The sequence below is a fragment of the Pseudoalteromonas luteoviolacea genome (assembly GCF_001696455.1).
Classification (GTDB): domain Bacteria; phylum Pseudomonadota; class Gammaproteobacteria; order Enterobacterales; family Alteromonadaceae; genus Pseudoalteromonas; species Pseudoalteromonas luteoviolacea_C.
Map to the genome: position 1 here is coordinate 187,748 of NZ_MAUJ01000003.1, position 57,671 is coordinate 245,418.

Genomic DNA, 57,671 nt, shown 5'->3' on the forward strand with positions numbered 1-57,671 from the left:
AAACGATATAACTTATAAATAGTTAGGTCGTCCGAGACTATAAGCGCGGACACTTTTTTATATTTAAACCTCTAAAAGACAGAGTGATAGAAGGAACAGAATTTGGCCGACCCTATAGAAATGATTCTGACTATGATAATTGTTGGCCAAGTTTGTATTAGTGTGCCTATTCTTTTATTACGAGTAACAAAGCACGCTATGAATTTACCGTTGGCACTATTTTTATTCGCCAGTGGTATTTTGGCCTTAAATTCTACCATTTCTTCTGTGTTATCTGATTACTACCCTTTGTACACAGCCTTTGCGTTTCCAGCCCTCTTTTTACTTTGCCCGTCATTGTGGTTTTATGTAGAAGGACTTACAGCAGACAGGCCTTGGCAGTTACAAAAAAAGCAGCTGAGCCATTACGGCTTAGTAGCACCAGCCATACTGATTTCTATGATGATGTTGTTTCTACCTGAGCACATTCATGCAGCTATCTTCATCCATGATGAGGATGTCGAAGCTCCTTTTGTTAGCATATTACTGGCCTGTATTTTAATTATGATGCTGCTCTGGTTAACACAATGTGCGTATACCTTGCTAAAGATTTTACGTAGGTTGAATCAATACCGAAAAAGATTAAAAGACATTTTTTCGAATCACGAAAATAAAGAGCTTAACTGGCTGAATTGGCTACTTTTTATTGCTATTGGAGTATGGCTTTGTTCTGTTGTGACAATATTTACCTCTAATTTGTTTGATCACGCCATGTTTAATAGCAATACAGAGTTGCTGCTGTCTCTACTTTTAATCTGGTGCATTACCCACTTTGGCCTACAACAAAAACCCGTATTAGTTATGCAAGCCGGCTGTGTCATTAAAGAAATGACCACAGAACACGGCAATACGCCCCCTAAAAAGGACCCCACCACTCATAAATATCAACGCTCAGCCCTTGATGAAGCACAGTCAGCGCGGATTGCAATAAAGGTCAACTCAGCGATGGAGCAAGATAAACTCTATTTAGACCCAAATCTGTCATTACAAAAACTATCAAAGCACCTTAATATTTCGCCAAACTATATTTCACAAACGCTGAATGAAACATTGGCTATCAGCTTTTTTGACTTTGTTAATCAATGGCGTATTGAAGCTGCAAAGCCGAAAATTTTAGCCAATAGCAGCACTGTACTCGATATTGCACTGGAAGTAGGATTTAATGCCCGCTCATCCTTTTACAAAGCATTTAAACAAACCACAGGTAAAACCCCCAGTGAATTTAGAAAGGCGCATGTGAATAGCTAAAAAGCTGACTTACAGTGGGTCTATATAAGTAAGATGGGTTCAAATTTAAATGTGTATAGTCGCAGCTTATTTGCAACATAGATAGCTGTTAACACTGATAGATATCATGACTATACATGACTTATATGGACACTCCATGTATGTCACTGCATTCACTACTTTTATAAAATGTGCCCGAAGCGCTGGCTGAGGTGAATAGTCTATATTCTAAATTAAAGTGCACCACCTATAGTTTATTTTAACAATGATAGAGGTGCACGATGGGTCAAAAATACTCGCTTTTGAGTTACACAGAACGAAATCTGATTTTTAACTGGTTTCACTATCAAAATAAAACTATCCGTGAAATTGCGAGGCTACTCTTCAGTTCTTTCAACGGAATACGAATGAATTATTACTTCGCCAATCTCTTCTCCAATTACTAAAATTGGCAATGAAGTATTTTCTAAAAAACTTTTCTCCATTCCGCCAATCCAGCGAGCACTAACCGAACCTTCGCACTGCTCTCCAATGTTAAGTTTTGCTTTTTCCATGTCATAGAGGTTTGCAATAACTTTGCCTTCATCTGTGTCTATATCAAATCTGGTATTTTCTCCTAATAAGATTTCAGGAAATTCAGAGTGCCTTTTTCTATATTTAACTGTTACTTTGGCAAGAAATGTATCTACTATCATCTATCCTACCCCTATGCCCCGTCATCGGGCGTCATATCACCATTGATTCTATCTAAAACCCCGTCAAATAAAATACTGTCCTACATTTACTTTGAAACTGCCCAGTAAAACACCCCAAAATTTATGGTGGCTGTCTATTTAAATTATTCCTTTGAGCCTTTGATAAATTGATTAACTTGATAACTTTGTCGGGATTTCAGACATGACTAACCACGTAACTTTTAAAAGTCACGTTAAAGTTGGCGTGTTACGGTATATTAAAGACTAAGCGAGTAATTCACTACACTGAGTGAGATTGCCTCGTCGTTTTAACTTTAAGTGCTCACAATACTTTTGCTTAGCATCAGGCCTACCCACGGAGCCTTTGAACACTTTAGTAAACTGAGTGGTAAGCTTTAACCAATTCTCTGGTTGGATATTGAGCCTTGCTAAAATGGGCTGAGCGTCTGTGATACATCCGCGTTTGCCCGTTCAACAACCCTCTAATTCGATCAGGAACACTATTTTGATCAGGAACACTATTTTGATCTACGAACTTCTTACTAAAAAGGCCATTGAGCTGAACTTGATTCGTGACAACACTTCTAGCAAAACTCTGTTTCTGAACTTCATTTGCTTTTCAGAATTACCTCTTCTCGTTCATTTTCTTTTTGACCATCCTACACCACCAAAAAGCTTAGCTGAGCTCAAAAGACAGATACTCGAAGTCCTCTAGCGAATATAATGACAATTACTATGGGCATTGTTAAACAGAAGAACTAGTCACATCAATACAGTAGAAGAGATTAAAATAACCAGTGCCACCAGTTAGTGGCGCTGGCACAAGTTGCGATAGTTGCTGGATAAGCGTAATCAATTCTACTGCTAAAATGCGCCCGAAGCGCTGGCTAACATGAATAGTAAAATACCAGAAGACTTAAAATAATTGTCCAGTTAAATTTTTATTATTCATGAATGGAACTAATAGCTAGAATACATAGTCAGTTTTCAGTGTATGTAACACTACCAGTTGAGCAATCCCAGCCATAGTTAAAAAACTTAATATCCAATCCTAAACTAGAGAGCTCTGCTATACAGCTATTATCAAACAGAGCCCTGTACTTCAAAATCAGTTCTTTGGTAGCAGCTTCGTTAAACTTTGGGTCAGTATCATAACTATCTTTAATTTCGTCAAAGTGCGAAAAAAAAGGAGTCACTTGTAAAATTACCTGCACGCCGACTTCTTCTTGCAGATCACTTTGATCGCATAGATATATATAAATCAAAGAAGTTTCAAAATGAAAGCTAATATTTAAGATCAAGTGATTTGGGATTGGCATTTTCGATTGAAATACATCTTTCACCATCCCAATTATATCTTGCAGTCCAGTCAAGCTTTCTATTTTCTTAAAGTATTTTTCGCAATACGAATCTTTTTGCACTTCAGTCCATACCTGTCCCATTTCATCTCCTATTTATGTTTACCTAATTGACGAGAACTTGAACTTAATATTTGCCTAGCTCTATCAGCATAGCCTTGCACTCTTTGAGCTGCATCTCTAGGTGTCATCATAGGGTTAGCTCTTAAATCTTTGTCCATCAAGTTTCTTATAATCCTATTGTACTGTCTATGTCGTGTTGACCAGCTATGATTTCTCATTATCATCGCATTATTAGAGCCATTAATATTAAACCCTCCTTTCGCGGCAAGCCTCACCATTTTATGCTGTCTAAGCTGCCACGGGATCAGGTGGTGAACTTGTCCACTTTCATTCTGCCCACCAACTGAGTTTCTTAAATTTTGTCTCGCTTTATAATCCGTAACTCTTAATTGGTCTGAAAAGTCTTCATCGTCCGGAGGTGGCGGTGATGCAACCCCCCCTGCTAATTCCTTGAGAGCTTTAGTGAGTGCAATAGCCATTTGCTCATTTCTCTCTTTTTGCCCTGTTACGTCAGCCATACCAGCAATAGGAGGAAGAGGTATTACTCCACATACGGCTGCTGCAGCAGCAAATATACCACCACAACCTCCCCCGCCACTGCCTGAAATATTGCTACTATTCTCGGTTGGAGTATTTGCTATGTTGTTTTGTGACATCAAATCTGGTAAAGCAGCTTTAAACGCACCAGCGATTTGAGAAACTCCCTTGCCCATTGCTGCTCGCACTTCAGCACCATTAGCGAAGTTTACATTTTGTACAACTGTTGACGCTTTTACAGTTCCACCATTAGATGTTTTAATCTCAACATCGACCTTCAGGTCACCACACCTTTTAATCCTGGTGCCAGTTGCAGCTGAGCAATACCCAGTCGGATCCGTCCCCGCGAGTGGGTTGTTCATAATATACGAATAAGGGTTAATGCTTTGAGAGTTCTTTGGACTCTGAATCACCGGATCAACCGACATAAACCGCCCAAGGTTATAATCGTACACCCGACCGTTCATATGGATTAATTCGAGTTCATCTAAGTGTTCGTGGTCGGTAAAGCCTCGGTTTGTTCGGGCTTTGCCTTTGTCATCCAACCTCGCGCTGAACTTTAAACCACCACTTGCCGAACGTGGTTTACCAAACGGATCAAAGTTACGCTCTACAATCACATTGCCATATCGGTTTGTCATTACCCTGGCGCTACCTAGGCGGTCTTTGTGCATATAGCGGATTTGGGCTTGGTAGTCTTCTGTTTTACTCACCAGCGCCACACCTTCTATAAATGCACGCTGTGTTACCTCACCGTTTTCTATCTCTAGTTCATAATGCTTGCCCGCATAGTAAGTCGTCGTGTCGCCAGTGACTTGCATAAAGCGCATATGATCAGGACCATATACAAACTCAGATGTCATACCATTTTTGGTGATAGCCGTCGGCTTATCTAGGGCGTTGTATTGGGCTGAGACAAGGCCATCCCCTTTGGTCATATTACCGCGTGCATCATAACTAAACCCGACCCATTGACCCTGTTTAAATACTCGCTTAACGGCATTGGGGCCACCTCCTGTATGACCACTCATACTTGTGTCATAGTCATACTCGCTTGCATAGTCAGACTTTTTGAGTAAGTTACCCATCGCATCATAGTCATAACTTATCGTTGTAATGCCCGCGATTGCATTAGACTTGAGGCGGTGTAAATCATCATAATGATAGGTTTCTTGATAGCTATGTTGCAGTCCCACGTTACCAGAAATCACCTCCATGGACTTCAAATTACCAAACCCATCGTAACCGTTATACTCAATACCCAGTAAATTATGGCCATACCTTTGCGTGTAATGTCCGGTCATTTGACCTGTCACTGAGCTGTAGTAGGTTTTGTCTACTACGCCATTACCCAGTGTTTGTTGTTCAATGTTGTTCAGCACATCGCGTTTAGTAACGGTCTGATATACATAACCCGTATGCAAGTTGGAGATAGACTTACGGTTTCCATATTCATTGTATTTGTACTCCAACGTTAAGCCATTTGGATAGCGCATACCGCTTACACGGCCATAGTTTTCATCGTAAAAGGTATAGGTGATAAAGCGCTGCCCATCCCCAGTAACATCATGGATGGTAGGTCGCCCTAAATTATCGTAATAATATTTGTGCGTGACCCCATTTGCCGATGCTTCTCCTAACTGCCCATAACCTTGTGTATCAAATACAAATGTTTGCGTGCCTTCACCGGTGGCTTTTCGTGAAATAACTCGGCCTAAGCTGTCATAATAAAAATTAACCGTTTTATTATTGCTACGCTCCTCTTTTGCTACCTCTCCAAAACCATTGTAGGTAAAAGTAGTCTGCCCTTGGTTCGGGTCATTCACTTGAACTTTACGACCCATGCCATCGTATTTGGCTATAATGCTATTACCATTGGCGTCACGTACAACAATGGGTAACCCCATGCTGTTATAGGCATAACGGGTGTAACCGCCTAGGGCATCTTGGGTTTCAATCAATTGCTTATCTATGCTATAGCTTCTCGACATGGTGCCCAGTGCAAGTCCATAGCATGTTTCGCTCACGCTTATTTCTGTTGTTAAACCAATATACTCATAATGCGCGGTCATCTCGCCATGGCTGTTGGGACCACAATATTGCGGCGTGACTTTAGATTTAGGCCTACCCAATGCATCAAAGTTTTTATATTCAATGTCATAACGCGGATTTGAATATAGATATGGCCTAGACTCACGCGTTTTATTACCCTGTTTATCATAGCCTGTGTCTACATAAACCCACTGCCCAGCATCGTTTTGGGTCGCGATTCGCAGTACACGGTTAAACTTATCTAAATAGGTTTTGGTCGTAGGCTTCCCTGCAGATTGCGTTGTAACTTGCATTGCTGAATAGCTAGGTGCATTGCTATCTGGCTTACTTGTCACTTGATAAACAGCAGGCAGACCTGAGGTCTTTTCTGTATATGGTCTTGTGTAGTTATCGTAGCTATATGTTGTTGTCACATAATCATACTTTTTAACTTGGGTTTTTACCGACTTTGGTGACCCAGTTGCGGCATCAGTGACCGTTGTTATTGTATGGCCTTTCGCGTTGCTAACCGTCTCAACAAAATACCCATCATCCGAATAACTTAGGACCTCAGTTCTACTACTATCGTGCCAAGTATCACTTGAGGAGAGTATCTTAGCGGTCGTTGTTACCTTAGTTGGTAAACCATAATTATTTAAAGCAGTAGAAATTGTTTTGCCTTTCCCTGATGTGGCACTTTCAACTATCTTTTTAGGTTTGCGGCTCGTGTGAAAGTCGCTCATAACACGCAGGATATGAGTTTCGATGTCTAAGTCTTTTATATTGCCCTGATAGAGTGTGAGCGCATCGTTATTATGACGGTTCGTTGCCGCATACTTCGTGGTTTCTGTTTGAGTCAATTTATTTAACCACCAGTTTGTGCTGTCATTGTCATAAACGTTAACAATTTGGCTTGAGCGTGTATTCCAGCTATCCGATATACTCGAAAAAATTTCAGTGGGGTTACCATACTGGTCTATTTTGCGTGTTTCTTGGCTTTGCGTACCAATAATCGTATTTAAATCATTAATATCGCGCGTAACCTGAATACGCTTACTTAAATAGTCATGATATACCTTGCCCGATGCAACACTATGTGATGGATTGTCTACCCATTTAAATTCACTGTGGCTAATCGCCTTTGTCTCATTTTTGGCATCTCCTAACAGCGGTGCTGTATAGTCAAAGTCACCGGCTTTAAACGTTGCTTTTGTTTTTAGTTTGCCATGACGTGGAAAATCCTGCGAAAAGTCTGACTGCGTAATTAAGCTTTTATCTACGTTCTTTTCAATGATGCTTCTAAAACCCAAAAAGCCTCTGCCATCGGCACTGAATACCGCCCCTTTATAGGCATACTCTATTGCTGACATACCACCGACACCGTTACTTTGTTCAAAGCGCGATACCGTATACATGCTGGAGCTAAAATGGAATGCGTTATCTAGAGCGCCAATATAGCTATGATCTGTTTCATAGTGTGGCGTTGTACCAACACCACCTTGTGAGCTCGACAGAGGCAGTAACTTCCAACGGGCTTTACGGCCTAACCCATCCTGTATGGACTCAACAATTGCGTTGGGCTGGTAGGTGCTCAGGCTACTTGCACTCGATACCGAGCCGCTGTTGCGGTTGTAGTATGCGTGGTTGATATCCTTACCTACCATTTTTGAACCTGAAACCGGGTCTTTGTAATAACATTTAGCTGGGCCGTACACACAATCATTATCCTTGTATAAGAACACTAGATCAGTCAGTCCTTTACCAAAGCCATCTGCGGCAAAGGTTAGCCCAGCCCTGCCAACAATATCGGTGTTTTTCACTTCAATTGCGTATTCCCCTGTCAATTTGTTATAGGCAAAGTGATAGGCATCATATTTGTATATGCTTGAATCAATCCCCGGTTGAAGGTTGACTCGATTGTTCGTGCCACTGTTATAGTATCCATACAAGCCTTCGCCACACTTTTTAACGTAAACACTCGGACTAGATCGGACGTTGACACAATATTCTGTATCTATCTTTCCTGGCATAATTAATTCGGCTTTACCGTCACCATCCACATCAAACGGAACTAAACCATTGAGGAATTTTGGTATGTGGTATTGCCCCCACTCAGTTTCTCCACTCCCATTAGTAGACTTTTGGTAATGCATGGGTCGAGTTACAATGCTTTTCCCCAAGGAATAAGGCGCTCCAAAGGTTCTGTCTCCCATATTCATCGCGACATGAAGATTACCATCAGAGCCACTGGCATTACGCCAGCCTAACCAGTCCATTAACCCGTCGCCATTCACATCAAATAACATGCTAAAAGCGCTTTCATCGCCACTGGCACCACTATACTTAATGTCTACTTCACTTGTGCTTAAGTCACTTGCTGACCAGTTTAAAAAGAGTGCTTTCGTCAATTCATGTGTAAATATTTGCCCACCTGAAAAAGAGACTTCAACTGGCTCTGAAATAGCAATATCAGGAATGCCATCCTTATCTAAGTCACCTGGAAATGTCACCACATTTTTATGGTCATGAGAGCGATCAACATACCAGCTGTGTATCACATGCTTATTTGACTCCTCAAATGTTGTACTCCCTAAAACTTCTGAGTTTATATACAACTGAAGCTCAGCCGTTCCTCCTTTAAAGTCCGTTCCTCTGTAAATAACAATGTCAGCATAACCATCTCTATTAAAGTCAGAGATATTCGTAATCGTATCGTATTTACCCAAAGAGATATCTGTTTCAAACCATTCGGGAGTTGTATCGAAGCGAGCAAAACCAAGTTGTAATTTATCACTTTCGTTTTTGACCCATAAGTCTGTCAAACCATCTCGGTTAAAATCACCAGATGTACATTCCGCCTTCATCATGCCAGGTCTTACTACACAGGTTGGCATACTCAAGCTGTGTTCTTTGCTATTACCCTCAGGGTCTACAAAATGCTTCGGCCAATCCCTTATGCCATCGCCATTGCGATCGCCATCTGGCAACCATGCTGCGGGGTAATTAGATGAAAGCGATTTTGTGAGAGTATTCCCCTTGCGATCCGCAACTTTTCTAACATCATAATGTATTGGCTTATTGTGCCAATTGATTTTAGTGGCCGGTAAACAGTAAGAATTAGTTGCAAAACATTGGGTCACACTCGACAACAGTTCGGTGCTATTTGCCTCGTTATTTTCATACTCTAAGTCGTAGCTATTAACTTGAGTGTTTGACACTTTCGTTGTGATCATTGCCAATCGTTTGGTGGACTCAAGTCGACCACCAGCCACATAACGCAACGAACTTTGACGCTTATCTTGGTAGGTAAATTCAATGGTATTTCGACCTTTGCTGCCAACCGCATCACCCGTATAGGAAATAGTACTAATAAGTTGTTCACCTGCTCCCGCGGTAACATAATCATAGTGAATAAAGTTCTTACCACTGGCATCAAACTCGTACTCAATCATCCAGCTGTAAGCCGCGACTTTATCACCATGAACAACTTTACTATGATCTTCAGAGCCAAAATAAGCTGTTCGACCATTTTTATAACGTAAAATGAAATGAGTAGTAGACTCATTAATATCATTCACTTGTTTAACCGACACAAAACTATCAATCTCAGTTCGATAAACCGCACCATTTTTCCCATACGTGCCACTTACAGCAATCAGACGTTGACCATTCAAGCAAAGCTTATCACTTGCGCTGTACGACGGAGTTGCGCTGTAACCGTCTTGCGCTACGGTTGCATCACATCGGCTAATCGATTGAAGACCCGACAATGACCAGCCTCTTCCAGCAATACCAACGCCCGACGAAGAAGAATAATTTAATGCTATATTGGGTTGCATTTCCGCTCTACCCGGCGGCAGTTTTACGGGGATATGATAAGTTGCAGCTCCGCCATTCACCCCTGCTTTAGCAGCAATCGCGCCTACGTTTTCGACACTCGGTAACTGTGGTTCAATAAGCGGTTGAGAGTCCGGCACTGTGAAATATGGAGTTGGCTTCACAGCCTTTGAAGTGCTTAAATCATTGCCACAACCATGATAATCACAGACACGTACTCTCAGCTTTTGAAACTTGCGCATTGCGTCGTCAATTTCAACACCATATTGTGATACTGTTTTTATCGTGACCCATTCGCCAGCCTCTGTCAGGCCTTGAATTTCAAATTCAGTGGCATCTATGTTTGTACTCCAAAGTAACAACTGATTACTATAAGTTATGGCGTCTACAAATTGTTCACGAATCAAAAAGTCATTATTGCTAGAAGCGTCAATGCTTCTAGGCATCATGAAAAAAGTACCATTAAAGATTACTGGTAAAAGTTTAGGCTCAATGATTTGTGGGATAGTGAAAAACTGTCCAGTTTGTGCACTAATGTAGATCTCATTTGATGTGCCCAACTGATTACAACCGAAGTAGTTACAAACCCCTATCCTGATTTTTGGAAAGCTCAATATTTCATTATCAACTTTAATGCCATATTGATTTACTTTGCGAATGCCAACCCATTTACCGTCTTCTAAAAGCCCTTGTACTTCAAATTTAGCTGCAGCAATATCTCTGTTCCAGAGTATATATTTATCACCATTATTATCTGTATTAAACGTAAACTCCCAACCTGTTTGATTAGTTACTTCTGGTAGCTCTTCATTAGGAATGAGCAAAGTTGGCTTCATACCAACTGGCACAAATATGGGTAGTTCAGTTTTTGGAATATCAATGACACCATTATTGCTGTTTGCTGCGGTCGCCAAGCTAAAAAGCGAAGTGACAAAAAATAAAAACAAAGCATAAATAAAGTAAATGGAACTTTTCAATTACTCTTTCCTTACTGAGTACTGGGTGCGATAGGAAAGCAGAATAGTACAGTAAAGGCACGCCAAAAAAAACAATTTGATTACAACACAAACAAAATGTAAATCAGCCCAGTTAAGTATGATTATTTTCATATTTAACCAGAAACAATTACCAACTTTAAACTAGGCTATTAACAACTATTGCCGCTTAAATTAAGCCAAGGACTATTAGCAAATAATATTAAAAAATTCACATGATAAACGCGCCTTTAAATAGGAATAGGCACAGATACAGTTATTGATAGCTTATTAACAAACCAGCAGCGGTTTATAATTTAGTTACCCTTCAAGCTCGGCATCCGTTCTTTTTTCAATTTTGTGTTGCTCTTCAGTGCAGCCATATTTCCAGTAGCTACTGATATACATATCTTGCTTTTCGAAGTGCCGTTCTCTTTTTAAGTAGCGGCGAATGATACGCATTGTTTCAAATTCACACGCACACCATACAAAAGGCTTTTCAGACAACCCATTACTATTTTTTATTGCCTCGAGCAGCTGACTATTTTTACCCGGCGTCGGATTTACCACCCAAGTTACATCAATATTATCGGGCTTTTTTAGGGCGTGAATATCAGCTTCACTGCACACCTCAATAATGACATTCCCCCTCGCGGTTGTGGGTAAATATTCTAAATTGCAGCTGATTGCTGGCAGTGCAGTCATATCACCGACAAACAAGTATGCTGCGGCATCAGGGTCTGCTAGCTTGGTAGCCCCAGGACCACCAACAATGATTTCATCTCCTACACTTGCTGATTTTGCCCAATCCGACGCGGGAGCCACGCCTTTTTCTGCGCTATGTAATGCAAAGTCAATCGTCAGAGCTGCCTTTACTTTATCAAACGCCCTCACCGTATAGGTGCGCATCATGATGTTCTTTTTAGTGAGCTGCTCGAATGCCTCATCTTCTCGCAAGGCTCTACCCTGTTTGGTAAAAAGCAGCTTCACATACCCACTCTCATAACCACAAGGAAAGTTACTAAGGTCAGGTCCTGTTAGGACCACCCTTTTCAAGTTTGGCGTTAAAAATTCACTTGTGAGCACAGTTGCTTTGCGATAATTACCTACAGCCATTTATTTAAACCTATTAAAGACTTTGATATATGTAATACGTTCCTCACCGTGAAATATTTAATTCATTACATTAACTTTGGTCAGATTTTGCACTTTCCATTAAAAGCTTCATTAATTTTTGAACCATTTCTTTTCTGTGAGATTCGCGTAAGGTGTGCATATATTCCGACTCTTTGGGCACCCTAATATCAGGCAAGACGGTTTTTACTATGTCGATGCCCGTGTTATCTCTAGCTGTATGTTTGGGAAAACTCAGTCTGAATTTGATGAATTTATCCTCAGCAATGAAAACATAGGCCTCTGAGTGATAGGGTGCGCCGTTTTGCAGTTGCATAATAAACTGCGCTTGTTTCCCCAAGAATTTTTTGCCTTTGGCTTCAAACTGCACCATTTGCATGGTTATAGATTGCACCGCTTGATATTTACCAAGCTTTTTAGCGGCTTCTATCTCTTCCATCACATGTTGCAACTCTTCTGTTACCACTTCTTCTGTGTCATCCCAACTCGTTTTGGCGATCGGGTAAATGTAAACAGTGATAAAATCCGCCGGAAAGCTCTCATCTACATATTTTAATGACGCCCCATATTCGGGTTGCTCAAACACTTTTTTATCAACAAGTATCAGCTCCCCTGCAATTTTTGGCGCACTTAAATCTTGATCGTAGTCACTGGCATTGGTCGGACGGCTAACTTGTTGCGTAGTTTGACATGCCGCCATCAGTAAAGTTAAAGCCCCGATTAAAACGTGTTTTTTTATCATTTGTTCCCTTGTACAGCGATTATGTTATTTCAGAAAAATAGTTTAATGAGTTAGTGTCTAACAATGTGAATATATAGCAAAACGTGCTAGGTCAAAAATTGGGGTGAATAGATGTGAAATTTTTTTGAACGCCAAGCTAAAGTGACTTGGCGCATAGTTGAACTAAATTAGAAACAAATAATAGGCGACGTTGTTGGACATGCGCATCCCGTTAAATCAGGGCTACGACTTGGGCATGTACCTTCATTATAAGTGTTTGGCGCACAATCTCCCATTGTTGCTGTATCTGCGCCACCCGCGATATTGGGGGTTTGCTGCGTTAACAATGCATTTTCGTGAGTTAGTTTTTTTAAGTGCTTTTTATTTAACTTCATTGTAATTTTCCTTATTTAGTGTAAATGCACGAATAAATTAGAATAAAACCAGACTTAAAACAATGCTTTTTAATTAGTTAATATACTAAAATTAATGCAAAACGTGTAAAAGTTATCCGTCATCACTTACAAAGCTTGTTGACAACATCGTATTTCCCTCTAGAATAACCTCATTCGAATGATGTTCGAATAGAATTCAAGAGACGTAAAATACGGAATAAAATATGGCACCAGCACCCAAATATGATCAACAAACTCAACAGCAAATGATCCTTCAAGCTGCTGAACATTGCATCAATGAGTCTTCAGTAACAGACTTTACCATGGCTAAAATAGCGCGAGTCGCGGGTCTTTCGATGGGCTCTGTGTATAAATTTGTGCAGAGCAAAGAAGACATCGTACTTGCACTTGCATACCAATCTTTTGTACATGTCTCTCAAGTTTTTGATCAAGTGCTAGCCTTACCAATAAGTACACCTGAAAAAATACTCGCTATCAGCCTTATTTCACCGCAAAAACTGCAGTGTTTTGAATTTGATTATGAGCTGCAAACGTATGCTACAAATGAAGCGGTTATCCGCAAAGGTTCCGCCTATTGGACAAGTAAAATCATTGAAGCCAGCAGCCGCTGCGAAAGCTCCTTTAAACTCGCACTCACCGACGGTATTAACTCGGGTGAACTCAAGGACGTGCCTAACCTTGCACAAGTAATTGAGGAAATCATCATTAGTGGGTGGGCAATGACCGTCGGTTATGAGCAAGTTCAGCGTGTTCAGCAGACGAAACAAATTGTCGAAGGGACAGACTCCCTGCAACAACCCCTTGAACTCGACCACCCAATTATTCGAAGTTCGGTGCGCCTTTTGAACAGCTACCCTTGGCAAAAGCCACTAACCAATGACTCGCTCATGCAAATTGAGCAACAACTTATCGCGCTCAACCTGCGCTAACCAAATTAGGAGGCCTTATGAACATTAAAGGATGGCTGAGTGCCATATTTATCGTCCTAACAGTAATAGCTGGTCTAGGATTTATTAAGTTCCAACAGGTGCAGGCGGCAATTGCATTTGGCGAATCATTCCCTGAACCTTCCGCGACGGTAAAAAGTACCTATGTGCAAGCAGTACAACATACCCAGTATGTAAAAGTTATCGGCCAACTCCAAGCCAGACAAACCATTACTGTGAGTAACGAGTATGCTGGCCTGATTACCTATGTTGGCTTTAAACCCGGTGATATTGTAGAAGCAGAGCAAGTCTTACTTAAACTTGACACCAGTATCGATGAAGCAAACCTACGCGCAGCCAAAGCACGCGTAAAACTTGCTAAGTCAACTTATCAACGTGTTGTAAAGCTACTCGAACAGAAGCGCATTAGTCCTGATGAAGTTGACAAAGCAGAGGCTGATGTTGCTGTAGGAGAAGCAGACGTACAAAACTTGCAGGCATTAATCGCTAAAAAAACAGTCCGTGCTCCCTTTGCCGGGCGTACCGGATTAGACCAGTATCAAACGGGTCAATTTGTTGATGTGAACACAGCCATTACTTCACTGGTTGGTTTAGATGATGCAATTTGGGTTGACTTTCAAGTACCACAAACGCTTACTCAGCCTAGCATCGGCAGTAAAGTCCATGTCTCATTTATAGGGGCAGCAAAAAGTACACTGCACTTTGCAACGGTGATTGCCAAAACCCCGAGCTTAGATGCTCAATCTAGACAGCAAAGCTATCGTGCGCTCTTAGCGAATCCAAACAATAAATATGGCCACAACCAAATGGCAACCGTTGAGGTACCGACTGCGCAAATTAACGCCGTGAGTGTGCCTACGAATGCCATTACTCGCAGCCACTTTGGTGAGTTTGTTTATGTTTTAGAAAAAGATGACAAACAAAACTGGCGAGCTAAACCCGTAAAGGTGACTTTGGGCGACAAAGTAAAAGACAATCAAATTGTATTGTCTGGTCTGAGTGGCGGTGAATTTATCGCCAGCGAAGGCGCATTTAAGCTGAAAGAAAACCTCTTGGTATATATAGATCAAATAGCATCAAGTGAAGATCAAAGCGGAGCGCAGTAATGAGTGCTTTACATGAAAACAAACCCTCTGTAATGGACATATTTGTCAACCGGCCGTACTTGCCATCGTACTGTCATTACTCATCATTTTGGCAGGCCTCAACGCTGCAAAACAGATTTCGGTTCAGCAGTATCCAAAAATTGAAAGCGCCTCTTTGGTGATCAATACCGTTTATACGGGTGCAGCTGCGGACGTAGTTAAAGGTTATGTGACGGAACCTATCGAGCGTGTCGCATCAACCGTACCGGGTGTTGACTATGTGGATTCAGTCACTACATCAGGGCTTAGCAAAGTCACTGCGTGGTTAGACCTTAACCACAATACAACCGACGCATTGGCTGAATTGACAACCCGGTTAAATCAAATCAAGTTTGAACTGCCAACAGGTGCAGAAGATCCAGCGATCGAAATTGTGCGAGCAGATAGTCCATACGCTGTATTTTACCTTGATGTCGAGTCCAAAGGACTCCCTCGTAATGAAGTAAGTGATTACTTAACTCGCAATATCGTTCCTTCCATGTCTGACATACCCGGCGTACAAAAGGTAACCCTTGAAGGGGGAAGAAACCCAGCAATGAGAGTTTGGCTCGACAGCGACAAGCTCGCTGTTTACGATTTAAGCGCCACTGACGTATTTAATGCGCTACAGTCGAACAACACCATTGCGACAATTGGTTACAGCGAAAATAATCGCCAGCGCATCGATTTAATGGCAAATACTAGCCTCAAAAGCGTTGCTGACTTTGAAAACTTAGTGGTAAAAGAGGTTGATGGCACCCAGCTTAAACTTGGTGCGATTGCCAATATCGAAATAGGCGAGGCCGAAGGCTTAGTCACTGCTCGACTTGATTATCATGACACCGTGTTTTTGGCTGTGTGGGCCTTACCTGGAGCAAACGAAATTAACATCGGTGATGCGCTATACACAAAACTGGATGAAATTAACCAGATCTTACCGAATGGCATGAAGATCTCCATCGGCTACGATGGCACTTTGTATATGCGCGATTCCATCAAAGAAATCTTTACCACTCTCGGTGAAACAGTACTGCTTGTTGGTATTGTGGTTGTAGCGATGATGGGCTCTTTTAGAACCGCGATGGTGCCACTTATTACCATTCCAATTTCTATTCTTGGTGCGATTGCCGTCATTTATGCGATGGGCTTTTCTTTAAATCTATTAACTATTCTAGCGATTGTACTGTCGGTTGGTCTGGTGGTGGATGATGCCATTGTTGTGGTTGAGAATGTGGCGCGACATATGCGAGAAGGTAAACCAAGACTTCAAGCAGCGCTCATTAGCTCTCGCCAGCTATTGGTACCAGTGATAGCCATGACGCTGACACTTGCAGCAGTCTATGCACCGATTGGCTTTTTAACCGGACTGACTGGATTTTTGTTCCGTGAGTTCGCATTTACACTCGCAATTGCGGTGTTAATTTCAGGTCTTGTGGCAATCACGCTTTCTCCTATTATGAGTGCGTATGTCAATCCGGAAGGCGGTAAAGAGGGTAAGCTAACTCAAAAAGTAAATAGCTACTTTGACAAATTACAGGCATTTTACTTTAAGACTCTGGACGCGCTTTTTAAGTTGCGCCCACAAATTTTCTTCGTGGCAATTACCTTTTCTTTGCTGTCAGTCCCCTTTTATTTGCTGTCGCAAAAAGAACTTGCTCCCATTGAAGATCAAAGTAGTATTCAAGTCGTTATTGAGGCCCCACCTGAGTCTTCTCAGGCTTACACTTCTGAAAAAATGAACGACACTGCACGGGTCATGAATGCCACAGAGGGCGGTCAGTTTACATGGCAAATCGTCACTGCTGCTGCTGGTTTTGGTGGCGTGGAGTTAGCACCATTTGAAGAGCGTGAAAACTCTGTGCATGACTTACTATTTGATTTGTATGCAAGGCTAGGCAGTGTCACTGGCCTGAGCTTGTTTCCTATCTTACCGGCATCGTTACCAACAGCAGGCCAGTTTGATGTGGAAGTTGTCCTACGCTCCAGTGATGACCCAAAAACCATGAAATTATACGCCGACCAGATCATGGCAAAAGCAAACCAAAGCGGTAACTTCTTATTCGTAAACACAGACTTAAAAATCGATTTGCCACAAGCTGAATTGAAAATTGACCGTGAATTAATAGCCGATCTTGGCTTAAACCTTTCGCAAGTTAATGAACAGCTCAGTGTGTTGATGTCTAACAACTTTGTGAATTACTTCAACAAAGACGGAAAAGCATATCGTGTTATTCCAATTGTCGGGGATGAAGAACGTTACAACCCTGAAGGTATTTTAGATATGCAGATCAGGACCGATGCAGGTACGCTTGTGCCTATTTCTGCATTTGCGACCCTAGAAACGTTCACCAGCCCACGCGTGCTTGGCTCATTCAATCAGCAAAACTCATTTAGAATTCTTGCAGGGGTATTGCCGCATATCACCAAAGAGCAAGGGCTGGGTAGTATAGAGCAAATTGCAGCAGAAATATTGCCAGCACATTACTCGATTGATTATGCAGGTGAGTCAAGACAACTGCGTAAAGAGGGCAACACGATGGTCGGGGTTTTGTTAGTTGCCATGATTGTCGTTTATTTCTTGCTGGCAATTCAGTTTAATAGTTTTAGAGATCCACTCGTTGTGCTTCTCGGCTGTGCGCCGCTCGCTTTAGCTGGGGCATTAATGCTGCCATTTTTGTCGCTGACAACCGTGAATATTTACAGTCAAATCGGCCTCATTACGTTGATTGGATTAATAGCTAAAAATGGGATCTTGATTGTAGAGTTTGCCAATCACCTTCAGCTAGAAGGTAAAAACAAATTCGATGCAGTAAAAGGAGCGGCAGCCACGCGTTTGCGTCCAATTCTAATGACAACAGGCGCTACAGTGTTAGGGCACTTCCCACTCGTGCTGGTGACGGGTGCTGGTGCCGAAGCTAGAAATAGTATCGGTATTATTTTAGTTGCGGGGATGTTGATTGGTACATTTTTTACTTTAATCGTACTGCCATTACTTTATGAAAAACTCGCGAAAGATCACCGCGGCGAAATGGAATCGGAACAAGCCCTGACTGAAACTCAGTTTGCCAATCAAATATAACCTCTGGCGCGTTGTCGAATATACTGATTATTCGACACGCTATAACCCTCTTAAATTCTACTCTGTCTTCCCGTATATATTAAAAAAACCTGCCGAGTAACATTAAATAACATTTATTTAATTGTACCCCAAGCCACAAAGATTAGAATAAGCCTAACGTGAAAGTGCAAAAGGAAGTCACAAGGTGAAACGTAAAATACTTTGTATATTAACACTCATAACCACATTAATTGCCTGTGGTTCCGACTCGTATAACCCCGATTTACCGGTACCAAACACAGATAAAACCATAGTTGTAAATGGATTTGATGTTCAAGTATATCAACGGCAAGAAAATACAAGCTCTGTTGGAGATAGCATTATTCGTGGCACTGTGTATTCTAGCAATGATACTGTGGCCTTTAATGATGCCATTATCGGCATTGATACACAGACTGAATATGTACAAAACTCTGCTAAAATAATGCGGTTTAAGCCCTTTTCATTAATGAATAAAGCATACGCGCTCTCTCCTGTACCACCTCAAGTAGCACAAAAAATTAGCGCTATTACGGTTACATCGGCCTATGACTTTAGTGATGAGTATCCATCAGGCAGCAACTTAAATGATTTATTTCTGGTAACAGAAGCCAGTGTTGGTAATCAATTTTACACGTTCGAAGAGGACAAGCGCGCTTATTTTACAGTCACAGAATATATTGAAAATAATATCCATAATGAGCATGCCCACGCTGGGTTTATTCTAAATTTAATGCTTAATACTGCTCCTGAGTTAGATAGCAGCATCACTTTTTACATCGAGATTGAATTGGACAATGGCAAAGTCTTTTCTCTAGAAACCACTGAGATCACCTACCAGATGCCTCAATAGACTGGCATGTAAAATCAGGCAGTGACAAAATGCCACTGCCTGAATATGACTGATATACGCTATCTGTTATGGCTCAAAACCACAACGGAAAACGCGTGTCACTCGCTGTTCAGTACGACAGTTCGTTTCAACTGTGCGTGTACGCTGTTCTGTATAGGTCTGCTCTGAGTTTCTGAATAAGTGACCTGAGTATGTTGCCCAGTCAGTCCTTGAGAAGCCATTGCTATCCTTGTACCAGTAAATTTCAGATTCAGATGTATAGATTGACGTCGGACATGATGTTACACCACGTCTAGAGTCAGACTTATATTTCACCTGAGGAAGTGGAAAGTCAGGTTGATTCCAAAGGAACCCGAGAGACAAGTGACCTGAATAATTACAGTTTTTCAAAGTAACTGTATAATTTTCAGTGCGTGTATCACATACACGTACATTTCTCACAATTTCATCCCAATACCCTTGGCCACCTGGACAATCTCGTCTTGCCTCAGCCGAAACACTGGTTAAAGTAGTAACAGCAACAGCTGTTAACGCTAATAACGTTTTCATGATTTTCCTTATTATTTATCGTTTATTATGTTTATACTCTCAGAGCATAAGGCTCTGGAGTTGCTCTTCAGTTAACACAGATTTTATTGCTTCAAGCTTTTCTGAGTTAATTGAAATACTGCCAACGCCATAAGGACTTCCCATTGAACCAATGTTAATATTATCAGTATGATACAGTTGATTCGCCAGCCTAGAGATCTCTTGTTGCTGATACTCATCTAGGTTTACCTTGGTCAAAGAGTCCTGAAGGTGCATTAATTTTTGTTGCGCTAAAACTTCCGCCTGTTGGCGCTCCGTTCGTACGTATGTTGCAAGCTGTTCATCCGTGAGAATTTCTCTAACCGATTGCGCATAGTTGTGACTGTTTTCGTTAAACAGCTCCGTTAATCTTTGCGTATCAACCGGTTGCTGTGATGCGTCGGGCTGATTATTTAGCCAAACCTGATAGTCACGCTGGGCTTTTTCCAAGAGGAGTGTTTGAAGTTTACTTGCCGTATTTTCATCTAAGTTAAGCTGTGACTCTAATCGTTTAGCAACGGGTAGTACTTGATACATTTCGATTGCTTTAACTGTCTGTGCATAAGTCACAGGGGCCGGTGACTGAGACACCTCATATACTGGTTCCAAAGTTTCTATCTCTGGTAATTCTTTTGTGTCTTGGCGTGCTATCTGTGCAGCGTTTGAACGAGTCTGCGCGATTTTTTGTGTGGCGTTATCTAACTGGGCTTGTAGATTTTCATTGTCCTGTTCAAGCTGCTCAAGTTGTGCAGCTAACTGCCCCATTGCCGGTATATTATTCAGCTTAGGTTGAGGCCCATCGGTAGTCATTACTGTAATTATATATCCTGACAAGCCCCCTAAAAGAAAAGCCATTACTGTATTCTTCATAACTTACCCCAATAAAACACAACGAGTAACATGTTGCTTCTCATACCTTTATCTACGCAATAAATCTTTTAAGTTAATATTGCTTATTTTCGTATGTTTTTTGAACTGTCAAATCTACCAGTGACAAAAGTGCTCAGGGAAGTTACTGGATGCGATACGGGGGATATATTTGAACAAGTCGTCCAAATATTAAAAAGGGGCTTGCGCCCCCGAGAGAAGTAAAACTAGAAATAACCTCTAAAACCAAGCGCAAAACTTCTGCCTGGCATGGGCGCTTTGTCTTTTAAGAATGAAGTATGTACACGGGCCTCAGTATCTGTAAGATTATGTCCCTTTAAATACAAGACCCAATCTTGGCCAAACGCCGAGAAGTCGTAGTTTAGACTCGCATCAACCAACGTATAACCTGATGTCGCAGTTTCATGTTCCGCGATGTGTGTTTGCTTTTGATAACGAACTACATCTAGGTTGACAGTAAACATGTCAAGGTTATAGCTCAATTTGGTACCAAATCTGACTGGTGAAACCATGGGCAGGTTTGCGCCGCTATTTAATCTCGCGCGAACCAAGTCTGCAAAGAGCGTTGCATTAAGCGCATCTGTTGCCTGCCATGCCAATTCAGCTTCAAATCCGTGCGTTGTTACATCATCAGTTTTAAAAACATACACAGGCAAACCGTGCGCTTCATGTTCCGTTTCATTGTGCTCATCATCGTGGTCATGGTCATGGTCATGGTCATGGTCATGGCCATCGTCTGCCATCAAGCCTGTATTTGTCTGGTAATAGTAGTTATCGATTTTGTTATAAAACGCATTTAATACAAATCCGAAATCTCCCTCCAGCTTACGCCAAGTAATATCAAGATTATGAGAGCGTTCTAAATCAATATCTTGCGGGTTCAACTCAAAAGCTAAGCTATCTTGTTTTTGTCTAAATAGCGCTCCGACTTCATAAGTGCCAGTACCAATATGTGGCCCAAATGAGAAGAGCTCTGACGCCGCAGGTGCGCGCTCCGCACGTGATACAGACACACCAATGTTATAACCGGGCTGGTAATCCCATACTGCACCTGCTGATATGCTTACTGGCGTAAACTCATGATCTACATCGAACTTTCGATCTACAACACGCTGGCTATGGTCGTGGTCGTGGTCGTGGTCATGGTCGTGGTCGTGGTCGTGGTCATGGTCGTCGCCATCGTGCTCATCTGCTTGCAAGTCACTACCAGATAAAAACACATTTGGCGCATCCAGCGTCACACGCTCTACCCGTGCACCTAACTGAACTAACACATCACCAAAGTGACGCTCTTCCATCAATGCAAGTGCAAACGTCGTACTCACAGAGGGAGGGGTGAATGCCTCGGCACCCTGTGCCGAAAAGTCGCTACGCTTGTAATGTACGCTCAGCCCCCCGCGCCAATCCGCAATTGGTTGATGCATTATATCGAGGCGAGCCTCTTGGCTTTCGTTGGCAAAAATAGTCCCGACTTCACCATGCTCTATCTCACTGTGTTCATAATCAGTGTAAGCCGCACGGAAGTTTGCTTCACTTAAAAAGGTATTATCAAAGCTATATTTACCGATTAATTGCCAACGGTCTTGGTCTAAGTCGGCATATACATCAGGGGCTTCGTCACCATGACTGTGGCCCGGAATACCATACTCTCTCGCCATTTTGCCATAAGAGACACCGATATAGCCTTGCTCAAATAAATACGAAGTACCGATAGTTGCCCCGTGGGAGTCTTCCGCGCTATTTTCAACCGTATAGTCCCCAGTCTTACTCGGCTCTTTACCTAACTCTGCCGGTACTGGTATCTCATAGTCGTTGGACTCTCTAACAAAGCCATCCAAATGCAGTGCAAGATTTCCAGTACCCGTATTAAGGCTAATCGCAGCCAGCTTCTGGTCGTCCCCTGTCGCACGCTCAACTAAAAACTCGCCGTGAGTATCACTGCTGGTTGGCACACGCTCATCGACCACATTAACCACACCGCCAATAGCCCCACTGCCGTAAAACAAAGTTGCCGGACCTCGCAAAACTTCAACTTGCGTTGCTGTAATAGATTCAGACGCGACGGAATGATCAGGTCCTACACGCGAAGCGTCACTGACGTCTAGACTATTTTGCGTAATCAGTACTCGCGGTCCGCTAAGGCCTCGTATAACTGGTGTACTCGCAACCTTTGCATGAAAGCTCGTATGCACACCCACTTGCTTAGAAAGTGTATCGCCCAAGGTTGCGGCTTGTTGCTCTCTCAGGGCGTCGCCAGAGAGCACACTCACCGGCATTGAGGACTCCATAGAGGAGGCATGGAAAGGAGAAGCTTTAACATCAATCACTTCCATTACCGATGCATTTAAGTTCACGGTGATGGTAGAGGCACCATTAGATTGTGCTTTAACCAATTGATTTTTATGCGCAAAGCCTGAAGCGGTGATGTGTAATTCAACGTCACCACTTTTATTAGTTTGCAATGTAAACTTACCAAATTGGTCCGATTTAACTGCTTGTTGGCTGCCCATGACCGAAATAGTTGCATTGGCAATGGCTGCACCATTTTGATCTTGAATTTGTCCACTGATATTTTGAGCAAAAGCTTGTACTGAAAGCGGGGCTATCAAGCCAAGCATCAATGGCGAAAGTTTAAACATAATAATCCCATACATTATTTTTGTTATAATATAACATATCAATATATTTATGTTTGCAAGTTTTTTGTCGCGTTTTTTGCACCACGCAACGAATTAACTTTTACCAAAAATCATAAATCAAGAGAGATACAATTCCAATAAGCCAGAATGCTTGAATTTTTAATTCATTCCAAATCATGCACTTAATAAAATGTTTCGAATTTTGGTAGAATTTGGATTGCATTTATTTTGTTACAATATAACATCTCAAAAGTCACAACTAACCGCTTTCTCTTTAAATTAAACAAGTTCGTGCAAGATCTAGGTCCTCCCAACCGATTACATGCATAACAATTAATGACCTAAAAAGCAGGTTGTTGGTGCGCTTTAAACCCAGCACTACAGAATCTCGGAAATTAAATATGATTAAAACAACAATTGCACTGGCTGTTAGTTCAGTCCTTTTATTGGCTGGCTGTAACAGTCAACACGCCGCGCCACAAAATAGTCAGGATAGACAACAAATCGCTGCGTCAAATACCCTTGATAATCCCTTGCTACGAAAAAGCTCACTGCAATATCAGGCACCGGAATTTAACCTTATCCACGACGGCGATATTAAGCCTGCTTTTAAACAAGGCATAACTGAAAACCTAGCTGAAATCGAACAGATTATTGCGCAAAAAGACGTAACTTTTGCCAACACCATCGTTGCACTAGAGAAAAGCGGCGAGACTTTATCTCGTGTGAGCAGCTATTTCTGGAATATTAGCCTCACAGATTCAAACCCTGAACGCAGAGCGCTTCAACAAGAACTTGCACCGCTATCCACCCAACATAACGACAATATTTATTTGAACAAAGCGCTGTTTAAACGCGTTGAGCAAATACACAACAACCGCGACAACCTAAACTTAGATGCGGGGTCCAAAAGACTCGTAGAGGTTTATTACAAACGCTTCATTCGTGCAGGTGCAAAGCTCACAGCGGCGCAGCAAACTAAAATCCGCGCATTAAATAAAGAGCATTCGCAATTAACAACTCAGTTTGGCCAAAACTTGCTACAAGAAACCAGCAATATCGCAGTCACTGTAGACAACAAACGTGAGTTGAAAGGGTTAACAGACACGCAAATAGACTCGATGGCTGCTGCTGCAAAGCAAGCAGGAAAAAACGGCAAATATTTAATTAGTATTACCAATACAACACGTCAGCCAATTCTTGCCCATATCGAGAATAGAAGCCTGAGAGAACGCATCTGGCGTGCTTCTGCTGAGCGAGCACAGTCTGGCGAAACAAACAATATGCCCATTATTAAGCGCCTTGCAGAAATCCGTGCACAGCGTGCAAACTTGCTAGGTTTCGACAGCTGGGCAGCATACGGACTGTCTGCACAAATGGCACAGACACCTGAGACCGTGTTCTCCATGTTTTCAGGCATGACTGATGCTCTAATGACAAACGTAGAACTTGAAACTCAGGCAATTAAAGCAAAAATGGCTGAAAAGGGCGACGAGTTTGAATTACAGCCTTGGGACTGGGCTTTTTACGCTGAGCTTGTACGCCAAGATAAATACGCATTAGATGAAAACACGGTTAAGTCATATTTCGAATTCAACCGCGTATTAGAAGACGGCTTATTCTTTACAATGAAAGAATTGTACGGTGTTGAATTTAAGCATCGCCCTGATTTACCAGTGTATCACCCAGATGTAAAAGCTTATGAGTTGTTTGATCATGACGGTACTAGCCTAGCAATCTTTTACGCAGATTACTTTGCACGTCCGGGTAAACGCGGCGGTGCTTGGATGAGCTCTTTTGTTGACCAAACCCACCTACTTGCGCAAAAGCCGGTAGTAGTAAATGTTATGAACATCGCAAAAGCCCCAGAAGGCCAACCAACACTCTTGAGCTATGGTGAAGTAACGACCATGTTCCATGAGCTAGGTCATGGCATCCATGGTATGTTCTCTGATGTAAAGTACCCTTCACTGGCAGGGACTTCAGTGTCCACTGATTTTGTTGAGTTCCCTTCTACCTTTGAAGAAGATTGGGCAATTCACCCGAAAGTCATTTCAAACTACGCTAAGCATTACAAAACAAATGCAGCAATTCCAACAGGCTTACTTGATAAAATTGTGCGCTCTCGTAGCTTTAATCAAGGTTTTGATACATTGGAGTATGTGGCAGCTGCCATTGTCGATATGGAGTGGCACTCGTTATCACCTACCGATAAGGTAGAAAACGCTGAACAATTCGAACAAGATACGCTGAAAAAACACGGCTTATACGTGCCTTATATTCAACCTCGTTACAAATCAGCATTTTTCTCACATTCAATGGGAGGTGGATATTCAGCGAGCTACTATGCCTATATGTGGAGTGAGATCTTAGCCGCTGACGCATATGCTTATGTTCAATCTCAAGGCGGCCTAGACCGAAAAATTGGCGATCACTATCGTAAGAATATTCTTGAAGTGGGTAATTCGAGACCATTAATGGATTCATACAAAGCGTTTAGGGGCCAAGCACCAACAACTGATGCATTGCTGACACGTCGAGGTTTGCAAACCACGAACTTGTAAAGTTAAACAACTGGCCTCATGATGAGGCCAGTTTTCCAACCAATAACAGGCCTACTCTCCAACTTCAAAACAAGTTGCGGCCCTACAATTGCGAGATAGTTGTAGGATGGCGTCATAAGTTCCGTCAGCTTTAATGGCTTGAAGCGTTTTATCAAATTGGGCTTTGAGTTTTTCTCCTTGCGCATTTTTAGAAAAAGCAAAATAACTCGGTATCGACAGTTCATATAGAGGATTTGGGACGACTGTATTTTGAAGCCCCAGCCGCTGTACAATATTCATTCCCCCCAATTTATTACTAATCACCACATCAACTCTGTCTGCTAGCAACAACTTGAAGCTTTGTGTGCCAGAGTTAGTCTCTACAAGCTGGTCGATCACACCCGATTTTATGGCCGCGTCTATCTCAGTACCATAGCTTACGTTGCGTACTAGCCCAACCCGTACCTCACCCAGCTCTCTGATGTTGCCCACTAATCTGATGTCTGTATCTTTTCTAGTGAAAATAGAAACCGACTGCATGATTAACACTTGGTCTGAATAGAGCATGGTCTGTTGCCTATCCTTAGAAAAGTAAATCGTAAAAATGCCGTCTGCATGGCCACTTTGGAGTTCTCTAATTGCTCGGCCCCACGGCAAAAACTGAATGTTGATAGGTTGCTTTAATCTCTTGAATACTTCGGTAACAATCTCAACACCGATCCCCTTTGGCACGTTGTTTTCTAAGTATTGATAAGGTGGATATTCAAGCGTCACAATGCGCAATGTTTTTGCATGCACAAGCCCGCTCATGATGATGCTAAAAACACCCCACATGAATATATAGAGCGAGTTAAATGCCCTTTTCGTTTTGCGCGCCCCATTACCAATCATATTGATTATTTTTAGACTCACCTTTGTGTTTGCTAAAATCCTACATTGAGTTTTATATATGCCCTTCGTCCTCTTGGATCACCCGTTCTGGGGTCATAACTGCCTGCAATATCAACAAAAGGAGGTGGTTCATCAGTTAAGTTTAGTACTCCAACAGCAAGATAAGAGGTAGTTTCAAGTCCAAATAGGTTATCCAGTTGCAATGCATACTGTGTATCGAAGGTTGTAAATGAGCCAATGCTATCTCCACTGACGTCATTTTCATAACTTGATACATGCCGCATAAAAGCAGCTACGCTATGATTGCTGTTGTGCCAACGCATACCAATACTGCCCCTTAATCTTGGTGAGGGGTTGCCCACAGTATTGCGATTGAGTTTGCCGAGGCCATCTGACACATTCCCAACATTATCGGTCAAATCGTAGCTGAGCACATAGGAAGCGTAGATCTCAGGGACGAACCGACCGAATTGTGTGGTCATCGTATACATGCCAATCACATCAAAGCCTGACGTATCGATTGCTTGCGCATTAATAAACTTAGTATTAACGATTGAAATGGTTCCGGCAGCTGTACGGAACACCCGATTTGGGTCATCAGGCGCAGCATTCACCACGGCTTGATGACTTTCTCTGGTCAGTACATCATCAAATGAAAAACGCCAATAATCGACATCAAGATTCACACTTTCATCAGAAAAAGAAGCCCCAATATTAACGGCTGTTGAGGTTTCTGGCACCAACCCATCATCACCGAGCGTTCTGTTACCACCGAATGTGGTAGACCCATCGGCCGGATCGGTGATGTTCGCAAAGTTCGTCTGTACTCCCTTAAGCTGATGTACAGATGGCGCTCTAAAGGAAGTACTGTACGAACCTCTGAGCGAGAGGTTGTCCGCTATGTGCCAAAGTACAGAAACTTTTGGATCTGTGGTATCTCCTCCCAAACTGCCATAATCTTCATACCTTGCCGCTAAACCCAATTCAAAATTGGACCAAATTGGGATTCTTGCTTCAGCAAAAATAGCAGTTACGTCACGAGAGCCGTCAACATTCTGATTACCAATAAGAAAAGCAAAGCGGTCTTGCTGAGTCAAAGCGTCATAACGTTGTACGATAGACTCTTTTCGGATTTGAGCACCGATTGCCAAGGCGATAAATTCGTCCCCAAACCCCAACACTTCATCAAAGGAGACGTAACCTTCCAAAATTTGCAGTTTGGACTCAAGGTTACCTATATAGTCTCCTATAATGAATGATCGCAATCGCTCATTATCTGGGTCAAACGGGTCAAAGGGGTTGAAATAAATACATGAGCCAATACCTGCACTTTCCACTTTGTCGCAATTGGTGCCGCCAAACCCATGAAGTGCTTGTTGAAAATTATCCGCAATGACATCTCTTGGGTTCAGCAGTGCATCGTTGGTTGCATTCACATAAGCTAGCTGCCAGAACATATCTTGGCCTATATCACCCTCTAACCCGAATGCCACACGTGTGGTTCGATGTTCATAGTAATTTTGCTCCGTGGGTTTACCCGCTCCGTAGGGTCTCCCCCGAAAAAAGACATCTTCTGAAAACGTATTATCAGGATGGGATGACAACACACTTGGCGCATTCAGTACGGGGAAACTGGGTGAAACTTCTCTTGATATTTGATTGTCAGCGTGCCCCGCTTCAAACCATAATCGTATTCTGTCGCTCCAATCCCATTTTGCGGTAGCAAAAAATTGTAACCTATCTTCATTGGGTACTATCGTAATTTGGGGAGCAAAATCGAACAGACAAAATGAGTTGCCATTGCTGCCTAGCGAAAATTGCCCGCCGCTTTTTTCACAATTTCTATCCGCAACGGTTAATCCTTGTGGGTTTTGAGCAGACGCCAAAGAGGGGATCACAAAGCTGCCTGGATTGCCAAAACTGCTAAAAGCAGGTTTATGCCAATCAACTTCACCTAGCAATAAACTAGCACGCTCAAGAACACTGGCAGCAAAAAGTATATAACCCGATTCACCGATATCGGCGCCATAGGCAAAATCAACTTTTGTTTCATCTTGACTGCCTTCACTCACTCTCTGACGGTATTCATATTGCAGTTGCGCACCATCAAGGTCATCGCGGCTAATAAAATTAACCACACCCGCAACGGCATCGGAGCCATAAATCGCTGACGCACCATCACGCAAAATTTCAACTCTTTTAATGGCCAGCAATGGGATCAATGATGCCGTATCCACAAAGCTCGCTCCTTGGTCGGTGACGACCGACGAAGTAACTTGCCGCCTGCCGTTGAGCAACACCAAGGTTGACGAAACTCCTAACCCCCTTAAATTAACGTTGGCAGTCCCTACGGTGTAATTTTGCGATAAATTATCAGAGTTATTTTGTGCACCTGCATTAAAGGGCAAAGCTTCAATCAGATCCCTCGTACCATTGGCCCCCATATCTGAGAGTGTTTTGGCGTCTACATTAGACACTGGGGAAGAAGAGTCAGCCTGTACCGAACGCTTTATTCGCGAGCCAGTCACTGTGATGGTCTCAATATCATTAGTGGCTTTCGCTATGTTTGGAAACGTCAAAAAAAGTGTTACAGCGCTGCATAACCAGAGGCACTTCTGAGCTTTATTCATCCACATTTGATAATCTCATGTGCTAGGCGATAAGCCTTTAACACGCACTTTCTAACATTATCTAAGCATAGAAGAATTTTAAGCCCACCCCCTCTTTTTTATGCTTTATCAAACAGCCTTATCAACTAGAGAAGAGAGGCACTCTGTGCCTCTTAAGAAGTGGCTTATTTACAATTGGTCAGCAATTGCCAAACTTGTTGCCAATTACTTTTACTACTGGTTTCACTGGGTCTATCGTTATAGCTCCACCAGTTTGCTTGATAGAGGTTCCCCTCAAAAGCAACTTCAGAGCCTTTGATGTATGCTTTGTCAGTCGTCCAAGGCTCAAACTGTGCACAATCGGCCCCTTTTGAGAAATTGGCAACCAAGGGCGCCCACTCATTGTGCTGACGCGCATTGTCATGCTCTGTTGCCGTGCCGATAAATTTGCCATTAAACTCTTTTCTTGGTGTTGAAAAGTAGTTAATCCGAGGACAGTCTTTAGGTCCATTGATCGCACTGTTATTGCATCGGTAACTCATAATTGTTCTGAACGACCAATCTTCAGCATCATAGAAGCCATGCGCATATTGGGCGATATAAGGGATTTCTGCAGTATTCTCCCAATTGTGCTCAGCACCAAATAGATGCCCCATTTCATGGGCAAGTGTATATCGTTCAAAACACTGCATATTCGTGATTGCCGTTGAGTATTTTCGCTCTGTTGCACCTATCGTGCGAGCAACCCCACAGTAAAACTCAAGTTTGTAACTAATGAGCATGTCCATATCAGAGCCATACTTTTCACTTTGCTTTAACTCTTCATCAAAATGATCGAACTCCCATACATAATCCACATCACCAAATAGAAAATCTAATGTGCTTAAGTTCTCGCCTTTTTTCAGCCAAAAATCGGTCAGGACGTCAATACTGTCAACTTCGTTATAATCGACATGCTCGATATTAGCGATTTCGATTTTGATGTCGATGTCACTGTTCGCATAAGCTTGATTCGCTTGCGCAATAGCAAAGTCAAATGCTTGTCTTGGGTTAATTCCCGCTTCTTGGTATACATTTGCCACATCGTTGGTGTAATACAAAGATACTCTTACGACACTTGGTTCTGATTGGCTCGCAATACCCTGACGAGCGAGCTCAATCGGTAGCGTTGTATAACCTTCTTCCATCCTGTGCTTTGGCATAAACTTATGCTCTAAGTCTTCAATCAGTTTTTCTGATGGTTTCGATTCCATCGTCACTAATTTAGCACCGCTGCTTATCAAGCGAAATTCACCAGCGGCAACGCTTACCTCACCTTGCACAAATCCATTGCGGGCAATACTGATCACACCTTGCTGCTCTCCCTCTGTATCACGCAAGTACAAAGTGCCGTTAATCGCATCAATATCACTCGTATTAAACTTCAAGGTGTACTGACGATTATTTGGTAATACGCCAGAATAGCTGACCGACTGCGCATGTAACGAGCTTGCGGGAGTAGGACTTACTATATAATCGACATTTTGATGACCAGATAATAGATTAACTAACTTGTGTACTGATGTATCAGCGTGCGCATTCATCGCGAGCAACATACTAGAGGCAAGTAAAGAAAGTGTTTTTCTCTTCATATTAATTTCCTTTAATTTATAGAGACTGAAAATCTACACATTAAAAATGTGCGACTTAAAAATACAGACTCAAAATTTAAGAGAAAATAACAACACAATTAAAATATAATAAAATAGAAAACATTAACAACTTAAAATTATCAAGTAAACATCAATAAAAAGCCCGGTAATAACCGGGCTTTAAAAGCTTCTTTTTGTGTCAATTACCACATTTTTGACAATTTAACACTTGCTGTAGAACCATCTTCGGCTTGATCGATAACTTCAAATATAAGACCTAACTTTGGTAACTTTTTACCCGTTGCTGGTCGAATATAATTTGTGTAATCGTCCCAATCGATAAACTTAGGGTTCGCATTTGTGTATGGGTCCATCCACTTACGCTCAAGATAACCACCATTTGCGAGATCGGTGCGAACAGTTTTGCCCTCATCACCTAATTGAGGCAACGTGTTAAATGCAGCGTCTTTAATTTGCTTTCGGCTGTTCAAAGGCGTGATGTTTCTGTCAGCAACCCACTGACCCGTACTGCTATATTCTGTTTCATACTCTAGAATAGGGTTTCTATCCGCATCTACGATTCCAATCCATCCTTCACCAGGGTGAGCTGCAACATGGTTATCTGCGCTCGGTACTTCAAAATATTCAATAACATAAGATGGATCTATATACCAAACCAGTAAGCCTTCTTCCATGCCCGCATCTTTTAAGCTCGCATCAAATCCAACATGCTGACGCCACTCTAATAAGTAATAAGGCGTATACTCAACTGTGCCGTCCGACAACTTGGCAGCAAATTCGAAAGCTACTTTTTCTGGCGTGTTCGACGTAATTTCATTTAGTACCTTAGAACCATCTGAAACCCGAATGTTATCAACTGCCACGAAAGTAGCGTCACCGCCGATAGCATAGTTCTCTAATGTGAAAATTGCGTCTTCAAATTGGGCTAAGAAAGAAATATCGTAGTTTACTTTTGTCCACTGTGAGTCTGTTGATCGGATCTTTGAACCGTCAGAGCTCATATTTAGGTCCGTGGTATTACTGGGTGACAAGACGCCAGAAATGCCGGCACTTGGTACATCCACACGCAGTCTTAAGCCATATGCATCATTCAGAGAAAGTGTAGAGTTTAAATCAAAGCTTAATGTCGCTGCAGTTGTGCCCTGCACAGATTGAGGAAATGAAATCGTCCCATAGCTCGTTAGATCGAATGCTTGATTATGGATGGGCTGGTAAACCACTTTAGATTGTGTGCCCAAATTCACTTTGATTAGGTCATTATGCTGACCTTTAATACCCGCTTGTGAAAACTTAACTGTCATCCCTTTGCTATCTAGTTCAGAGATATTAATCTCATCAGAAATGATCCAGTTACCACCGAACTTATTCTGTAAGAACAATTTAGCATAAGGGCTATAACCCGTTGGTTTCGTGCCCCCAATCACACCACCCCAACTACCGGACGACATTGAAGAGTATGAAGAAACTGTTTCGCCCACGCCACCAAACTTGTCTTTTGAATAAGCAATATCGTATTCATCTGGTAAGCCAAGGTCATGCCCTAATTCGTGGGACAGTAAACCAATTGTTGCGTCGATAGGCTGAATAACGTAACTGCCTATTCTTGCCGTTTTTCCGACGGTTTCATTAATAACATCTTGGTTGACGACATGTCTGTGCGACCAGATGTAGTTATTATATGGACTGTTAGGATCGCCTCGTAGATCTCTAGGTTCCGATTCTTCCCCAAGTGTTGAATGAATAATACTTAAGTGATCGATTTGTCCATCATTATCAGCGTCGTAGTCGCTTAGATTAAAGTTTTCATCAGCAAGCACATTGTATACGGCTTCTTTGATTAGGTCGTGGGTATTCGCTTTATAGTGCGGATGTGCATGCTTAGACTTATACCAACCAAACACTTCACCACCTAGATCAAATGAGCCGCCACTTTGATCTAAAAAATATTCCCTCATACTTGGTAAAGTTTCACCATTTGGGCCTGTATAACCATTTTTAGAAAAGCTCATTTGACGATAATGCTCAGGGTTATAGTCCTCATAATAATGTTTATTTGGGGCATTATCTGGCTTCAGAGTATTATGTGGAATATCAGAAAACTCCATTAATATCGTCAACACCTTCCTCTTAGTAATAGGGCCATGCCATTCACGTTCCTGTGACATTTCTCCCTCATTATTAAGAACGAGAGGTGCATTAAAATTTGCACTCAGGTTACGATGTAAATTAGCATCTTTCTGAATTTTTTTTACTTGAACGGGATCAATAGTCACACTTTCATTTGATGTTACATGTACAGAGTGTGCATTTGCATACCCGCATATGGCACATATAACTGCCATAGATAAAGAGCTCAGCATATATTTTTTCATTATTTTTTACCTAATTTTTCTTAATTGTCAGCCAAAAGAGAGATATTCCTTGGAAATGTTCCGTTTCGCTCTAAATAAATTAAACGCCGAATATCTAAGAAAATAACTAGGAAGATAAAATAATAATCATTAAAGATAAGTTTATTGCATTAATAAAAACAAAAGATATACAAAGTTTATGAGCGAGAAATGTTGATTCTGAGCCCATTAAATTACCTATCCGTCACATAGTCTCAGTTGCACAACCTTTTCCACCGCAACGACATCATGTGAAGCACCGTCTAAGTGGTCACATAACCACTCAAGAATAATTTCGAACATCACAGAAAAATTAATTATTTCATATATATACAAGTTCAAATGGGTTGCTCATAAGCGTCCATTAAATGTAATGGAAAAAGTCACAGTTGTAACTTTACCTATATTTAAAACATCTATATGATGCACGAATTTCACACACTACATACGAACGGTTATTTATGAAAAAACTGCTACTTATCAGCACTATCGGTCTGATTTTACAAGGATGTTCGGGAATGAAAAACATTCCTATGACACAAGAAACAAGGGATGCAGCAAAGCAAACCAATACTTACAACTTGGTACTTCAAGATGAAGTTAGGCCTGCGGTCAACCTGTCTAACAGCGTCGGCGCGGGAGTTGCTGGCGGTTTAGTTGGCGCGCTAGTCACGTCAGCCATAGACTCTTCAATTAACGAAGACAGAGCGATTGGTGCATTTGGTGTTGCGGCCCCATTATTAAATAACACGCTCGACCTAAACTTTCGTAAGTTAATCGTAGAAGAGTTCAACCCTGTTCTTATTTCTGAATTTAACGCTAAAGACACGAAAGAAAGCGCTGAAACAAAGTTTCTTAAAGACGATAAAATAAAAGCACAGATTTCTGCTTTGAAAGAAGGTGAGGCTGCACTTTACCTTTTCACTCATTATCAATTCTTCGATAACTTTAAAGTCGTTTTATTTGAAACAAATGCAACGCTTTATGTGGCAAAACAAGGTAAGGTTTCTGTATCTAAGCCTGATTATCGTAACTCGTTTACGTATATTTCAGACTCTATTGGTAATGGTGGTATGGATTCTATCCGTCTTTGGAATGACAATAACGCCGACTTATATAGAACTACCGTAAATACCGCATTGTCTGAAATCAGAGAAATGTTACAGCACGATATTAAGGTAGCTCGAGAAGAAGCTTGTATAACTGGTACTAGGTATACTCGATTTAATGCGCTAGGTGAATACAACAGTCTTGGTAAAATCACTGAAAAAGAAGGTAATCGCGTTCAAATTAGAGATAACAATGGGTCATTAATCAATTTAGCTGATAACTTGCTTATTAAAGAACTACCGAAAGAATGTAAGGCGTAAATAATGAAAAAACTAACGACACTTTTACTTCCTCTTGCCCTACTTTCAACAAATGCGCTGGCTGTCGTCGATGTCGAAATGAAAGTCAGTAAACTACCGAAAAAAGTAAGCAAAGAACATCAACAAATCGCGGCTGAGCTGGCGAGTTCAAATTGTGCATACGTCGTTAACCCAGTATCAGACATCCGTCAAAACAAAGATGCTATCAGCTGGAAGGTCAATGCGACGGGGGTCCAGCAATGGTTTAACACGATACATCATGATGTTGTTATACCCCTTATTCCGCTGGTAACTAAGGCGACTGTTGTGGAAGTTACACCAAAGTTGAACATGCTTTATACCTACAATGAACAATTGAACATTAATGGTATGGCGGTATCTACAGTAGAATACTCAATCAATGGTAACCATGCTGGAAAATACCATGTTCGAGGCTTCAACTCAGATACTAACTGGGCAAATGGCGACGGCGAATTTGTTGGCTCAGCGGAGCATGCAGCACAGCACATGATCACTAGAATCTTGAAGAAGCTGCCAGAAATTTGCAGTAATGCTGAGTCTGCATAAGTACGCTAACAACAAGGGGCGATAACAACGCCCTTTGTTGATTAGTGTTTGAATTTTTTGACGGTTATTTGAGCTCTGCGATTTGTTCTGCGACACGAATACCACTTCTTACAGCACCTTCCATGTACCCGAGGTAGAGAGTGTCAGTATGCTCACCAGCGAAATAAACTCGCCCTACTGGTTGCTGGAATAGTTTCCAATACTTAGTTATCTGACCCGGCCCATAGGCAATAAACCCACCTTGAGTCCAAGGTTCTGCAACCCAGTTTTGAACTTTCGCGTCCACCAAGTATGATTTTGAGCCCGGATACATCAGCTCCATCTCTTCCAACCGAGCATCAATAATTTGCTGGTCGCTCCAATCTTTTTGAATCAGACTATAATCACCTGATGTGTACGCAATGAGGATACCCCCAGTTCCCTCTTGACGCTCCGTTGTTTCCCAAGTCCAGCCCGTAGGCAAACCTGTTACAATGGTTTCGCCACCCAGATTTTGCTCAAGCCAAAAGCGTTTATTGTATTGCAGCAAAACTTTCGAGTGCGAGCCATAGTTGATGCTTTTTGCAGCGTCAGTATGCGCTTGCGGAAGGCGAGGCATAAACTCTATTTTATTAAGTACAGGCAAAGGCACAGTTACAACCACCACATCGGCTTGGTAGCTGTCCCCGGATATCGTCTCTACTGCAACACGATTGTCAGTTTCGGAAATCTTTGTTACAGCTTGGTTTAAGTGAATGTCTCCTTCAATATTATCTGCAAATGCCTGCGCCATCGCTTTACCGCCTTTTAGGAATCGGTGGCTTTCTACATCATCTTCTGAGACATTCTCATACACTCTTGCATATTGAGCTAAGTGCAATAACGATAAATCACTTGGCTCATCAAATTCGCCACGCACAAATTGCTCAGCAATTAGCTTTGCTGAAGGGTGAAGCTGCATGTCATCAATCCACTCTTGCACATTGGTTACATCATACTTCTTGGCGACTTCTAACATAGCGGGATCACTTGCGTCAGGTACGGCATCTACCAGTATACTTAATGCGTCATTAAAGCGGTTATAATCATTCACGATTTCGCTATCAAAATTTTCATCGAAGTCTGTGTAACTCACGAGTTTACCTTCGATAAAATACGCCCCGCTTTCAATTTCACCCCAGTAGCCTGTATCCGCTAACTCTACATTAAATAAACTCGCATAACGGTGGATCTCTTGATGAACTGTCGGGCCGTCAATAAACTCTCCGCCCAATTCACCATGCAGATTGCCCATTTGCACAGTTCCAATTCTGCCGCCAATCCTATCCTTTGCCTCTAGTATGGTTACTGAATACCCGATACTCTCTAGCTCATAGGCAGCCGTTAAACCGGATAAGCCAGCACCAACAACAACTGCTTGGTTTGTTACTACCTGTGGCGGCTTTTTGTCTTGCACTTCAATGACAGTCTGTGGGTCATTACTTCCACAAGCAGACAGAATAGAAGAAAATACCACACAATTTACTACAACACGCAAAGAGTCCTTTCTCTTTGAAACGTTCATATATACCTCATTAATAACTATAGTAACCTTAATATAAAAATCTTAATCGGCTTTTAAAGCCGAGAGCACGCTAACATGAGGTTGCTTTATTAACAAGGACAAAAATCAAAAGCCTACTCCTGCAATTTAATTAAAAGCAATAAACCCAATAAAAAATATAAATTGGCATGGTTATAATCAAAACAACATAACTCAATCAAGGATATAACTTTAGGTTTAGGACAACCCCAAAACTTCTACACCCACGTTCAAACTCATAATTTTAAAGCCTTATAAAATACAAACCAGAACCATAAAAAGCTTTATTTAAGATGGCATTATCACAAAAAACCACCTACCCATTTCGATTAAAAAATAAAAACAAAGAATAACCGTAAAATAACCAGCCCTAGTTATTTAAAATAAACAACAAAAAAATCAAAAGTTGACTAAAATATACACTCCTGATAGAGTGCCGCGATTTAAAATTTAAGTCTAACTGCTATAAAATCACCCGACCTAGAAAAACAGTTAAGACATATAAATTATTTTATAAAATTATAATTACAGTGAGTTTTTAAATTATGTTAATAAGACGATTAGTGCTTGCAACAATGATCTTCTCTTTGGCGGGTTGTATGTCACACGTATATCAGCCGTACAACATCCTGAGTGGAGGGTTTTCAGAGGAAAAAATCAGTGAGAATCATTATTCCGTTGAATATGAAGGCAATCCGAATTTAGAACGTCAAAAGACGATCGATTTTACCTTACTTCGTGCCGCCGTCATTGCACAAAAAGCAGGGGCTCCAAGCTTCCAGTCAAGTAGAATTGATGCCAAAACAACACGAGTTCATAGTCAATATGGAACTTCGGAATTCACTAATACTGCGCTCTATTTAGAGCTGTTAAAAACCAGCGTAACCCCTAAAAAGTCCGGCTGCTGGGCAGCCCATTTTAAAGTAGGAAAAGCGCGTGAAGATATTAGATTTATACACGATACCGCTTCGTGTATTGAAGAGTTGAAAACCAAGTTAGAACTAACTGACGACCAAATCTTTAGAGAAAAGTAAATATGCTTCTTTTCTATTAAGCACAGCCACACAAATAAGCGCATTTTATAGTCCACGTGAACTGCGCATCATATTTGCATTTTTGAGCGCCGTACTATGTGTTTTATTGCTCTTTAACTTGGTATGATTAGCATAATTTGGACAAAAGACGACAAAATGGAGTCAATAATGAAAAAGCTTCTTCTCGCCACAGTGACAGGCGCAGCAATTGCGTCAGGTGCTTATGTGGTTTCGCAACAGGAAAAAGGTTATACGCCTCTGCCGCAGTTGGACTATGTACCAGCTGACAGTATCTTTTTTTGGTCGCAGCTAGAAAGCTTCCCTTACTTAAATTACCTCGATGTATTACCTGAAGCCTTCAAGAGCACATATCAAGTCAATGCATTTGTAGAAGAAATGAAGGGGCAAGGATCAGAGCTTGATAAAAACGCGCTGTTTTTCCTGAATTTGGTTGAGCAATACGCAAAAAGCCTCGAGTCGTCAACCAACTTTGCAAATATTTGGGGCGCCGACAATGAACTAAAGTTGTTGTCATATACCGTTGGTTTGTTACCCGTATTGAGAGCCGAATTGGGGAATGTTGACGCATTTAAAAAGACGCTAACAGAAGCTGCCGATAAAGCTGGTGTGACGTATACAGACAGTGACGTCGATGGCACGCCCGTAACTAAGTTCACTATTGAACACGAGGGCCAAAAGGTTTTTGACCTTGTGCTCGCAACTCAAGGCAAGTGGACAACGATTACGGCGGATACTCCGTTTAATAGCCCTGAAGACTTAAAAGTTGCATTGGCTATCAGCAAACCAGCTAAAAGCTTAAGTTCGACAGGTAAAGTCGAACGTTACATCAAAGATTATCAGTTTGATGGCGCGTCACTTGCGTACTTGGACAATAAGTTGTTGGTGGACACCTTAACTGCCAAAGACCCTCAAAGCACCGCAGTTAAAATGCTGGACAATATATTAGCAATGGCTGGCAACCCTGCAGCATTGGATATGGTCCGCAATGAAGCTTGTCAAAAAGACTTCTCTGACATGGCAAATAAATGGCCAGCGGTTGTTTCGGGAACGAACCACTTTGATGTCACTACAAACCAAGTAAACATCGATGTTTCTACTATTGTCGCTTCAACCGACCAGAAAATCCTCAATGCCATTTCGAATTTAAGAGGGTTTGTGCCCGCACATACCCAAACCGCAGAAAACGGCCTTGTCACACTCGGGTTAGGGTTAAATGCAGCTCAACTTTCACCAACTGTTAATACACTCTGGGCAGCATTTTCAGGTGCCGAATTCACTTGTCAGCCACTGGTCATGGCACAAGCGCAAAGTAAAGATGTCAACCCGGCGATGCTTGCAATGGCAACAGGTATGCTTGGCTCTCTACAGGGCGTTAGCTTCAGTATTTTTGATGTAGATATTGCTGAGAAAGTGGACCAACCCGGCGAAGTCGAATTTTCTAAGCTAAGTGGGCTTGTCACTGTTTCTGCTAATGACGCTACAGCACTGTTCAACATGGCGAAAAGCCTTGCACCAGAATTTTCGAGCGTCAACTTGCCGGAAGATGGCACCCCAGTGAAAGTAAACGACTTTTTGCCACCGGAGTATGAATTAGATAAACCACTGTACTTGGCGTTAAAAGGGCAACATATCGCTTTATATAGTGGCGAAGAAGCAACAAAGCATGCTGACGCGTTAACGGCTCAAGTAGTCGAAGCAAATGGGATGATTTCGTTTGGTTTAGATGCTAAAAAACTTGTGCCTTTGATAGAGAAAGGTTCAAAACTGAGCAGCGAAGAATTTCCTGAAGAGCTACACAACCTATTTGGTGACGGTTATCAAATGCATTTAAATTTTGATGCCAATAACCAAGGCTTGGTTACAGACGTTCAAATGAACGTTAAAAAACACAATTAAGCACGCTTTATAAGTGAGCATGTTTTGCCATGCTCACTCTCCTACCATACCCTCTCAAATATTAATTTACACGTATAAAGAGCAGTCATTTCAATTGCCTAAAAATTGTGCTTATTATAGTTGTGCAATTTATTAGACAAAATAAGGAATGTTATGCAGCTCAAGAACAAAACTAAATTACTGCTATTACTGAGTGCCATGTGGGCCTCAACAAACAGTTTCGCACAAGACAAATCTCAAGAAGCCCCTCTGTTACTCATCGGCGCTTCATTTGCCAATGGTTCAATGCCCTATTTCGACAACTTGGAAGCGCCATTGGGCGGTATTGCCATCAACGGAGGTCGATACCTTTCCCTTGGCAACGCGCTTATCCGTGAGCGCAGACTTTCAGGGCATTTGATCAATGAAGGTCAGGCGGGCGCGACAACCTTTGATAGGCTCACTTGCTTTCCCGGGCCTGAGTGCGTTGGTCCTGGATGGGAAGGCTATGAGAAGCAATTAACCAAAGCACTAAGTCGCGTAAAAACAGCGCAAGGAAGTTACACAGCAAAATATGTTGTCATTATTCGCGGCAATGATTGCAATCACCCAGATGCTTTTGGTATTCCAATGGCTGAAACGTCAGAATGTAGCGTTGAACAAATGCATCAGTATACAGATACTTTTGTAAACGTTGCAAAGCGAGCACTTGCAGCGGGTGTCACGCCTATTTTTTCAAGCCCACCAAGGTATGAGAATATAGAGTGGGAAACACTAAGGCAGCGCTTTAACTGGCCTTGGATTGTGAGTAAAGATAACTACGAACAATTTGCTGAGATCCGCTTGAACCGCCTGAAGCAAGAAGTGCCTGAGGCACTATTTTTGGATATTTGGCGAGGTTTCACGCCAATGGACGATGGTTTGCACCCTGATAGAATAACAATGCAACGTGCCGCCAAACGCATCGCAAAAGCCATCAAGAAACATCAAAGACAGCAAATAGATACTGAATAGTAAATCAGCTACATATTAAACAACTAAGCGCTCAGGGCAAATTGCCTAGAGCGCTTCATTCAGGGAGTTTTTAAAGCTGTTTAAAAAGTGTACTTAGCGCGAATATAAAACGTTGTACCCAAGAAAGCTGCACTGTATGCTCCAATTGAGTTTGTGTTACCAGCCGATCTGCGCATAACCCTTCTAGGTTCAGTATTGAACACGTTGTTGATACCTAACGCATACTCCCAATGATCGGAGGCGATGTAGTTCACATTTACATTCGAATATGACCAACCGTCAATGGTGTACTTGGTTGGCTCACCTTGCTCAGGGCGACCGTCTGTTTCTGCTTCACCCAAATAATACGTAAACCAGTTCGCAGAGATATTGTCATACAGCCAATTAACGCTGAAATTCATCTTGTTCTTTGGCTGGAACCCACCATTACTAGAATCGGTACCTACATAATCAGTCACGCCACCATCAAAGATACTGATCTCATGCTTGAGTGCACGGTGCCAGTTCACACCAACTCTAAAGTCGCCATATTGTGAGGTTCTAAACTTATAGAATGCTTCACTATCAATACCACGATAGTGGGACGCATTTAAGTTTTCATTGTAAGTATCCACACCCAGTAAAACACCTTTTAATGGGCCTGATTGATAACGATGTATATCATCACAGAAATCACCTGTTTCATTACACAGCTCTATCTTTCTCTGAGCCCTAAAGGTCGAGATTGTATTTTCAAGTTCGATATCGTAGTAGTCGAATGTCAGAGAGAGTCCGTCAATAGCTTGAGGTGTAAACACTAAACCGAATGTCTTGATAACAGCAGTTTCAGGCTCAAGATCTGGGTTTCCGCCCGTATTGGTTCGAATCATATCTAAACCATCTCTAAAGCCTGAAGCAGGGGCGCCCGTTTTCAAACATCCCGCGTCGTTTTCTTGAGTCAATGGCCTAATTGGCCCATCAGCGCCGGTTTTACATGGATCGGTACCGTTCTCGAACGAAGGAAGTTGGCCTTTAAATAGCTCTTGAATATTGGCCGCTCTAAATGCTTGGCTGATCGTCGAACGTACACTGAATTCATCATTCACAGTCCAAAAGATAGATGCCTTAGAGTTCGTCGTGTTACCTGCACCTGTACTGTAATTTGAGTATCGGCTAGCGAGGTTAAGCTCTAGCGAATCGGCAAACGGCGCACCTGAAAGGAGCGGAATATTTAACTCAACATATGCTTCTGAGACATTATAGCCCCCCCCTGTTGGTCTACCATTACCATCAGTAGTCATCGCGTGGACGGCATTACTGTCTGTTTGCTTTAACCCTTCTAATTCCATGTAGCTAACGCCGGAAGCAATGCCCACGTCACCTGCTGGTAACGTCATCAAAGTGCCTGTTACGTCGAAAGTAGCTGTTTTAATTGATGAGTAACCATAGCTGACGTTTGCCCAATCACCAGAGACATATTCCATTGCCCCTTCTGGCTGAGTTTGTCCTGGTTGCAAAAAGATATTCAATGGTACACACGTTGATGAAATAAATTTCACAACCTCCGGTCCAACACCACATCTGAGTGTGCCACTTTCGTCAAAGTGTGTTGGTCCAACCGCTTCACGCACACGCGCCCAGTTAAATACTCCCTCACGCGTTTCTTGGCTCTCATAGCGACCAAATGTGTAGCCTGCCTGCCATGACCACACCTCATCAAAATCACCACTCAATCCTAACGCGATATGGAATTGATTGGCATCAAAACGACTTTGGCGTGGGCCAAACTCATTCATACGCTTAGACCATTTATAAATGTCATAGCTTTGACCGTTTGCATCTTTAGGCCCAAATTGCTGATTATAATAATTATCCTTTGAGATTGGGATATCATCATAACCACCAATCCATGGGATCAAGGGCTGTGCTGCCGAATTTGAATCATTGTTTCTATGGGTATACAGCACTTCAAAATCGAGTACTACATTCTCTGAACTGAACGCTTGCCCAACATCATAATTAGCAAATGCCGACATACTGTAGACTTCTGTAGGCTGCTGGAGAAAAGACTGTTCGAAATAGTTATAAGAATCGGCACTTGTGTATTCATGAAATTCACCGTAATCAGGCCCTTGTGTTAGGCGTCTACCATCGGGATCAGTAACCGCAGTCCAAGGTAGCCAATAACTTCCATCAGGTACGAGTGAACCGTCATTTTGTAATGCGACTGGCGCTTCTGAGAATGGAATGTCTTTAGAATGAATCACATCATCTTCTGAGTAACTAGCCGAAAAGGTCACACTACCTTTATCAGCAGCAAAGCCAGACACCATCTCAATGTGTTTTTTTGCACCATCAAAATCAGTGTTATTGCCATAACTGGCACTGACTTCTAAGCCTTCAAAGTCTTTTTTGGTGATGATGTTAACCACGCCAGCAATTGCGTCTGAACCATAGATTGCAGATGCACCGTCCATCAGTACTTCAACACGCTCGACAATACTGGTAGGGATTGCACCGAGGTCAACAGAAGAATCAGCACCTTTACCACCGTATGGTAAACGCTTATTGTTTAATAAAACGAGTGTCCTGTTCGTACCGATACCACGCAGATTAAACCTAACGGCGCCACTGCCATTTGCACTCAGTGAGTTTTCTGTAGGCTGTGATACCGTCATCGTTTGTAGAATATCACCAATATTTTTATATGGGCTCGCTTTAATAGCCTCTTTATCGATAACCGTTACAGCACCTGCAGACACCAAATTCGTTCGTGCTATGCGCGACCCTGTAACTACAATTTTCTCAACTTCATTTTCTGCTGTTTCATTTGCTTGCGCTTCGTAAGGCGCAAACGAACTCAATATAGCTAGGGATATTAAGTTGTATAAGAATGATGTTTTCTTCATTTTTCTTCTCTCACCGGAACGTTCCAAACTGATAGTGTAAATCCCTTCTAATATTCTATTTATTGGGAATCTAACTACTTGACGGCCACACAGCAGAACTAACTCAGCAGTGCTTATTGTTATTTAAGCACCAATAGGAACGTTCAAAAATTATCCTTTAGTATATGTATATATTATAAATGCATATGTCATGTATATAGCGCTTTCAAGTTGAATAGTGACCTAAAAAATATTTATTTTGACGCACTGTTAAAACGTAAAAATGTATTTTCCAATCAGCCCAAAATGAAGTTATTCATACTTAAACGTGAAAGAAATATACAAACACAGCAGCGTCATCAGCTGCTCACAGTGAAGGGAAATGTGAAAAAAGCGGTTTTATAGGTGTATGGGTTTTACCCACCTACCTTCATGAAAAATAGCTAACATTATGATTGGCACATCATATTCCTTATCATATACCTGTAGCGGAAAATGACTTTATACTTAGATATTTCAATAAGTTAACAATAATTTGATAGGTGATTCCTGATATATCTCGCACCGAACGTTAGGTAACCCTCAAAAGAGTTAAAGCCCACTGCTCCACCCACCTGTGGGGTATTTTTTACTGGTAAAATCTTGTTTTCAAGAGAAAGGTTTTCATCTTTTTTTATTGATCACTAGTTTCATGTCCTCATTCCTTAAATCGATCATAGTTCTTTGAACATGTTAAAAAGCCTCCGCAATTTATTGAGTTCATAATTTGAGTAAGGACTGTATAGAGGGGGAGTCAACTTAAGTAACTAGGTGTGCTTGGTAGAGGGAGTTATAGGTCGAGCCCTGATGCTCGACACTATTTACGTTGGAGATTTCAATTCAATATTGGCTGTCTAACTGTTACCACGCCACTTTTTGAATGCTGATGAGTTAACAAACTCAACCCCATCATCCAATTCAACCAAATCTTGCTTAAGAAAGTTTAATTCATATTTTTCTTCTGCCACACTCAAAATCTCAACGGCATATTCAAACTCTTTCATGTTAATCGCTAGTTGTGCAGCAAAGACATAATTTATAAAGTCTTCTCCACCCAAATAAAACAGATCATGAATACCACGCCATACGGCAGAATAATCTCCAACTTCCAAATGAATAGCACTTTTCTCTAGGATATAAAATGGATCTCTCTTAAGGATGTCCGGTGCGTCATTCAACAACTCAAGCGCTTGTCTATGCGCTTTTTTACGTTTGTAGTACTGAAGCCAACCTATATTTGTGCGGTCTTCTGGTTTTATGATTTTCGCTAATTCGTCAACAAAGGAATGCGATTCATTGGAGGGGGTTGCCTGAGCCAGCTTCCAAAGGCTGACCTGAAGAAGTACGTTTTCTTTAGCTGCATCAGATAGGCTATTCAATTGCGACTGCGCCTGAACAAAGTCCTTGCGCATCAGGCTGGCAATAATTTTTGCGAATATTTCTTGCTGGGGTTTCTCCAGTTTGGCTTGCGAATTCGCGATAGCAGCAAAACCCAAAACGCTTTCGGATAAGCTTTCAAATTTCACATCGGTTAGATAGCGGCCATCTCTCCACACGAGATGAAAGTAAAAGGCCCCTTCATCTGTTTCAAATCGATAAAAGCTTTGCCAGAAGCCTTCCCCCTTTTCATCTGTGCCGAGGTAATTAAACTCTCCAAGCGTATCAAGACTCTTTAAACCTTTTAGCAGCCCTTTAGTAAACACTTCACCACTGACCTCAGCGTGACTGTCATAAGCTTCTTTGTAATGTCTTAATGTGGCATCAGCGTCGATAAATGAAGACGCCCCCATAATCCCATTCTGTTTAATTGTCGCGAGAAATCGCTTGTTAAGTTGGTATGGTGAAAGGCGCTCCCCTTCAGCCATAATGGCAAGTTTAGGTGCTTGTATTACTTGTACGTTATTGCTCTTACATCCCACCAGCAATAAGTTCAACAATCCAAAAACAAGTACAACGTAGCTATTTCTTAACATTCATTATTCCTCAGATTGTTGGGCATTTTGCTTGATGTTATTGAGCATCACATCAAATTTAGCATCGACAGGCTGTCTAATGACATTGGTTACCATTCCCCAATACCCTTTGAGATCATTTATTTTTTTCAAGTTTGATATATGCTTTGCCACATCTGATTTAGGTACATATGAGCTGAGGCTGCGATACTCATTGGTCAAAGTGAGTCGTTTTTTATCGTATCTCAGCTGTGAGCTATATTGTAAGTATTTGCTGTTCACAACTTCGCTAAACTCTTGATTACTAAAATCTATATCCTCCGGTAAATGTAATGTCACCGCATGGACAACATCCACAGGAAAACTCGTATGGAGTGGCGAACTTCTGCGTATAGATTTTGGCAACTTGGTGTAGTCATGAGCAAAGTTGGCATAGAAGCCAAATTCAGCCTCATTTTTCTCGTTAACAACCCAAAAATTAGGTACTGAGTAATTTTCCTCAACTGTGATCGTGTTTGTCACAGGATCATCCAATACTTGCATTTTTTGCTCAACTTCTAGACTTGGATAACTATTCGCGTAAAAATTTGCGTAACTATCTGCGATTGCATCTATACCTTGCGTCGCCATGCGATAGCGAAACGCCTCAGCATCAGCCCCTTTCATCGACGTTCGAATGTGCCACACGACTGGCGAAAAGTAGTTCGCAGAGAATATATCCTCTTTAACAATCACTTTGCTATTTCTAGTAGTCGGCGTCGCATCAATGATTGTCTGTTTTGTCTCATCAATGAGTAATGCTTTACCGTAATCAGGCTGATACAAGCTCTCTATATCACTGCCTTGGTATGACATGGTTGCATCAACAAAATATTGGTTGCCATTAAATTCAATTCTGTTAATAACATGGTTAAATGCTTGATGTGTAGGTAGGTAGTCGGATATTTTCTCACGCTCAATAGATGACACAAGAACAGGCGAAGCTTTTACTTCTACCGCATCTAACAAGACTTTTAATAGCAAGGCTTTGTCTTTGCAATCACCATATCGATTTGCGAAGACTTCGTCAGGGCTGCGAGGAAGGTGCGAATTTACACCCAGTTCTAATCCTAAATAACGAATGTCTTCTTGCGTAAATCGAATGGCCTCGTTGACTGCGTCGCGCTTTGCCATCTTCTGTAATTTGGTGATGTATGCCAACAGCGCTTCGTTTTTAACTTGGGTGTTTTCAAATAGGCTATTGGCCCACTCTTTTAGATGTTGCCAGTTTTGGTATTGAGAAAACTGAACATATGGATACGGTGTATACCAAGACGGCATATCGCTGTCTGCTAATATTTTTTTACTATCCAATACTTCAATATGATATAAAGTCCCGTGCTCTGTGCTGCGAATCGTAGGCTGTAAGCTTTCTTGTGTCGTTTTTACTTGGAGTTTTCTTGTAGGATCTGTGAATAGATTGAATGACACCTTGTCGATATCTACACTCCATCCAAAACTAGCAAAGTGTCCAAAGTTGCCATTAAAAACTGGATTCTGCCCTTTCATCGTATAGCTGTATTCAAGTTCATCTCCAACTCGAATATCCTTCAATAAAATCAGCGCCTCATACTCACCCGAGTATAGGTTTCCCTGTTGCTCGTCTTCTGCATTGATGAGTTTTACTTGCTCTTTACCAACACTTTGTATGAGCTTATTGTTTCGATACACATGGACTTTATGGAAAGTCAGTTGTTCAAATGCGGGATTGAATCTAATTCTAATAGCAGCATTGTCTTGAACACCTGCACTATCAGTATATTGATACCGACTACGCACAAAGTAGGCAAAGTTGGCTTCTGTATTCACTTGCCTGTCAAGCAAACGGTAATGCATTGGTTTATCTAATTGAGCCGGGAGCTCAGTTAATGCAACATCGTTAACCCAGTTTGGTACTTGCCCAAAAGCAATTTCAGGTGCTTTATCAATCGCCTTAACCTGCCATGCAGTAGAAATAAAGAAAATTAATACAATATAAAGTGGCCACTTTGTCATCATGATTAGCCCTTGGATATGCCTGACGTCTAGTCGTTGTTATAAGACAAAGTACTGTACCTAAACACGTAATTTAATAGCAAGGTTTTTAAAAATAAATAATTTGTTATACCTCGCGTTATCACATTAATCACACAAGGGTGTGTACTCAAACCAACGTTAATCACAGCACAATGGGCTATCAACATCCAACATACGGCGACTGATGCTCAGTCGCCGAATAGGGTTCATCAAAGTTAAACTTGCCTCAGACCCTCACCGGGTTCATAGGAGGTAATTTTCTTACTTGGAATATAAGTTGCGATTAATACCATCACGGAAATAAGTATGGGCACTCCGACTAAACCAATTGCAAACCCGCCTCCACCTATCAACATAGACTGAGATATACGATATATGAGCCATATTGAGATGCTCATTCCTACGATCAATCCCGCGGTTAATTGCAAACCCGCCTCTTTCAATAAAAAGCGAACAACGTGCCCATTACTGGCACCTAATGCTCTACGAGTAGCGATTTCTTGGCTCCTTAAAGAAATACTATTCGCTGAAACAGCGTATATTCCAGTCGCAGCTAAAACAAGCGCAACTAAGCCACACCACAAGAAGATAGTATTTATCGCGTCTATCAACCGCATAGGCTGCGCTATCAGTTGCTCATAGCTTTGCACCTGATCAAGCGTTACTTCAGGGTCCATATCGGCAACCGCTTTGTGCAATGTAGCCATAGCTTGCGCCTCAGAACCCGAATAATGAACAACTAATTCCATTGTCCAAGATCGCAAATCCATTAACCCATATCCTGTATGCCAAGCGCTGGTTGCCTGCATTGTCGGGCCATGCACACTGTCAGAGACGATGCCGACAATGGTGCGCCACTCAGTGTGCCAGTCTCCTTCATCAACGGTTCTAACTCGCTGCCCTAGCGCATCACCAAGAGGAAATAGCGCTCTTGCCATTGAGTCATTGATTATCACGGGAGATTCGCCACTATCAAGATCGCGCTCATCGAAATCGCGACCTGCAATGATCTTCATAGCAACCGTTTCCCATGCACCTCGACTCACCACTTCAAAGTTCCACAATGGGTTTTCATTGTAAACCAATGCTTCTTTACCCAAAATCTCAAAGTGCGAACTGCCCCCTCCGGTACCTGGCAAGCTCGTAAAGTAAGCCACGCTGTGTATATTTGGAGACTGTTCCAAATTGCCTTTAAGTTGATAGTAAAAGTCATTGCGCTTTGTCCTTGGGTTTGTCCTTGGGTTTGTCGGATAGACGCTGGTCGGTAACAATATTTGGGCTGTAATTCGATTGTTTGTATCTACACCATAATCCGCATTTTGAGCGTTGAAACTGGTATACAACAGTATTGATGCGATCATTAACACAACGGAAGACAGTGCGATTTCGGTTATCACTATAGATTTATTAATACGACCGTTAATTTTGCCAAGTGCACCTCTGGTTCCATCTCTTAAAATCGCATTCATATCACCTGTTAGAGCCCGCCAAGCTGGTAATAGGCCGGTTGCAATCACCATGAATATCAGCGTTACCACCAACACAACAACAGCGTCAGACTCTAGCTTTATATGCCACCAAAAAGGGCGAGCTTCACTTAATGCAAAAATGCCATTCAACACTTCATTTGTGACTTGTACCCCTATAGCTACCAATATCCAAGCAAGCACACCTCCCACACCACATATAAATACACTCTCCCATAGCATTTGAATGACGAGTCGTTCTTTCGATATACCCAAAGCAATACGGATCGCCACCTCTTTAATGCGTTCATTTACGCGCGCAAGTAGCAAGTTCCCTACATTTATACATGTAAGCAATAGGATCAATACCACCACCAAAAATAAGGCGACAAATATAGACGACTTTTGCGTAATGCTGTCATCGGTATATTTGAAAGGGAATACGCGAATATATCCACCTGGTGATGACGTTCGCCATGCAAACTCTTGTGGGAGTAATTGAAAGTGCTCGGCTAATAAGCTATCGACTTCTGAAAGAAGTTGACTTAGCGAAACCCCATTTTTAAGCCTAGCAACACCATTTAACGAAGCGCTGTAAGCATCCGATGGCGCACTCGTCTGTATCTGTGTAATTACAAGCGGCGCCCAAATTTGCGCGACGGCAGGAAAAGAAAAGCCAGCGGGCATTACTCCGATAATCTGTTTTGGTGTGCCATTGACGCGTATTGAAGTACCCAAAATATCCGGATTTTGCCCAAAGTATTTGGCCCAAACAGCATGGCTTATAACAACTACGGGGTCGGCCCCGACTTCTTGATCTGCTGGACTAAAGCCACGACCTAATTGAGGTTGTACACCAGCCACTTCAAATAAGTTCCACTGACTATAACTCGCATGTAACTTTTTAGAGCCCGTCATATTGTCCAAATCACTCAAAATAGTGGAACCTGTTCGATACAAACTCATTCGCTCAATTAATTTGGATTCTGCGCTGATATGATTTAAGTGATATGGGTCGGCGCGCTGTCCACGGCCATGCTTTTCTCTGAATTCACCCTCGATGGCTACCAGAGGGGTTGTACCTTGCAGCGTTAAAGGTTTAAAAACGATTTGAGTTAGCAATGTATAAGTATAAACCGTTAAACCGAGTCCAAAAGCCACAACTAACACTGAAATCAGAGTAAACATCGGCTTATTAGTTAACTGCCTCAACATATATTTGATATCAATCCAAATGGTCATGATGATTCCCTATACTGCGACTGAAGTAGGCGTGAAGTTGTATTTATCGGATATGATCTCACCATCAAAAATCTTGATTACGCGCTGTGTCCTTGCGGCCGATGCTGGATCATGAGTGACCATACAAATGGTCGTGCCTGCTTTGTTTAAGGCCTCTAATAATCGCATTACAGACTCAGCATTTTTCGAATCCAAGTTCCCGGTAGGTTCATCTGCAAGAATGATTGAAGGCTTGCCTGCGATGGCTCTTGCGACGGCAACTCGCTGTTGTTGACCGCCTGAAAGTTGCGCAGGGAAATGACTAGCACGATGTGCCATATCCACCTTTTCCAGGGACATGCGCACCATTTCTTCTCGCACATGCTTGGATAAATCATCTCTGTAGGTTAATGGCAACTCAATATTCTCTGCCACGGTTAAGTCACTGATCAAATTAAATGACTGGAATACAAAACCAATCTCTTTATTCCTCAGTCGCGCACGTTCGTTAGAATGAATATGTGAGGCGTTGTGACCCGTTAATAAATACATGCCGCTTGTTGAAGTATCCAGCAACCCAAGAAGGGACAGCAATGTTGATTTACCGCACCCTGAAGGGCCTGTGATCGACAAAAAGTCTCCCTCATAGATTTTTAAATTTATGTTATTCAATGCGCGCGTTTCTAAATCCTTGCTGAAATAGGTTTTTGTGAATTCAGTGAGTTCAACCAAGATTTTTTTATGACTGTTATCCATGGGTTTCTCCTAATTGATACGAATTTGATTATGCTGGGCCCAAGCAGATACATCAGACACAATGATTTGTTGCCCTTCAGTTAGGCCGTGCTCCACTTGAATATACTGGGTAGACATATGTCCAAATTGGACTGCGTGTTTGTTTGCTTGCACACCTTCACCATTGATCAGGTAAACATCAGATCCACTGAAGCTGTTTGCAAATATTGGCCGCTTAACAAATAGCGTGTTTGGAATTGTGTTAATCTCTATTTCGCCGTCAACGGTTAATTCTGGGCGAATTTCTCGAGGAAGCTGATCTGTCAATTCAACATCGACCTGAACCATGCTGTTAATCACAGTTGGGGCGATACGCTGAACTTTTCCCTGCAATTGACTAGTGCGCGTATCTAGCAAGACCTTTTGACCGATAACGACATCTTTAATCAGCTTTTCTGGTATCCGTAATTCGGCAATAAATAAGTCACTGCGTGCTAACAGCGCTAAATTAGTACCCGATGTAACTTCTTGTCCAAGCTCCATAGGCATCTCTTGTACAATACTGTCCATTGTTGCCGTGACTGTTAAGCTCGCAACTTGGTGCTCTATTTGAGCAACACTACGTACCATCATTTGTAATCGGGCCTCATTCGCCTCAATTTGCGCTTTGAGGTTTTCACGGCGTTTTACCAGCCGCTGTTGTTCAAGCTTCCAACGCTGCTCATACTGGCGTACATTCATTTTCACTTCTTCAAAATCAATTTTTGAGATCGCATCAAACCCTTGATCGATTAATTCCTTCTGCGCATTGAGTGTTAATGCATTTCTCTCAAAATTTAATTTTTCGTTCATCACTGCAATTTGTTGATCTAACAGTTCTGATTCCAGAGAGATACGACTGGCACGTGTTTCTGACTCGAGCGCTTGCAGCTCCCACTTTGCTTCCGCAAGCTGCTGTTCTAGGTGCGGGTTACTCAGTTCAAATAATACATCTCCTTTTTTTACAACCGCGCCCGCGTTTTGGTAAATGCGCTCTATTCTTCCGGGTACATTGGTTGCAATCCAGCGAATATCCTTCGGCACCATAACCCCCGTGCCACGTACCCTTATGTTTAGCTCCCCACGCTTTACCGTCCCAATTAAAATGCTCTTCCTGTCAACTAGATAATCGCTATTATTGGTGTTGTAGAAAATTATCGAACCGGCGATAAGCCCCCCAATTAACAAGGCCCAAATGTAGGCTTTTACATTTTTAGTATTTTTATGTTTGCGAACTATATCCATATGCAACTCGTTATTTCGTTAATCTATTGATTCGCCAACAAGGTCAGCTGATGTGGAAAAATATATCGAGTGGGCGTTCTATGAAACAGGCAGAAAAAGTAAAAATACGAAGGCTAAAAGTTTACAAAAGTTTGCATTTCTTTTTTAAACGTTCTTGGTAAAATACATAAAAGCCATTGAAATAAAATGACTTTTATTAAATAAAAAGAATAATAAAGACCCATTTTACTGCAAGGAAATAGTGTGAGAGTGAAACCTAGATTACTTATCGTCGAAGATGAACCAAGCATTTTGAGAGGCTTGACCGATTTGTTTGTTTTTCACGGTTATGACGTAGATAGCGCAGTGGATGGTAAAGAGGGCTTAACAAAAGGACTGACCGGAAATTACACCTGCATTCTTCTGGATGTCATGCTCCCGTCGATGAATGGGTTTGATATTTGCAATGCGCTTCGCGAGGATTCTCGTACACAACCAATCATGATGTTAACTGCAAAAAATGAAGAACACGACATTATCAATGCATTGACACTGGGCGCTGACGATTACGTCTCTAAACCTTTTTCTACCTCGGAGCTCGTATTGAGAGTCAATGCATTGGTTAGACGCTCGGGGTGGACAGGAGCAAATGATCGTCTCGAGCTCAGTCATCAGGTTTCAATTTGCCTGCAGACTCTCACTGGCATGTCATATCAAAAAGAAACCAAGTACACACGCAAAGAAGTAGAAATACTCGACTATTTACACCATAAAAATGGACCTGTCTCACGCGACGAATTATTGAAAAATGTGTGGGGATATAAAGAAACGCGAGACATAGACACCCGAACGGTAGATATACATATCGCCAAGATCAGAAAAAAAATAGAAGTCGACCCAAAAACGCCAAAGCACTTACTCACCCACAGAGGTGAGGGCTATCAACTGTACAAACTTTAAGAACCGTTATGCTATACAAAAATAGGCATTCGCTGAGCCACGCTCAAAAATTAAAGCGATTGCAGGTCTCAGTCATTTTATTTTTGCTCCTCTTGATGGTGCCTCTATCTTCTTTGCTGTATTTCAGCTATCACCAATCACACCAAAGCCAGTTAGCTGACTATGAGCAAGAAGCTGGCAATTTAGCCAGAGTTATCAATCGGAAGTTATTCAGGAAGCTTTCCGTTAGCAATCAAATTGCGGTAGATGCGTTTAATTATTATCAATTTATACATAACCCAATCACTAAACAGACTCATCAACTTCTATCACCGCTAGCCCAACTCACACAAGAGCCCCAGATCCATGGTTTAGTGGGGTATTTTCAATTAGATAGTCGTGGCAACTTTAACTCACCGGTATGGCCCTCCCCACTCTCGGCGAGTGACCTCCAAAACACACAGATTGAACCACATAACCTAGAGCTAATCACCCGTCGTGACATTGCAACTTCTGTATATCAAGCCGTCTTTCAATCCCAAGCGGTTAAAGCGCATATACAAAATGGCCTAACTCACAATGAAAATCTGTTTAATATCATTTTTGACGTACCGGAATATCTTATTTTTTACCGAATAGTCCAGTTAATCGACAAACCGGTTATGCAAGGGTATGTGGTCGAAAAAGGCCCTTATTTACACCAACAAATTGCTGAAATACTGGAGCTTAGGCGCTTTAATACCCCCATGCTGGTAACACTTGAAGAAGCAAACCAACCCAATAACGATAAATACTTTTTTTACTCGTTGGTTAACGGCGAGCCCCACATAGACCGGCCAGCAGAGGTCAACAGCAAATACCAAACGCAACTTATTTACACAGCTAAGCTGCATTGGCCATATCGCAACTTCACCATATCGTTGTCTTCAGATGCCATTCCTGTCTCCACCAATGTGATATACAGCACCGTTTTTAACGCCGCTCTGATTTTGGCAATCCTGTTTGCTTGTTACGGTTTTTATCGGTTTAGTATCAAGCAACTTGAGCTGGGTGAGGAGAGGTTAAACTTTATCTCCTCGGTAAGCCATGAGCTAAAAACGCCTTTGACTTCGATAAAAATGTATTCTGAAATGCTGAAATCTGGTGCTATTGCCTCAGAGACGCATAAAGATGATTACTACGCGTTTATTTACAGTGAGAGTGAGCGTCTTGCCAGACTCATTGATAACATTTTGCAACTTTCTACATTTGGAAGAAACCCAAAGGTGCTGTCGCCTGAATATACAAACTTAACCGTATTACAAGACATAGCTCGTTCCAAAACTTCTTCATTGATAACAAAACATAATTTCGAGCTTAATTTCGAATCCGAAGTCGCACACTTTGACAGTATAGAAGCGTGTGTAGAACCCGATGCGTTTACCCAAATCGTGATTAATGTCACTGATAACGCAATTAAATTTTTTGAATCCGCCAAAATTGATGACCTAAATAGAAGAGTGATTGACTTTACATTTCGTAAGCATCCAACGCTAAAATGGATGATACAAATCGAGATCCGAGACTATGGCAATGGCGTATCAAAACAACAGGCAGAAAAACTCTTCGATCTGTTCTATCGAGGCGAAAATGAGCTGACTCGCAATTCGCAAGGTACAGGCATTGGGCTTGCTTTAGTCCAACAATTGGTTTTAGCTCATCAAGGTGAAGTTCAGGTACAAAACAGGCATCCGGGACTTGCTATCTTGGTTTCATTTCCAATGCGAATGCTAAAGGCACCATAATTCGAAGGGTTACAATTGTTTAGTCCGGCCTTGTCGATAAAGCGTATCCTCACTACGAATACGCTTTGATGCATTCAATTTAGGGCATGTTATGCTGAGTGAACTGAGCCGATATAATCCGCGACACCGTCTGTGCATGAACGTGCATCATCGCCATCGAATTCTTCTAAAATATAGATACGCACTTTCAGTTGAAAATTGTTTGCGGTCGTTAGCTTATCAAGCATAGAACCCAAGTTTGGATCTTGATAAGAGATTGTAAGCGTATCATATGAGCGCCAAGTTGTCGGATTGTAGGCCTTTACTACAACACCACGAGAAGTGTTTGTTACACTGTGAATTTCAGCGACACAAGACGTTGCTGCAGAAGCACCGAATGAGGATGCCAATGCAACAGCTGCAAAAGCTAGCTTTTTAGTTAACGATTTCATGATATTCCTTTAATTTTTATGATATTGGTTATTTATAAGTACTGCCTCGCGCGTTAACGCGCAATAAATATACAATTTCAATATGTTGTTCACATGACGCTGAAGTGAAATAAAAAGGCGGTGTTAGTTTCTATACTCTGTTGAGCATACGGCGATGACGAAAGACTCAGTCAGCGAAAAAACTCACCATACAATTAAGCATTGCTAGACATTTCAACAGTAAAGTCATTTGTTAGGTGAATTTACGATTTAAATCCTATTAAAATACACGAAATCATGTAATCACATTAAAACTAGATATATAACAACAATGACCAATAACCCAAATGAAATTCTCATTAGAACAGCAAGCGTTGAAGACAAGGCAACTTTATTGAATTTAGAGCAGGCTGTAGTGGGCGCGGAAAGGCCCTTTAATGCACAAATAAAACCCGCTGCACATTATTACAATCTAAACGACTTACTAAACAGTACTGACTCTCACGTGGTGGTTGCGGAACATAACGGTACAGTCATCGCCACAGGCTACGTTCAAATTAGACAATCCAAACCCTCTCTCGTACATGAAAAACACGGCTACCTTGGATTTATGTATGTTAGCCCAGAGTTTCGTGGACAAGCGCTCAACCAGCGTATTATTCAAAATCTAATGGCGTGGGCTGAATCAAAAGGCATCTTTGATTTTTATTTAGATGTCTACAATGACAATCAGGCCGCTATCAATGCCTATCAAAAGTTAGGGTTCGCGCCTTCATTATTAGAAATGAAAGTAAACACAGCCAAATAGAACAACACATTTATTCAGCAGCCCCCTCAAGTCAAACTTTGAGGGGGTATTCGCCCTCAGTCAAAGCGCTTGCCCTCCTTTCGCACACGATTGGCATCTCAAAATCGGCTTTAATTTCTATAAATCACATGATCTCGAACTATCCATCATAGAACAACAGTAGGTATAAAGGCCGAGATTAAGACAGTCCAAGCAGAGACTTAAGTTATCCTAAAAAGAAAATTTTCGTCTACACTGAAATTATTCTGCAGCTCACAAGGTCTTTTTCAGCAAGTCGTCCGGAGCGCAATAAAATTGCTTTTTTTGTATCGCGCGCATTTGCAAAAAAAGCCAATAAAAAGGGGTAGTCTGGGTAACAACTGTAATTAGAACACAGTCACCAGCACTACTCGCAACTTTGGCATAACCAAAAACACGAGGAAAATACAATGAAAGCATTAACAGGCGCCGCTATGGCAATGATGGTTGCGGGACTTGTTGGCTGTAATTCAACAAGTGACTCTGGTGCAACAAGCAACGCGAGCTCAGCAAATACAGGCGCAGCAAAAACTGACTTAGTACATTGTTACGACGTCAACGTATGTGGTGGTCACAATGACTGTAAAACAGCCAGCAATGCTTGCGCTGGGCAAGCTTCGTGCAAAGGTACTGGATTTGTTGGTATGCCTTCAAAGGCCTGTGCAGATGTTGGCGGAAAGCGCAAAGATGATTGGGTAGGCAGTATTGCTAAAGCAGATTTAGTGCACTGTCACGACGTCAATATCTGTGGTGGACACAACGACTGTAAAACAGCGAGCAATGCATGTGCTGCGCAAGCTTCTTGCAAAGGCACTGGATTTGTAAACATGCCAGAAAAAGCATGTAAAGACATCGGTGGCAAAGTAGGCAGTTAATATTTTAGGGTGGCCCAACTCCGAGAGTTTGCGCCACCCAAACCTGATAATAGCGAGTAAAGATTGAGTAATACACCCCACCCTTATATCGGATTTGGTCTTGGTTTACGTACCTGTTACTTTGAAGAGATTTTAGCAACACAACCCAATGTCGACTGGTTCGAGATAATCTCAGAAAACTACTTTGTTGATGGTGGTAAACCTTGGCATTACTTAGATCAAATTAAAGAGCAATATCCCATAGTGATGCACGGTGTCTCTATGTCGATTGGCAGTACCTCTGATATTAATTTTGACTATTTAGGCAATCTCAAAAAAACCATAGATAGGGTTCAGCCCATGTGGATTTCAGATCATCTCTGTTTTTCATCTTTAGGTGATTTTAATAGTCATGATTTGCTGCCTATGCCATATACCGAAGAGGCAATTGACCATCTGGCACAACGCTTGAACATCGTTCAAGATTACCTACAGAGGCCATTAATACTTGAGAATGTGTCGAGCTATTTGACCTATCAAGCATCTCAGATGAGCGAGTGGGAATTTTTATCGGAGCTGCATAGTA

The 57,671-nt window shown here is 41.8% G+C and carries 36 protein-coding genes and 2 pseudogenes (1 of these 38 cut by a window edge); 16 read left to right on the forward strand and 22 right to left on the reverse strand.

Features of this window, described 5'->3' with window-relative positions:
* Positions 1-198: 198 nt before the first annotated feature.
* Complete coding sequence (locus A7985_RS11630; protein ID WP_176716735.1) at positions 199-1,287, forward strand: helix-turn-helix domain-containing protein; 1,089 nt, start codon at positions 199-201, stop codon at positions 1,285-1,287.
* Positions 1,288-1,643: 356 nt separating this feature from the next.
* On the opposite strand, the gene A7985_RS26495 is transcribed toward A7985_RS11630, so the two are convergent.
* The 7 genes and pseudogenes from A7985_RS26495 to A7985_RS11660 all read right to left on the reverse strand — a co-directional run bounded on the left by A7985_RS26495 (position 1,644) and on the right by A7985_RS11660 (position 13,011).
* Positions 1,644-1,961, reverse strand: a complete 318-nt coding sequence (locus tag A7985_RS26495) for a hypothetical protein (protein WP_065790638.1) — start codon at positions 1,959-1,961, stop codon at positions 1,644-1,646.
* Positions 1,962-2,225: 264 nt separating this feature from the next.
* A pseudogene (locus A7985_RS27170) lies at positions 2,226-2,426 on the reverse strand (transposase); the annotation flags it as partial.
* Between the two features lie 515 nt (positions 2,427-2,941).
* Positions 2,942-3,403 (reverse strand): hypothetical protein, encoded by a 462-nt coding sequence (locus A7985_RS11640; protein ID WP_065790639.1) that lies wholly within the window; start codon positions 3,401-3,403, stop codon positions 2,942-2,944.
* An 8-nt stretch (positions 3,404-3,411) separates the two neighbouring features.
* On the reverse strand, positions 3,412-10,764 hold the full coding sequence (locus tag A7985_RS11645; protein WP_065790640.1) for an RHS repeat-associated core domain-containing protein: 7,353 nt from the start codon (positions 10,762-10,764) through the stop codon (positions 3,412-3,414).
* A gap of 318 nt (positions 10,765-11,082) precedes the next feature.
* Positions 11,083-11,877, reverse strand: coding sequence for a siderophore-interacting protein (locus tag A7985_RS11650; protein ID WP_065790641.1), 795 nt, complete (start codon positions 11,875-11,877; stop codon positions 11,083-11,085).
* Positions 11,878-11,947: 70 nt separating this feature from the next.
* A complete protein-coding gene (locus tag A7985_RS11655; protein WP_065790642.1) occupies positions 11,948-12,637 on the reverse strand; it encodes a hypothetical protein in 690 nt (229 codons plus the stop codon).
* Between the two features lie 167 nt (positions 12,638-12,804).
* Positions 12,805-13,011, reverse strand: a complete 207-nt coding sequence (locus A7985_RS11660; RefSeq protein ID WP_065790643.1) for a hypothetical protein — start codon at positions 13,009-13,011, stop codon at positions 12,805-12,807.
* A gap of 224 nt (positions 13,012-13,235) precedes the next feature.
* Between A7985_RS11660 and A7985_RS11665 the strand changes: the two genes are divergently transcribed.
* The 4 genes and pseudogenes from A7985_RS11665 to A7985_RS11680 all read left to right on the forward strand — a co-directional run bounded on the left by A7985_RS11665 (position 13,236) and on the right by A7985_RS11680 (position 19,053).
* The gene (locus A7985_RS11665) at positions 13,236-13,961 is read left to right on the forward strand and encodes a TetR/AcrR family transcriptional regulator (RefSeq protein WP_065790644.1); all 726 of its coding nucleotides are present in this window, start codon (positions 13,236-13,238) and stop codon (positions 13,959-13,961) included.
* Positions 13,962-13,978: 17 nt separating this feature from the next.
* Positions 13,979-15,085, forward strand: a complete 1,107-nt coding sequence (locus A7985_RS11670) for an efflux RND transporter periplasmic adaptor subunit (protein WP_065790645.1) — start codon at positions 13,979-13,981, stop codon at positions 15,083-15,085.
* Positions 15,085-18,182 (forward strand): annotated as a pseudogene (locus tag A7985_RS11675) (efflux RND transporter permease subunit). The gene A7985_RS11670 and the pseudogene A7985_RS11675 overlap by 1 nt, the downstream one beginning before the upstream one ends.
* A gap of 184 nt (positions 18,183-18,366) precedes the next feature.
* Entirely contained in the window at positions 18,367-19,053 is a 687-nt protein-coding gene (locus A7985_RS11680; protein WP_065790646.1) for a hypothetical protein, read from the forward strand.
* A 66-nt stretch (positions 19,054-19,119) separates the two neighbouring features.
* Here A7985_RS11680 and A7985_RS11685 read toward each other — a convergent pair whose 3' ends face one another.
* From A7985_RS11685 to A7985_RS11695, 3 genes are all read right to left on the reverse strand, one after another.
* A complete protein-coding gene (locus tag A7985_RS11685) occupies positions 19,120-19,602 on the reverse strand; it encodes a hypothetical protein (protein ID WP_065790647.1) in 483 nt (160 codons plus the stop codon).
* Positions 19,603-19,641: 39 nt separating this feature from the next.
* The gene (locus tag A7985_RS11690; RefSeq protein ID WP_141685340.1) at positions 19,642-20,490 is read right to left on the reverse strand and encodes a hypothetical protein; all 849 of its coding nucleotides are present in this window, start codon (positions 20,488-20,490) and stop codon (positions 19,642-19,644) included.
* Positions 20,491-20,714: 224 nt separating this feature from the next.
* On the reverse strand, positions 20,715-23,147 hold the full coding sequence (locus A7985_RS11695; protein WP_065790649.1) for a TonB-dependent receptor: 2,433 nt from the start codon (positions 23,145-23,147) through the stop codon (positions 20,715-20,717).
* A 401-nt stretch (positions 23,148-23,548) separates the two neighbouring features.
* Here A7985_RS11695 and A7985_RS11700 point away from each other — a divergent pair, with 401 nt between their 5' ends.
* The gene (locus A7985_RS11700) at positions 23,549-25,711 is read left to right on the forward strand and encodes a M3 family metallopeptidase (RefSeq protein WP_065790650.1); all 2,163 of its coding nucleotides are present in this window, start codon (positions 23,549-23,551) and stop codon (positions 25,709-25,711) included.
* A 51-nt stretch (positions 25,712-25,762) separates the two neighbouring features.
* Here A7985_RS11700 and A7985_RS11705 read toward each other — a convergent pair whose 3' ends face one another.
* From A7985_RS11705 to A7985_RS11720, 4 genes are all read right to left on the reverse strand, one after another.
* Positions 25,763-26,602, reverse strand: coding sequence for a substrate-binding periplasmic protein (locus tag A7985_RS11705; protein WP_141685341.1), 840 nt, complete (start codon positions 26,600-26,602; stop codon positions 25,763-25,765).
* 11 nt (positions 26,603-26,613) lie between these two features.
* Positions 26,614-29,217 (reverse strand): TonB-dependent receptor plug domain-containing protein, encoded by a 2,604-nt coding sequence (locus A7985_RS11710; protein ID WP_065790651.1) that lies wholly within the window; start codon positions 29,215-29,217, stop codon positions 26,614-26,616.
* A gap of 158 nt (positions 29,218-29,375) precedes the next feature.
* Positions 29,376-30,821: a M12 family metallo-peptidase gene (locus A7985_RS11715; protein WP_065790652.1), complete on the reverse strand. Its 1,446-nt coding sequence runs from the start codon at positions 30,819-30,821 to the stop codon at positions 29,376-29,378.
* A gap of 203 nt (positions 30,822-31,024) precedes the next feature.
* On the reverse strand, positions 31,025-33,214 hold the full coding sequence (locus tag A7985_RS11720; RefSeq protein WP_065790653.1) for an immune inhibitor A domain-containing protein: 2,190 nt from the start codon (positions 33,212-33,214) through the stop codon (positions 31,025-31,027).
* Positions 33,215-33,750: 536 nt separating this feature from the next.
* Between A7985_RS11720 and A7985_RS11725 the strand changes: the two genes are divergently transcribed.
* Both A7985_RS11725 and A7985_RS11730 read left to right on the forward strand, forming a co-directional pair.
* Positions 33,751-34,602, forward strand: a complete 852-nt coding sequence (locus A7985_RS11725) for a hypothetical protein (RefSeq protein ID WP_065790654.1) — start codon at positions 33,751-33,753, stop codon at positions 34,600-34,602.
* Positions 34,603-34,605: 3 nt separating this feature from the next.
* Positions 34,606-35,169 carry a hypothetical protein gene (locus A7985_RS11730; protein ID WP_065790655.1) on the forward strand — a complete coding sequence of 188 codons (564 nt, stop codon included), beginning with the start codon at positions 34,606-34,608 and terminating at the stop codon, positions 35,167-35,169.
* A 64-nt stretch (positions 35,170-35,233) separates the two neighbouring features.
* Here the strand turns inward: A7985_RS11730 and A7985_RS11735 are convergent, their stop codons facing one another.
* Positions 35,234-36,712, reverse strand: coding sequence for a flavin monoamine oxidase family protein (locus A7985_RS11735; RefSeq protein WP_065790656.1), 1,479 nt, complete (start codon positions 36,710-36,712; stop codon positions 35,234-35,236).
* 563 nt (positions 36,713-37,275) lie between these two features.
* On the opposite strand from A7985_RS11735, the gene A7985_RS11740 reads away from it, so the two are divergent.
* The 3 genes from A7985_RS11740 (at position 37,276) to A7985_RS11750 (ending at position 40,674) form a co-directional block, all read left to right on the forward strand.
* Positions 37,276-37,764, forward strand: coding sequence for a CC0125/CC1285 family lipoprotein (locus A7985_RS11740; protein WP_441844005.1), 489 nt, complete (start codon positions 37,276-37,278; stop codon positions 37,762-37,764).
* 168 nt (positions 37,765-37,932) lie between these two features.
* Positions 37,933-39,681, forward strand: coding sequence for a hypothetical protein (locus A7985_RS11745; protein WP_065790658.1), 1,749 nt, complete (start codon positions 37,933-37,935; stop codon positions 39,679-39,681).
* A 153-nt stretch (positions 39,682-39,834) separates the two neighbouring features.
* Positions 39,835-40,674 (forward strand): SGNH/GDSL hydrolase family protein, encoded by an 840-nt coding sequence (locus A7985_RS11750; protein ID WP_065790659.1) that lies wholly within the window; start codon positions 39,835-39,837, stop codon positions 40,672-40,674.
* 80 nt (positions 40,675-40,754) lie between these two features.
* Here A7985_RS11750 and A7985_RS11755 read toward each other — a convergent pair whose 3' ends face one another.
* The 6 genes from A7985_RS11755 to A7985_RS11780 form a co-directional block, all read right to left on the reverse strand.
* Positions 40,755-43,562 carry a TonB-dependent receptor plug domain-containing protein gene (locus A7985_RS11755; RefSeq protein WP_065790660.1) on the reverse strand — a complete coding sequence of 936 codons (2,808 nt, stop codon included), beginning with the start codon at positions 43,560-43,562 and terminating at the stop codon, positions 40,755-40,757.
* Positions 43,563-44,434: 872 nt separating this feature from the next.
* A complete protein-coding gene (locus tag A7985_RS11760) occupies positions 44,435-45,553 on the reverse strand; it encodes a hypothetical protein (protein WP_065790661.1) in 1,119 nt (372 codons plus the stop codon).
* A gap of 3 nt (positions 45,554-45,556) precedes the next feature.
* Positions 45,557-47,569 (reverse strand): DUF3857 domain-containing protein, encoded by a 2,013-nt coding sequence (locus tag A7985_RS11765; RefSeq protein WP_065790662.1) that lies wholly within the window; start codon positions 47,567-47,569, stop codon positions 45,557-45,559.
* 233 nt (positions 47,570-47,802) lie between these two features.
* On the reverse strand, positions 47,803-50,295 hold the full coding sequence (locus A7985_RS11770) for an ABC transporter permease (protein ID WP_065790663.1): 2,493 nt from the start codon (positions 50,293-50,295) through the stop codon (positions 47,803-47,805).
* Positions 50,296-50,304: 9 nt separating this feature from the next.
* The gene (locus A7985_RS11775) at positions 50,305-51,030 is read right to left on the reverse strand and encodes an ABC transporter ATP-binding protein (RefSeq protein WP_065790664.1); all 726 of its coding nucleotides are present in this window, start codon (positions 51,028-51,030) and stop codon (positions 50,305-50,307) included.
* Positions 51,031-51,039: 9 nt separating this feature from the next.
* Positions 51,040-52,293, reverse strand: a complete 1,254-nt coding sequence (locus A7985_RS11780; protein ID WP_065790665.1) for an efflux RND transporter periplasmic adaptor subunit — start codon at positions 52,291-52,293, stop codon at positions 51,040-51,042.
* A 243-nt stretch (positions 52,294-52,536) separates the two neighbouring features.
* Between A7985_RS11780 and A7985_RS11785 the strand changes: the two genes are divergently transcribed.
* Positions 52,537-53,232 (forward strand): response regulator transcription factor, encoded by a 696-nt coding sequence (locus A7985_RS11785; protein WP_065790666.1) that lies wholly within the window; start codon positions 52,537-52,539, stop codon positions 53,230-53,232.
* Positions 53,233-53,240: 8 nt separating this feature from the next.
* A complete protein-coding gene (locus A7985_RS11790) occupies positions 53,241-54,995 on the forward strand; it encodes a sensor histidine kinase (protein WP_065790667.1) in 1,755 nt (584 codons plus the stop codon).
* A gap of 89 nt (positions 54,996-55,084) precedes the next feature.
* Here the strand turns inward: A7985_RS11790 and A7985_RS11795 are convergent, their stop codons facing one another.
* Positions 55,085-55,426 (reverse strand): hypothetical protein, encoded by a 342-nt coding sequence (locus tag A7985_RS11795; RefSeq protein ID WP_065790668.1) that lies wholly within the window; start codon positions 55,424-55,426, stop codon positions 55,085-55,087.
* 310 nt (positions 55,427-55,736) lie between these two features.
* Here A7985_RS11795 and A7985_RS11800 point away from each other — a divergent pair, with 310 nt between their 5' ends.
* The 3 genes from A7985_RS11800 to bufB form a co-directional block, all read left to right on the forward strand.
* The gene (locus tag A7985_RS11800) at positions 55,737-56,213 is read left to right on the forward strand and encodes a GNAT family N-acetyltransferase (RefSeq protein ID WP_065790669.1); all 477 of its coding nucleotides are present in this window, start codon (positions 55,737-55,739) and stop codon (positions 56,211-56,213) included.
* A gap of 428 nt (positions 56,214-56,641) precedes the next feature.
* On the forward strand, positions 56,642-57,106 hold the full coding sequence (gene bufA2 / locus A7985_RS11810; RefSeq protein WP_065790671.1) for a BufA2 family periplasmic bufferin-type metallophore: 465 nt from the start codon (positions 56,642-56,644) through the stop codon (positions 57,104-57,106).
* Positions 57,107-57,169: 63 nt separating this feature from the next.
* A protein-coding gene (bufB, locus tag A7985_RS11815; RefSeq protein WP_065790672.1) for an MNIO family bufferin maturase crosses the window boundary here: on the forward strand, positions 57,170-57,671 show its 5' portion. Its footprint extends 344 nt past the window's final position; only the first 502 of its 846 coding nucleotides appear in the window; the start codon lies at positions 57,170-57,172; its stop codon lies off the right edge, out of view.

What these genes read in the sequence shown, in the direction of transcription:
- A7985_RS11630 (WP_176716735.1), top strand. Translation starts at nt 199, where the DNA reads ATGAATTTACCGTTGGCACTATTTTTATTCGCCAGTGGTATTTTGGCC.
- A7985_RS26495 (WP_065790638.1), bottom strand. Translation starts at nt 1,961, where the DNA reads ATGATAGTAGATACATTTCTTGCCAAAGTAACAGTTAAATATAGAAAA.
- A7985_RS11640 (WP_065790639.1), bottom strand. Translation starts at nt 3,403, where the DNA reads ATGGGACAGGTATGGACTGAAGTGCAAAAAGATTCGTATTGCGAAAAA.
- A7985_RS11650 (WP_065790641.1), bottom strand. Translation starts at nt 11,877, where the DNA reads ATGGCTGTAGGTAATTATCGCAAAGCAACTGTGCTCACAAGTGAATTT.
- A7985_RS11655 (WP_065790642.1), bottom strand. Translation starts at nt 12,637, where the DNA reads ATGATAAAAAAACACGTTTTAATCGGGGCTTTAACTTTACTGATGGCG.
- A7985_RS11660 (WP_065790643.1), bottom strand. Translation starts at nt 13,011, where the DNA reads ATGAAGTTAAATAAAAAGCACTTAAAAAAACTAACTCACGAAAATGCA.
- A7985_RS11665 (WP_065790644.1), top strand. Translation starts at nt 13,236, where the DNA reads ATGGCACCAGCACCCAAATATGATCAACAAACTCAACAGCAAATGATC.
- A7985_RS11670 (WP_065790645.1), top strand. Translation starts at nt 13,979, where the DNA reads ATGAACATTAAAGGATGGCTGAGTGCCATATTTATCGTCCTAACAGTA.
- A7985_RS11685 (WP_065790647.1), bottom strand. Translation starts at nt 19,602, where the DNA reads ATGAAAACGTTATTAGCGTTAACAGCTGTTGCTGTTACTACTTTAACC.
- A7985_RS11690 (WP_141685340.1), bottom strand. Translation starts at nt 20,490, where the DNA reads ATGAAGAATACAGTAATGGCTTTTCTTTTAGGGGGCTTGTCAGGATAT.
- A7985_RS11695 (WP_065790649.1), bottom strand. Translation starts at nt 23,147, where the DNA reads ATGTTTAAACTTTCGCCATTGATGCTTGGCTTGATAGCCCCGCTTTCA.
- A7985_RS11700 (WP_065790650.1), top strand. Translation starts at nt 23,549, where the DNA reads ATGATTAAAACAACAATTGCACTGGCTGTTAGTTCAGTCCTTTTATTG.
- A7985_RS11710 (WP_065790651.1), bottom strand. Translation starts at nt 29,217, where the DNA reads ATGTGGATGAATAAAGCTCAGAAGTGCCTCTGGTTATGCAGCGCTGTA.
- A7985_RS11715 (WP_065790652.1), bottom strand. Translation starts at nt 30,821, where the DNA reads ATGAAGAGAAAAACACTTTCTTTACTTGCCTCTAGTATGTTGCTCGCG.
- A7985_RS11720 (WP_065790653.1), bottom strand. Translation starts at nt 33,214, where the DNA reads ATGAAAAAATATATGCTGAGCTCTTTATCTATGGCAGTTATATGTGCC.
- A7985_RS11725 (WP_065790654.1), top strand. Translation starts at nt 33,751, where the DNA reads ATGAAAAACATTCCTATGACACAAGAAACAAGGGATGCAGCAAAGCAA.
- A7985_RS11730 (WP_065790655.1), top strand. Translation starts at nt 34,606, where the DNA reads ATGAAAAAACTAACGACACTTTTACTTCCTCTTGCCCTACTTTCAACA.
- A7985_RS11735 (WP_065790656.1), bottom strand. Translation starts at nt 36,712, where the DNA reads ATGAACGTTTCAAAGAGAAAGGACTCTTTGCGTGTTGTAGTAAATTGT.
- A7985_RS11740 (WP_441844005.1), top strand. Translation starts at nt 37,276, where the DNA reads ATGTTAATAAGACGATTAGTGCTTGCAACAATGATCTTCTCTTTGGCG.
- A7985_RS11745 (WP_065790658.1), top strand. Translation starts at nt 37,933, where the DNA reads ATGAAAAAGCTTCTTCTCGCCACAGTGACAGGCGCAGCAATTGCGTCA.
- A7985_RS11750 (WP_065790659.1), top strand. Translation starts at nt 39,835, where the DNA reads ATGCAGCTCAAGAACAAAACTAAATTACTGCTATTACTGAGTGCCATG.
- A7985_RS11755 (WP_065790660.1), bottom strand. Translation starts at nt 43,562, where the DNA reads ATGAAGAAAACATCATTCTTATACAACTTAATATCCCTAGCTATATTG.
- A7985_RS11760 (WP_065790661.1), bottom strand. Translation starts at nt 45,553, where the DNA reads ATGTTAAGAAATAGCTACGTTGTACTTGTTTTTGGATTGTTGAACTTA.
- A7985_RS11765 (WP_065790662.1), bottom strand. Translation starts at nt 47,569, where the DNA reads ATGATGACAAAGTGGCCACTTTATATTGTATTAATTTTCTTTATTTCT.
- A7985_RS11770 (WP_065790663.1), bottom strand. Translation starts at nt 50,295, where the DNA reads ATGACCATTTGGATTGATATCAAATATATGTTGAGGCAGTTAACTAAT.
- A7985_RS11775 (WP_065790664.1), bottom strand. Translation starts at nt 51,030, where the DNA reads ATGGATAACAGTCATAAAAAAATCTTGGTTGAACTCACTGAATTCACA.
- A7985_RS11780 (WP_065790665.1), bottom strand. Translation starts at nt 52,293, where the DNA reads ATGGATATAGTTCGCAAACATAAAAATACTAAAAATGTAAAAGCCTAC.
- A7985_RS11790 (WP_065790667.1), top strand. Translation starts at nt 53,241, where the DNA reads ATGCTATACAAAAATAGGCATTCGCTGAGCCACGCTCAAAAATTAAAG.
- A7985_RS11795 (WP_065790668.1), bottom strand. Translation starts at nt 55,426, where the DNA reads ATGAAATCGTTAACTAAAAAGCTAGCTTTTGCAGCTGTTGCATTGGCA.
- A7985_RS11800 (WP_065790669.1), top strand. Translation starts at nt 55,737, where the DNA reads ATGACCAATAACCCAAATGAAATTCTCATTAGAACAGCAAGCGTTGAA.
- bufA2 (WP_065790671.1), top strand. Translation starts at nt 56,642, where the DNA reads ATGAAAGCATTAACAGGCGCCGCTATGGCAATGATGGTTGCGGGACTT.